This window comes from Tenacibaculum sp. TC6 (assembly GCF_050606265.1).
Classification (GTDB): domain Bacteria; phylum Bacteroidota; class Bacteroidia; order Flavobacteriales; family Flavobacteriaceae; genus Polaribacter.
The window spans coordinates 676-58,346 of sequence record NZ_JBOCUK010000019.1 but is presented as its reverse complement, the minus strand read 5'-3'; the positions used below and the strand labels follow the sequence as shown (position 1 = coordinate 58,346).

Here is a 57,671-nt window from a genome sequence, read left to right as displayed (position 1 = left end):
CCACTTCTTATTGCCTTAAAAAAAATATTATCTGTAACTCCGCCTGCTGTTTCTATTTGTTCACTAAAAGTATCCGCCGTTAACAATAGCTGAATAGGTTTATCGGAAGATTGACGTTGAGCAACTTGATTATTAGAATAGCTACCGGCATGGGCTTTAAGTTGTGCCGGATTACAGGAGTTGTTTGGTTTCCCTTGAATATTTTGCTTTAAATGCAAACGATTGTCAATAAATGAAAAAGTATTTAACTGTTTTTCTTTTTGTTGGCTTACATAGTTGCTTGCTGAAACAGTATTATGATTATTTTCTGCTTTTTTTGGTATATATGATTTATTCATAATCTGATTCTATTTTTACATTTAATCCAATCTTTTATTTTTCATAGTTTAAACCGCCTGCTTTTTCATATTTATCTTTTAATTCTTCAAAAGAAATAATCTGTTCGCATGCTTCAATAAATTTATCTCTTTCTTCTTCATCTGTTTCATGATATTTTACTAATTCTTTTTCAGCCATTTCTCTATGATCGGCTACTCTTTTTGCTATTTCTTTTATTTCTTCAACGGAGGCATTCATCTTAACATACCTTAATAATTCTAACATGTAATTTTGATATTCAGCTACAGAGTTAGCATTTTTACCCAATACATCAACACTTTTATCTTTATTTACATGGTCTTTTTGAAATTTACGTGACGGGCCTTCTGTAGCTGAAGAAATTCCGCCTTTAGGTTCCTCCGCAACCATTTCATATCCCCAATTTAAGGCCTGCCATGTAGTTATTAAATTAACCCCGTGCAGTTTTTCATATTCTTCTACTTGTTTTACATGATCCAACTCATGAATCAAATCAATTAGAGGGCAATCCGGATCATAATAAACCGTTTTTTCTAACTCTTTTGTTCCCTCTCCATCATCATAAAAAAAACTTTCTTTTACTTCGTCATCAATTAGTATATAATCAGGCTCATCAGATTCTTCATTTTTAATTTCATCTACACCATAATTTTTTTTCACTACCGTAATGCAATGCCCTTCATTCCCTTTTTTTAGCTCCCATCCTTTTTCTGCTAGCATTGTTTTTATATAATCAAATGTAGCTTTTACATTTTTACCAACCATTAATTCTTCTTCCGATTCAGAATCGGAATCATAATTAATTTGTTTCTTTTTTTTATTCTCTTCTGTAATATCACCAATTTTTGTTCTTGCATCTGCCATAGTAATGGTTTCTAATTCAGAGCTTTCTTTTTCCGATTCCTTTTCAACCGGGAGATTATTTTCTCCGGTAGTTTGTTTGTGCAATTTTGCTTCCTCTATTTTATTATCAAACTCTGGATTTCCTGTAGGGTTTAACATCCATAGGTATTGTACTCTTTGAGTTACATTCTTATTTCTAAGAGTTGTACCTCCAACCCCTTTTTCACCATTACTTTTTTTTTGTGTAATTTTTTGGTTAACCCCTCTTTCTTGCTTCCTCTGTAACGCCTTATTTCCCATTACATCTGCTTCGGTTTCCAATCCTACATTGTCATTAATTTGTGCTCCGTTTAAAGACATGGTTGGCTGCACTCTTCCTTGTTTTTGCTGTACCACATGCCATGCTTCATGTGGTAAATGTTGTTCCTGTCCGCTTGCTACATGAATATCCGTTCCTTGTGCATAGGCATGGGCATTAAGTTGCGCCGGTTTGCCGGAATTATAGTGTACTTGTACATCATCCATCGAATAGCCGGATATATTTTCGATACCCGACTTTAAGGTATCGGGTAGCCCTGTGTTGTTTTCTTTCCTTTGCAGAGGGTATTCGTCTTCTTCCTCGTCCAACCCCATTTTTTGGGCGATATCTGCTTTTAATTGCAATTCCTCTTCCTCCTCTTCCAATCCTCGTAATTGAGTGGTTTTTTCAGGAGTTATGTGCTTTGCAGAGCGATTGTCTTTTAATTGTAAGGCATTTTTTCCTATGCCGTTGTAATTTGTACTTTTTTGTTGCACTATTTTTGATTTCTTGTATTCCATAATTCTAAAGTTTTAATGTGTTTTTACTACTACAGGACCAATAGCTCCCCTATAATCTATAGCTGAACAATAATTATCATCATGAATCTTATGTTGTAATTGTACCACATACGGGTTATAATAAGGTAGTAGTATTTTTTCTCCTGTAATTAGTTGAATGATATATTGGTTATACAACGGTAGCTTGATAAATAAATCCGTAAAGAGTATGGATTTACTGGAGGTTGTTTGGCTATTCTTTAAACGGTATTGATATTCATACATGCCTTTTGCTACTTGTTTAGCAAATACATTTAAAATATGTTCTGCGCTATGCTTTTCTGTAAGTATTACTAAATAGAGTCTTTTTTGAGTTAACCAATAGCCTTTTATTACTAAATCTTCGTTATACACACAATAATTAAGAGCTTCTGCAATGAGTACATTTCTCCAATGAGTTGGAATTTCTTTTTCCCATGATTTGATATACAAAAAAAAGGAAACTTCTTTTTTTCTATGTTTTTTAGCTTTTTCCATATCAAAAAGTATTCATGGTTTTATTTTCCTTTTTAAATTCTTTTCTAATTCCTTCCAAGAGTTCTTCTTTAGTAACCACGGAGTCATTACGGGTAATAGCAGCAAGAGCACAAAAACGCAACACATTAATAATAGCACCACCTGCCAGTTCATAATCTTCCGCTATTTTCCAAACATCTACAGACGGGTCAAGAGTACATACTCCTGAAAAAGCATGAGTCCATAACTGATAGCGCTCATTTACTTCCGGCATGTTAAAATGAATCATGGACTGGAACCTTCTGGTAAAAGCAGCGTCCATATTTCCTTTTAAATTGGAAGCCAGAATAACAACTCCCGGAAAATCTTCAATTCTTTGTAATAAATATGATGTTTGTTGATTAGCATGTCGATCATTAGAGCTATTGGCTTCTGTTCTTTTTCCAAATAATGCATCTGCTTCATCAAAAAATAAAATCCAATCTTTATACTGTGCGATGTCAAAAATTTTAGATAAGTTTTTTTCTGTTTCTCCTATATATTTAGAAACAATCATTGATAAATCTACCCGATATACTTCCCTTTCAGATACTTTCCCTAACAAAGAAACCGTTAAGGTTTTTCCTGTTCCCGGTGGTCCGTAAAACAAAGCTCTGTATCCCGGTTTTATTTTTTTATACAACTGCCACTCATTCATTAACGTATTTCCATGCGTTAACCATGATTTCAACTCTAATACCTGATCCATCACTACATCATTTAACACCACATCTTCCCACTCTAAATGCGTCGTTATTTTTTGGGCAGGAAACGTGCTACTTTGCTCTAGTTTTGGTTTTTCACCGGTTACAAAAAAGTGATACCAATCATTACTTAACCCTAATACTCCGTTAAATTTGGGAATAAATGCTTCGGTATCTTCAATAAAAAGTACTTGTTCTTTGGTAAGAATATTTTCTTTAGTAAAAATAGCAATTGCTTCATTTCTTAAATGAGGTTCAGTAGCTGTAATTAAGAATAATAAGGTTTGTCCGGTTGGTAAAAAGCCACTGTGGTTTTTATCAATTACCCCTCCAAACTCTGTAAATCCACGATCGTAAATTTTATTTCTTCCAAAAAACACATCCAGTATTTCCGGCTTTAATTGAGGGGTCAATGCTAATACTAATGCCAAACGTTCATAAATGGTTAGCTTCCATTTTTGTATACAGGTAGCATATACTGACTCTTTGTTTACTAAATCGGGTTGTGGTATTTCTGTCCAATGAGGTCGTTCTCCCTCGTGTTCTAAATACGTGCTAATTACATTATGAATTACTTCTTGTAACCATAATACTTCCCGGTGTAATGCTTCTATGTTACCATTAGTTTCCATACGTTATAAACAACTTTTCTATATCATCTAAATTAGCATCTACCCATTTAAAATACTGCAAAGCAGTATTAGGATTTAATTGATTTGCCTGCAACATATCTAATACACAAGTGGGGTGGTTTTGCGGAATAGAAACCGAAAAACTCGTATGTTCATAATCGTAATCAAAAAAATTAACCGCCCAATCAACTCTCCCTGTTCGTTCTCTTATTAAATCGCTAATAAAAACGTCCAGTTTTTCGGGTTGTACAATCAATTTTTTAGCTTTGAAAAAAGAAGGAATCTTTTTTTCTTCTTTATGGTAGTATTCTATATCTCTGGCTTGAATGGTTTTTGAATTGGCTTTACCAAATAATTCTATTAAACCGGAACTTTCCGTTTCTGAAGCAATTTCTAATTCACCTTTATCAGATCCTGAAATTGCTAAGGTCCAATCAGAAGCAACTGCACTTTCGGTAACTACGTATAACTCTCTAAAAGAATAGAGCACTTGTGTTAGCTTAATAATTAATTCAGCAGCTATGGCATTCCAGTTTAAAATTTTTACAGATTCCGGATGGTTACTGGTAAAAAAGAAACTTCCAAACTCTTTAAAAGCCAGTATTTGTTTACTGTACCCAAAGGTTCCTTCAATAGGATTTTGACCGCTATCTCTTCCTACATAGGGTTTAGTAACCCCGTTACTAAAATTCCAATTGTATTGGTTTTGTTGTATTCCGTATTCAAAACTTACCTCATCAACATCTACTACGCCATTTCTGAAAATATTTCCCAAAAGAACCATTTCTCCCTTTTGAATTTGAAAAAAATCTCCGAGATACATATTTTGATTCAGGGGTTTTGACGGAATGAAACCGTTTGTTCTATTATAAAAATCGAAATAAAATTTTTTTGTGATATTTTCCATTTTTTAGGGATTAGGTTCTGAAATTATTGTTACTAAAACATTACAGCTTAAGGGTTTTTATTTACCAGTTTCTTTTTTGATCGTTTGTGTCTGCTTTTTAATCTTTTTTGCGACTTGGCATCAGTTTTAAATTTTTGTCTTTGCGTTTTAACAAAGTCCCTAGCTTGTTTTTTTATCTTCTTAGTAAGCGTATCTCGTGTATATTTTTTTTTCCTTTTGTGTTGGCTTTTAGATAGAATTTCTAAATTATCTTCTACGTTGTATAGATAATTTTTGAATTCTTCTGTTTCATCTTCTGAAAGGTCACTATCATCATACCTATCCACTTCATCATCAATAGCAAGAAAATCTATGATATGATCAATATCCGGTTGTTTATTTTTTGTTGATTTTTTACTGTGATCCCTTATTTCTCTTCCTTGTTTATCTAATTTAATTTCCGGGCCATCACCCTTAAAACCGGAATATAACTTTCCGTCTGTCCCTGTTTGGCGTTTTACCAAATTTTTTCGGGTATCTTGGTCTTTACCTGTAAAAAATGAACGAGAACCTCTATAGGACTTTGAAGGATTTCTATAAATTTCATCTGCATCAAACATTTCGGCATCAGATTCCGGTTCGTACTCTTCATCACTATCCATTCGTTGAATTATTTTTTGTGATGCTAAACCTTTTCTGTTATCAACAAGCTGAAATACATTTGTTTTAGGCTCTTTAAAAGTATTTGCCGCAGCTTTACTTGAACTTGCTTCTTCCTTTTTTTGAATATACATACGTTCTTTGTTAGAATAAGAGATTGCCTAAAAGAGGGTTCTAAATTAGTTCCACGGCAATCTCTTATAGTACATTACAAACTATTAAGAAGCTAAAGCTGCTGCATTGGCTGCTGATAAACCGGCTTGTAATGAGTTTAATTTAACAGTTTCTTTATTAAGTGCTATCTCAGCTTCACTCAGTTGTTTAATAGCATCATTACTTGCTATTAAAATCTGATTATATCTGTACACCGCAATGGTATATGCTTCATTAATTAATTCTTTAATAGAAGCTTTTTGTTTGTCTTGAATAACCGTTTCTACTTCAAGAAGTAAGTTGGCTTTTTTATTCAATCTTATTTTATCTATAATGCTTAGCATTTTATCCGGTGTTTCTTCCTCTGCCAATGTAGATAAATCTTCTCCCGTAATAAATTCATATAATTTGATTGCATACAGAAATTCTAACGACATGGTTCCTTCTGATTGAATAGTAGTTGATTGCGACACAAATACCGAATTTAAAGCGGTTAAGGTTAAAGCAACCGCATTATTAGCATCCGTTCCTGCATTGGTAACCATGGCTACCAATTCATCAGATATTAACGGGTTTTGTGCTTTTTTTCTAATAATTAAATTAGATAGTTTATTAACTACTTCTGCTGAATAAATAAGTTTATTCATGACATCGTTAATACTTTCAGATACTACTTTAATTCTTGTATCAGAATACACCACTCTATCAAAAGTAATTTGTGAATTGATTAGTAAATCTGTAACGTTATCTATTACCGTTTCTAACAATTCTTTATTACTTAAAGCAGTATCTTTATTAGCTTGTACAACAGTTAACTGCGTTTGTAACGCTTGTGATTTTGCTGTTAATGAGTTTACAATGGCTTGTAGTTGTTCTACATCTTCTTGTGCATATAAAACCTGATTAGTCAGTGCATCTAATTCTGATTTCTTTTTTTCTGTTATTCCGTATTTATTAGGAATTGTATTTAATATTTCCATGATTCTTTTTTTAGTTGGTAATTACGTTTGTTAACACCTTGTTTTTATAGATAAAATCCTTTGTATGTTGGAAGTCTGATAAGGCTCCTAAAATTTGGTTATTTACGGCTTCTCCTTCATTAGGCATTGCTAAAACAACCGGTATGTATTTGTCACCTTCATGCAATCTGTTTCCAAAATTATCTGTAGTACTCGCTGTAATTTGAACCTCCCAAATTTCTTTATCGTCTACTTTATCTTTTAATTTTTTAGCTATTGAATAACTTTCTAAATTCAAGCCGGAAGCAATGGTATAGTTAAAGAAAAATCCGGGCTGAATATGCTTAGGTCTGTCAATACTATTAATGGCTTGCTGCTTTCTATGTTCAACTCTTTTAAGCTCTTTTTCCAGTTTTGCCAACTCAGCTGATTTCTTATCATATTCAACACCTAGCTTTTTATGCTCGTCTTTTAATTTTTTAAGTTCTTTAGCATCCAAATCTTCATCTTCCCATTTTTCTCTGTTAGCTGTTTTTAATTCATCAACACCGCTTTTTTCTGAGGTAAGATTATTTATTTCCGTTTCTAATTTGGCTATTAAAGGATCAAACGTATCAGCAATTCTTTCTAGTTTTCTGGTTTCACTTTCTATGGTCTTTAAACCTTCAACCGTTAATAAACCTTTTACTAAATTTTGATTATTAGGTAAAAACATACATCTGTACTCAATTTCTTCTGTAATGTTTTCATCTACAACAAACACCATACGATTATTTTCTACTTTAATGGTTTTCGCTTCCGGTGCAGCCAGTTGTTTGGTTAAGGTAAAAAATGCCGAAGGAGCAGATAGATAATCGTCAAACGTGTTAATTAGCTTTTTGTATTCATTATCTAATAATGCAAAAACAAATACCACGTATTTAACACCTAATTCCATAGATTTACCTTGCACATCTTTTAATTGTGATTGGTAAATATCTTTTTCATGTGAGTTTTTCTCATTACTTTTTACTTCAATGTACCTTTTTTCTTCCGGATCTAATAAGATAAGCCCTTCTGCATCAGAAATTGAAAACACATCTTTTTTATCATTTCTAACTAAAAAAATGTAGTACTTACTTACCGGATACCCTTTGTTTTTCCTAAAAAGCCCACTGGTAAACTTTGATACATCAAAAGGACTTTTATAGCTGTCAAAACTTACTTTATAATTGGTTCTCTCTCCTACAACATCCGGTACTTTCACCAACAGATTAAGGTTCATCTCTTTATTGTACAAATCATACGATTCAACACTTGAATTGTATACGGTATTCGTGTTTTCAAGAACTCCTTCTGCTGCCTTTTCTTCAGTATTTTCAGTGGCTAATGTTTCTGTATACGTAACCACCGCTGTAGAGGCATTGTTAAAATTTGTGGTAACTGCATCTAACAAACTTTTAATTGAAGCATTTGTATTTTTTGCCTTTTCAGATAGTGTATTGGCCGGTACTTCTGCAATTGACGTTGAAGCTTCCATACTGTACTGAGATGCTTGCTCTGCCAAATACGCTGTTTTGTTCATTAGCTCATAAGCCTCTTTACTTTGATCGTAAATTTCAGTTCCGTAATCAGCTGCATTTACAATACTAAAAATACTACCGGTATCGCTTGCTAATTTTAAAATAGCGTTAGAAGCTATTTGTACATTGGCGGCTGCCACAGATGTATTTGATACAGACTTAGCTACCAATTCTTTTGCTAAATCGGCAGAGGCTAATACATTAGTTGATAAATCACTATCAATAACCGCTTGCTCCTGAGCTAATTGCTGAAATTCTAAATTAGTGTTAGCTATGTGTAAGTTTTCAGCCGCAGTAATTCTGGCTCCTTCTGCGTAGTACAATGAAAACATAGAAGCGTCTAATGAAGCTTTTGTTTTCTGTACTTGTAATTCTTGGTCACTCAGTGCTGTTACAACACTAGAATGTAAATTTTCATTGTACGAATTCATAAAAATTAGTTTAAGTTATTACTCATTTTAATCACTCATTCGAGTGTGTTTGGTTAGTTATTAGCTACCCTTTTAGTTCTATTGTTTTTATTATTTATATAGTTATTTTTAATACGACCATGTTACATGCACTGGTTTATCCATCCATGGTAATTTTATAATTGAAAAAGAAAACGGGCATTTTGTTAAGAGTATGTCATACGCTCTTTTTTCAACCAATAAACTCCAACGATCGGCTTCTTCTCTTAATAGACCGTTACGTACCAACCAATTTCCTCTAAACCCCTGTATAGAGGTATCTCCTATAGCACTCCAATAATTTATAACCGACTGTAATAGTCCCTCTATAAGTGCTTTATTATCTTTTGATACTTGAATACTGTCTTTAATAGGTTGTGATAACGGAACCCCGCACAATACTTTATTTAATGCTAAGTGTGACTCGTCTGTTTGTGTTAATCCTGTTACTACGTATTGTAAATAATGAATGGCTTCTGAGCGAGCTTCTTCTGAAATGAATTGATTGTTTTTTACGAGTTCTAAACGCTCTAACAGCATTAAAAAATAATTATTCAACAATACCAAACCGGCATTAGTTACTGCTACTCCAATAGCCGAAGATTCTTGGCTTTCTTTGCTCATATTTTCTTGAGGTTTATTCGTTAATTTTAGGGTGTTATTGGTTGTTTTTATTATTCCTTTTTTTGCTTCGTTATAACTTACTTGTAATGAAATTGGCAACGCTGTTTTGTAAGTTTCAAAAGCTTCTAAAAAGCTTTTTTCATTCACATTTTTCCTAACTTTTAACTCCCACAATAATTCTTTCCATATAAATGAAGTTTCTACAGATTTCCAGTTGGATGCAATCCAAGCTTTGATGACTTTCTCCAGAAGTATTTGCTGAATTTCTTGACCTGATATTTTTCTTATAGATGTATGTTTTAGAGACGTGTACAATTTTTCAAGTGCCGAAAACTGTACTTGTTGGTTTGGATACAATATTTGTAACATCTCAAAAAACGAGCGTCCTTTGACTAATACAACCAGACGTTTTAACTGATATATAGAAATGGTATTTTTTCTAAGTACCGAAACAATTTCTAGCGGATAAGCTTGTAAAATTTCATTGATTAAAATTTGAGGAGTTATACTATTGGAATGTGCGTACCATGATGGTATTTTATGTTCTAAACATAAAGATTCACACAGTTCTTTAATTTTATTTTTTTCAACACACACTTGTAAATCACCCGAAATTTCTTTTACTATTTGTTTAGTTTCTAACAATTCAAAAGTGGTATTTTTCTCTATCAATATATCTCTTAATACCTGAGGTATTTTTATGTTATTTTCCCTTAACTGCTCAACAATAGTAAGCGCTGTTACCTCTTCAATTTTTGCTAATTCATTTAATACAACAATACTCAATTGTTTCAGCTCTGTAATTGCGCTGTTTTGATGATTAAGCAGATGTACACTGTGTTTCCAAAAAGTACGCTCCATAGTTTTAGTCCATAACTTGCTTTCTATTTGCTTTATTAACTGAACTAAAACCAATACACTATCGCAAAATTGATGTAACGAATTGTTTAGTTTATCTTTAGCAATAAGCACGATAAACTCTTGAAAAGAAATGACTGATTGTAAGAAATCAATTTGTACCTGAACTTCGGCTATTTCTTGTAATAATTCACGTACTTTTTGAGGGGTTTGTTCTAATAGAGAGCAAACAATTTCTTTAAGTGTTACTGTTGTATGATCAATTATTATATGAGATTCTCCTGTTTTAACAGCTTGTTTAATAGCGTTTATCAGAGCTTCTGTGGTAATTGAATAGTTAGCATTTAAATGAGTAAAATCATTAGCTGTTAAAAGCTTCTCATAGGTTTTTTCTTCATTTAATTTTTCATTTCCATGAGGAAGTATTTCTCCTAAACAATACGATATTGCCTTGTTAAGTAATGCTTTAAACTTTACTTTATCTCCTTTATAACGGGTATAGTCGGCAATACACTGCCAATAACTTTCTTTAACTATTTTTTCTATCTCTAAAGCAGTTAACTTTCGGGTAAAAGCAGTTCTCTTTTTAACAAACGCTTCTATACATTCTTTTTGTACAGCATATCCTTCCTTTAGTAAATAATTACTGATACTTTTTTCGTTTTGCTGAAACGTTTTACTATCCGTCTTTTTTTCGTGTACCAATTGCATAAGAAGTTGCCCTACCTCTTGTTGTTTATTTTGAGATTGTTGCATGTATTGTATAAGTACCGCTATTCTTGAGGTTGATTGCGTTAACAGATTAAATGTTGTTTTTTGAAGTTCGGAAAACTCTTGATGCGTTTCAAAAAAATACGCTATCACTGTTTCAAGTTCTTTTTGATACTTTGAAGAATTACGATACGATTCTTCTCTGATACTAAGTTGTTCTATCAGTTTTTTTACAAAAGAAGTTGCTTGAATATTTTCATTGAACAGCACTACTGTAATTCCTTCTGTTAACAGCTTTCTTTTTAGGGTTTGTAAACTACTGCCTGTTGCTGCTTTTTCACTAATAACCCTATCAATACTTTTTTGTAATTGCTTTACATAGCTGTAATATTCAGGGAAAACACTTTTAAATAATCGTTTACTGATTTTATCTTCCTCTAACAGTATAAATAATAATTCTTGAATGAAGTTTTTGTTTTCATAACTACGCAGTACATTCCAAACAGCTTTTGGCGTATTGGTTAGCCATAACTGTAATACCTTATAATAGTTTGCGGGCAATTTAGTAGTTACTGTAAATGAGCCCTTTTCTAATCCTTCTAAAAGAGTTAATAGTCGTTCTTCTGTAAAAGAGGGAAGCTCCTTTAAAACTTCTGAAGTATACAGTTGTTCTGCATTTTTTACTAAAATAGCTGTTTCTGTGTTTTTATGCGTTGGAACTACTTCTTTAGCCACTATAGTTTCCAATATAGTTGTTCTGGACACTTTTTGAAAAGAACTCAGCTGTTGTACTACATAATTTAAAAATCGTTTTTCTGAATAGGCAGCTGTTTTTTGATCCGTTAAAAACTCCAGAGCTGTATGTAGCATCCATTTTTTATCCAGATGAAACTGCTTACGTAAATTTAATTGCTGTAAAAGAGCTACCTGTTGTAGTATTTTTTGTGCTTTTACCGGTGCTAACGTGTGCAAAAGAATTTTAAGTGTTGCTACCGATATATCTTTGCTTAGTAACTTCCATACAGTAGCGGTATTTTGTACTGAATCCAGTAGTTTTTTAAATCGGGACGGATTGGTTTCCGATAAACTATGAATCAGTTCCTCAAAACGTTTTTTCTGATAGGTTGTACTACGGTTGTTAGCCGATTTAAAATAGTGTATTAATAATTGCCATTGTTTTTCTTGTTGCCTTTCATTAGCAAAACTTCCTTGCAATGGCTTGTTTTGTTTTTGAGATAAGATAGACAGAATTAAAATAAAGTTTGTTTTTACATACGAATGTTCGTGTACTTTATACACGGCATCTTCTATTAACGCAAACAGCTCATTGTATTCAATGTTAAAATGATTCGCCATTTGTTGAATATTGCTTCTTACAAAATCAACTTTGTTAAACATGGTTCCTCTTTCAACAAACAAGTAATTTAAAATCCAAAACATCAGGTTTTTCTTAAAATCATAAATCCCTGTTTTTACAATAGTTTCTTGTTGTTGAATTTTTATAAACTCTTCTGAAAAATCAATAATGTAATTATGATTACTTCTTTCTATGTTTTTAATTATTTGCTGAACATTAGTTTCTTTTAACTGCCAAGCTATTCTTCGTCTTACATACTCTTCAATGCCTACCGTTTTAATCATTCTCATAACTTCATGTCTGTTATGAGTTAACTGATGTTCTATAATTTGGTTTACGGTTCCTTTTATTCCTTGATAATCCCAAGGCATTACTCCTTGTAATAAAAAGTACTTTAGTGTATGCAGGTACGTATTTTCTTCTCTTAAAATTTCAATACTTTGTGCATGTTTATCCGGATACATCAACAAATCTCTCAACGTTAACAAAAGTTGAGTTCTTAGTTTCAAATGCAAATCTTCTTTTAGGTTTTCATACGAAATCACTCCTAAATCCAGCTTCAATGTTTTTATTTTAAGTGTTTGTTTTTCCGGACAAACAGCATCAAAAATGGTATTGATTTCTCTGGGCATATGATGTTCACTCCAATGACTAATGGCGTTTTGAAGTTCAACTCCTTTTTCTTTATTATCAAAAGAAGTGTTCCAAAGGCAACGTGCTACTATATGGCTATTATGATTCATCATTTTTGTAACTGATTTAGTTGAACTAATAATGCTATTAAGTGCCTTGCACTGCTTGCCAATTCCGGTCCGTGTAACGTTCCGTTTTTTTGATGAAATCGTAAACTATTATACCATTCGCTATAGGCTATAATTAATTCTTTAAGTACTTCTTCTACTACAAAAAAACTTTTTGAGGCTACTTGTACCGGCAATTCATTTTCTAAAAAATAATGAAGTCTGTTTTTAAAATTTATAATTTTAAACTCATTACTATTTTGAAAGAAATCAGGAAAAATAAAAATCAACGTATTGTTTACAAACAATGAGTTTGCATGACTTATTTCTGTTTCTGAAACATTCACACACCATGTGTATGAGGAATTTTCCAGCGTTTTAAAACAGTCATTATTTTCTTTTTCTTGTGCTACTTTGGTTATTGAATAATACGTTTGTAACAGATGAAGAGTAGTTTGATTTTTTAGTAAATTTTCTATCTGTACTACTTCATTATAACTTACTTTTTTATCAATCTTCCAATACGATTCACCTTCTGTAATACTAATTTCATAGTCTGCTGATTCCTTTAGTAAGTTTGTTTCAATACATAAAAAACCTTTACGTTGGGTAATCAACCAATAGGCATACGAGTTGTTATATTGTATTAAATAATCTCGATAGTATACATTTAAAGCAAACAGAAGGTTTAATTTTAGTTCTACTGCTGAATAGTTAGTAAAATCTATGTTTTCAATTTGTTGCTCTTTATTTACTTTTAAGGTGTCAAAAATGAAATTCTTTTGATTTCCCTGAACTAATTTTTCTCGTAACTTTTGGTAGAATTTCTCCGGCAATTCGGCAGAAGCAGTAACGTATTTAACTCTTAATCGGTTTGCTCCAATAAAATTATAGGCTTTGGTTCTGTAATAAGACAGCATTCCTAAATTTTGCAAATACAAACTTTTTATAATTACCCTGTCTTTTTGGGAGTTGCCCGAATACACTGTGCCTTCAACTATCGTATCTATAATCATCGGTGACTCTCCATGTCTTGCTAATAAATGATCTAGCATGGTATTCCTCCTATCTAAGTTAACCTCTTCATTTTCCATAAAAGACATGAGTCCCCACATATAAGAATTATACGGATCGTTTTGATATTGAGTCCAGCCTTGCATAATTTCTTGTTCAGGAGTTTGCATTTCATAGCTAAACTGATGTTTTTTAAAGTTTCTTAGTAAAGGACGAATGTGCGGAACTTCTTTGTATAACGATTGATAGTAATACGTGGGTGAAAAACAGATATACGGAGACGGATATTTAGGATGCAACTTTTCATAAGCTGTTTGCACGCTATAAAAATGTTCAGTATCGGTTGGATCACCAGTTACCGAATTTTCAAAAGAAAACAGTCTTTCTAAGTTAGCCAATTGCATAAATTGATTGGTTAACATTTGGTCAAATAATGTTAAATAGCCTTTTAACTGTCTGGATTGCGCTATTTGAAAAGCAGTAGCATTGGCACTCACGCCTTCACTTCCAACTGCATATACGTCAGGAAACGTATTTTGTATTGAAAAATAAGAACTGATGTCTCTATAAGTTCCTTCGGGTACTTCCGGTGCCATTTTAACGGCTGATACTTTACTTATTTGGCTTATAGGTTGGTCTAAATTTGATAATTCTTTAATTACAGACGTGTTAATTCCTTCATTTAAAATACGCCCTTTACTATACACATATAAGCTGTTACTTGTACCGGAAATGCTTTGTAGGTTAGAAGATTTTATAAAATTAAAAGTGAGTATTTCATCTGCTAATGAAAAAACTTCATACAGGTCTTTGCCAGAAAAAGTTACATCTGATATAGACAATACGCCTTTAACCGATTGAATAACTTCTGTTAACTCATACGCTTGTACTCTATTTCTTTTTGGTTGCATATTCCTTTCTGAAATCCAACCATTTTTAAGTTTTGGACCATTAAAAATGGTGTTCACACTTTCTCCCTGCTTTCTTAATTCATCATATCCTTTTTGTATCAGTTTTGGAAAAACATAGTTATTAATAGCATATTCTATGTTTATTAAAATTGAATTTACATCATAGCCGTTTTCAATTTCTAAATTGCCATACACTGTATGTTCTTTACTTTTTAGAGATTCCGGATACAAAAACAGTTCTCCTAAATTTCTACAAGTATTGAGTACAAAAAAGGTGTTTTCTAAAATAATGGCTTCCTTGCTTTTAAAAATAAATTCTTCTTTTCCATCTTTTCGAATGCTTACTTCTACTTGCTTTTCTTTATCTGCCTTAGCGTCAATTAATACAGCTACTTTATAAATTCCGTTTGTATGTAAACTGCCGGTTACCGATGTTATTTGCAGGTTGATTACTTCTTTTATTTTATCAACTACATATTTTCTAAAATCTTCTATGGTAACCGGAGAGGTTGTTAAAATATCTTCCGGTAAATAGAATTGATTTTTTACGGCTAACTTTCCATTTTTATTGGTTAGAATATCTTTAATAGGAAAATCGTTACAATACCCTAATTCAGTAAGTGCAAAACACACCTGATCTAAAATGGTAACTCCCGGGTCGCTATCATTCAAATTTGTCCACGTACCTTCATTATTTTCCTGAATATATGCGAGTCCTCTTTCTTTAAGGGCTAAAAAGTTAACCTCAATAGGCAACGTTCCGTTCTCTATGTAACTTTGTTCTTTCATTACCTATACATTAGTTCTTGATTATTTAACGAGGGTACCAATAGCATATACGGTTCTAAATCTTGAGTTGTTATAGTTTTCAGCGGAATATCACTATATACAATGCGTCCGGTTTCCGGATTTTTTTCTCCTAAATAAAGTGTTAAGGCATTCACTGCCTTTATACTTTTATAGCTCTTTATAAATTCAGCAATTTGTGCGGTACTTACTCCTTTATCTATTGCTATTTGAGATTGTTTACTGGTTATCCACGGAGATAAAAAAACGCTGATTCCGTTATTTACTTCTTTAGCTACCCCGGCAACTGAATTACCCGGTAAAATTTGAATTTCTCCGGTAATTTTTAGATATACAAACTCAAAATTACGTACGGATACTTGTGCATATTCAGAAGCTCTATGCTGTACATATTGTTGAATTACCTCTCTAAAACAGTAGCTTAGCAAGGGTCTGAAAGCATTGGTATCGGTACTTTTCTGAACGTTCTCTACTAAATACACTTCCGTTCTTTGTAAGGGCTGATTATATATCGTTTTTACATAGTATATTTCCGGAAATGCTTCTGTAATAACTCTGTAATAATCTTGTGCTGTTACTACTCTATCTTTTGTTTTTAATCGTATGCTTACTCTTTTATTGAGATGTCTTTCTGTTTCGGCCGCTTTCCCTCCAAAAGAAGGAAAAGGTTGTACTATAGTTGCCAATTCCGGTATGGCTATGTAAGGACTTTCTATAGCATTGGCTTCAATATGAGGTTTCTTAGGTGAGTGTCTAAATTCTTTTCCGGTTCTTTCAAGTTTAATTCCGTTGGTCGTTAAAAAAGTAGTTTCATTATAGTTATCAGGAGTATCGGCTACTTCAATCGCTATCCAATAAACACCCTCCGGCATGGTATGATGTGTTTTTGTAATATTAGAAGCTACGTTAAACGTAATAATACCCGAGCAGTTGAAATTGTTAGTTGTATTTGCTATTACAGGCAGTAACTGCCAGCCTTTTTCGCTTAAATACGTATAGGTGATTTCTTGTTTATTTTCTTCAGAATTAATTCGTTTTTGAGCCAATTCAAAATATAAACTTACCTCAGCCGGAGCTATCATCTCTTCTAAAGCTATGTATAATTTTCCCAGACCGTTAAATGAAGGTAAAAGCGCCGGAAATCCGTTCTCGAATACTCCGTTGGTTTCTTTAGAAATACCGGAATCATATACCGAATAGGTTTTAAACACATCCTCATAAAAACATTGTACAGGGTAGTTATTAGTTTCTTCTGAAAAATTATAAGTTATACTACTTGTATAGCTTCCTTTAAAAAGATTCACCACAGGAGTATAAGGTTCATTTGCCGGAGTTTCTAAGGCATACGTGTCATTTTCTGCTTTAAAATTTAACGCAATACTATCTGCATTGTATAATGCTATCGTACTTACCACTTTAGCATAAATGGCGGCTCCAAAACCGTATTTAGGGTCTGCTAACCGCATTCTAACAAATCCGCTATTGGTAGCTTCTGTTAATTCTAAAGGTACAAGTTGAATAGTAGGATCAATATAATATTGTGCTTCTGAAATTTTTGTACTCTTAAAAGTGCTGTATTGATACATTTCTTTACACAAATCTGCTTCTAATACTTTGATCTTTTTTGTATCTGTTACCTCAATAATATTTGAAAAACTTATGTCTGTATTAACCGACAAATTATTGGTAATACTCATTTCTGATTGCATGTAAATACTACCTGAAATTTGCACACTTGTTGGCTGTTGCATTCTATTTTCTAAAGATAGTTGCCCTTGAATTTTAAACTTAATTGCCTCTTTATCTTTTTCAAAATCTCCTTCTAAAAAATCGCCAATCGTTACTGGTTTTTTTAAGGTAAGAACTTCTTTAGGAGATGCCTTTAACAAATCTTTCAACAATAAATCTTCATTTAAGCCTATGATTTCTGAAAGTAGTAACGAGGTATTTATTGCCACCTGATTAGTCAGTTGTAAATCTAACGAGTTAATTTTTTCTACTTTTTCCTGAAAATCAAAGTCACGTATCGTATCTGCTACTTTTACTGTGTTTTTTATGGTTAAATTTTTATTTACCCCAAAAACATCTTGTACTCTTATTGTTCTATTAATTTCAAAGACTTCGGTTACTTTCAGCGTTTCTTCATTGGCTATTACATAAGTAAGGTTAACTTCTTCTTTAATTTTTATAATATCACTTATTCCCAGTCTATTATCTATTTGTAACCAACCATCAATTTCTAACTCGTCCTCTAAAAACGGTTTGCCATTGGCTGTTAAAGAGGCTATCACTTTAAAACAGGCATTGATGGTAAAAAGATCTTGAATGTTTACGTCTCTATTAATCGTTAAAATATCAGTTACTTTTAACGATTCAGTTGTAACAGTATTTATGTTGAATTGTACACTAAACAACGAGGTTATGTACTTACTTTTAACCAAAAGAACTGCCAAAAATGAGCTATCAGCATTCATCATTGTAAACGGAACCCAATTTTTATTTTGTAACAGTTGAAATTCAACTTTAAAACAACAATCATTAAAGGGTTCTTTATAAATAATCGGTTCTATTGCTTCTGATTCTTCTTTCTTTTTTTTAAAAGGCCATATTTTGTTAAGAAAAGACTCTTTTGCTTCACCACTTTGAGGTATGGGCGGTTCGTTATAATACCCATTCAAAAACCTGTTGTATTGCTGATAGTAGGTTATAAAATCGTCCGGTAAGTTTGCCCAGTCTAGTCGTATACAAAATGTTTGTACAGGTTTGCTAAAAATTTCAGCACTTCCTATCATAAAGCTTTGGTCTTTTTCCGGAGTTGGTCCTAAAGGCTGAAATGGTTTTTCACTTTCTAACAATCCAAAATCGTTATACAGCTGAAATGTATTTAACGCTGTTACCTCAACATCAATCTTTATTGTATCTATGACTGGCGGACTTGCTAAATTTGTAAATTCTGTAAAACTCATTTTAAATACAGGCCACGAAGTTGTATAGCCTTCAGGGCTTTCTGTAAAAGAAACAATTGCCGGATCTGTGGCTTCCAAGGTTATGGTAAAAACAACGGTTTTTTCTTTCTCTGTAATGGTTCTTTTAGCTTCAGAAATTGTGTACCATGCTTCTTCTGTACTTAAACAGTAAGTTCCTTTATCAAAAAAGGATAAAGAAGTGTCGGTTTCTAAAAATGTAAACGTTAGGGTAATAACTCTATGTCCTTCTTTTAACAACAACATGGGCGATGCAATGGCAAATCCCAAGGCTACTTCTTCACCATAAGTACTGGTTCCTGACCCAAAAGTTTTCCAACTTTTAATTGTTCCTTCTTCTGTAGTTTGAATGGTATTTACCTCTTTTTCCTGATGCTTGTACAACTTAACATATCCATCTTTCGTAACTTTTTGAGCTACGGTATAGACTTCTGAAACTGCCGCAGGATTTAACGAAACATTTTGGGTAGTTTTATATAAAATAGGTTGCTCATCTTCATACTGTCCTCCAACAAACAAACTATTCTTTTGAAGTTCAAATGCCGACTCTTTACCGGCTAATGTTGTACTTATAAAAACAGCATCTGCAATAGCTTCTTGTTTTTTTTGATGTAAAATATCTTTATAATAAAAATTCAGGTGCTTTTCTGCCAATCCGTTTACCTGCTTTTTATAAATTTTCATCAGGCTGGTAAAGGTTTGTAATAGTAAGGTATCCGGAAAAACATGCTTTTCCTTTTTTATATTTTCAAATTCAACAGGCGTGTATTCAATAATACTGTTAAAAAAAGAGAATATAAGTTCACCTGTTTTTTTTAAGGAGTTACAAATATCACAATTCGTGTTTGTATTTAATGGGTAATTAAGTCCTAACAACTCAGCATACGGAATTTTAAGATTGCTTTGTTTCCATATAGTAGGGTTAAAAGAAGTGTAGAAATATTTATTTACCGGCTCTATACCAACTATCAGTTTGCTAATATGTAGCTGCTCTTTTAACCATAACAAAGCCCATAAAAACTGACTGTATTTTTCTTTTACTTGTTGAATAACATAATTTTTTAAATTATAGGTAAGCGGACATTCCAACATATAATGAATCCATCTTTCCAGTAAATGAAATATTTTTAGTAGTTGATTAAACAACTGATTTACGCCATTGGTTATGCTTGCATTTTGTTTTTTTTCTGTTGTTTCTTCTTCTGCATTTTTTTTACACGCCAAAACTTCTTCCAAGGCTACATGAGTTTGTACAAAATGAGCGTACATTTTTTTAAAAGGAGTTTTAGCTATGGAAGCCAATAAGAAAACCGGATCTTTTAATAAAAAAGGCGTCCAATTCCCATTTACGGTATTGGTTTCGTCATAAAAATTAAGTAAGGATGCGTAGTTCACCAAAAAGCTCAAATCATCTTTCTCTGTTCGACCGTCAATCAAACGAGAATGCCCCTCCAGAGCTGTTTCCAGAGAAATAAGAGCTTTATATGGATCTGTTACGTTCATTACCTATTACTTTAAATTGGTTCCTTCTTTTATATAAAAAGGATATACATAATTATGTCTGGTATTCGTTTGATTGTACATGTAATCAATGGTAACCTGTACTAAACCTTCTAAAACATCTACATATTCAACCTCAACATTTAGCACACTAATTCTGGGTTCATTTGCTAATAAACTGTTGGTTACTGTATCTTTTATTTCTGATTTTAAGGTTTGATTCATTTCCTGAAAAAAGAATTGTTGCAATCCGGAACCAAACTGAGCATCCATAGGACGTTCTCCTAAATTTGTTTGCATAATAACATCTATTGCATCTTTGATGTTATTTTCATATCTGGTAATTTCCAGTTGGTGGTCTCCAACGGAAAAGGTTACCGGAAATGCCCAACCTGAACCTAAAAATTCTTTCTGCTTATATGTAATTCTGCTACCCACCTATCATTACATTAAAAGCTCCTAAAAGTATTTTTCCTCCGTGGGCTGTGGGATCGCCCATTCTGGCTGCGGGCATGCCACCTATTTTTACAGTGGCAGAACCTTTTATAATGGTATCCGGTGGTCCTACACATACCAACATATCTCCTACTTTTGCGGCCGGTAATTTTCCTATTAAAACATTGGGTTGTCCCGGTCCTATAACCGGCCCTCCAACATGAGGTATGGGTGAGGGTACTGCCGGGGTTTGCATTGGACATTGGTGAAAATCTGTAATTCTTGCTGCTGGTGGCATAGTAATTCGTTTTTTTAGATTTAATTTATCATAACCATGGCTCCTTTAATGGTTGTTTGAGCCCCTCCTGTTAACTCAGCTTGTGCATTTCCTTTAGCTGAAAGTTTCACATTAGCCGTTTGCTTAATGTTGGTTCCTTTTACAGTAACATCTCCCGGAGAGCTTTCTATAGCCACTCCTTGTTTACCTTTTAAGGTTAGTTTTTGGTTAGCCTCTATTGAAATATTTTTGGCACTTTTTATTACAATACCACTGGAAGACATTACGATGCTGTTGCTATTTTGATCTTTGATGGTTATTTCTTTACTTTTATCATCAAAAACAGCGGTGTTTTTATTAGGTGTTTCTATGGTAAACACTTTATTTTCATCATCAAACTCAATAAAAATTCCTTGTTTAGAAACAATTGCTTTTTTAGTGTTTTTTTGGTTAGGACTGAGCGTTTTGTAAGGCTTGTTTTTAGTACTGCTATACAAACTGCCTAAAATTATCGGGTAACGCGGATCTTCATTTAAAAACCCCACCACTACCTCATCTCCTACTTCGGGTAAAAAAAAGGCTCCGGCTCCTGAGGTTGCATAAAAATTAGCCAATCGTGCCCAAATACCTTGCCCGTTAGGATCAAACAACGGAATATCTATTAATATTCTATACTGACTATCCGGGTCTTCGTACATTTTTTTTACCGTAGCATTAAAAAGTCCCTGTACTCCCGGCAACAATCCGGAAGCCGGTGGCGCCATTACATCCGGTTCTTCTGTAAACCATACCGGAGACAATCCTACAGATACTTCAGTGATCCAATTTCCGTTACCAACGGTATGAACTACACTTGACATCAAATGATCTCCGTTAAATCGGTCGCCCAACCCATCAAGAGTGATATACTTTCCCGGATTTACTTTATTACTTCCTTGAAATTTAACTTCTCCTCTAATTTTTGAAAATTCACTTTTCAGCATGGCCGCTTTAGACCAGTTGGTTAAATCAGTTGCTTCTAAAGGAGCGGTAGTTTGTACTTTAAAGTCTTTTAACCCTACAACTTCTGATAATTTTTTGCTGGATAAATTTCCGGGGCCGGCATACGTATTTGCTGCTGAACCATTCACTACTTTTTGTGTTGGATATCCCCAAGCATCTCCTTTTACCGAACTTAATTGTGTAATAGCATCTAAATCTGCTTTAAACTCAAGCAAGTTATTTCCGTATTCTATTTCTAATACCGACTTTTTATCTTTATCCGGAGGAAACACAGCTACTTTTCCGTTTAAGGTCGTTACAATCATGCCGTTAACCTCAGCTCTGGCTAAAATAAAATCCCAATCAGTAGTATAATATTGTACCTGCTCCGGCCATTTTGTTTTTGTAGCGGTTACCTCAGCAGAAACTCCTGAATAGGTATTGATAATAGACGTTATAATTTCACTATCTTTTTTCTTTGCATACGTAAGACTTTTACGCCCTACAATCATACGTATGGCTTCATCTCTACATTCAATTTCCAAAGTAGGTCCTATACTACCATGAATATTAATGCTTTGTTTGGTTACAATTCCTTCAAAAATAATCTCGTTTTCTGAGTCATAACCTGCTTCTATACGTACTTTATTCCCTGGAACAAAGGTTTTAGATGAACTTACAGCAAACCCTTCCTTAGAAGCATTCCCGTCTAAAACAACTATCGTTGCTTTTGAAATTCTATTGACTGATTTTTCAACTACAATTCGCTCAATTTCAATCTCATCCGGAATTGTACTACCCTCAACTTTAATATCAAAAGTTACTAAGCCTCCGCTTTTTATTTCTGTACCAGCACTCATGATTCTACAGGTTTAATTAGTGGCGGAAACAACAATTCCTGACCGCCTTTTAAATTTCTAAACTTATTAAGGTTGTTATATTTAGCTACTTGTATGTAGTAGTAAGGGGAATTCCAAACCTTGGTACATAACTGAGGTAAATTTTCACCTTCAACTACCTCTACTAAATGGGTAACATCGGGTGATTCTTTTTTTTCTTCTTTGCTTTTCTTTTTTGGGGATACGTACTCTCCAAAACTCAATGCTACTTTTGCTCTCAGCGGACTTCCGTCCGGTCTGAAAAGTGTGTAGGTAGTATTAAATGTTTTAAGAACACTGCTAAAAGATAAATTGGCGCCCCATTGTATTTTTACATAATTAGGTCGGTGAATTTTACCGTTATACGTATATACAATATCTTCAATGGCTTTTATTTCTTTAGCCATGTCTATACGTTTAGAAAACACAACCCCTGTACAATCAATAACAATTTCAAAGCTTAACTCATCACTGGGGGTATTTTTATATTTCTGAGAGGGTTTACTGGAATCTATAGGTTGTTGCTCGTTATATTGGATTTTCCTATTCCATTTAATCGAATTCGGGTTTATCATTACCTTATAGGGTTCACCCGGAACCGGATTGGTAAAGTTTTCATCTAAATACCCTGTTATTTTCATAAATTCTAGTCCCATATCTCGCTATCGTCTATAATTTGTTTTTTTAGCTCCTTCAGAAAGCATACGCTTACACATTTCTATTAATTCTTCTTTTAATACAATCAAATCATTATTGCTTAAAGAAGAAGTTTCATTAACCGCTGTTTTAATTTCGGTTTTAATAATAAGTTCTCTGATTTCTATAGGCATTCTCTTCTTTTTTACCCAGCTTTTAAGGTTTGTTTTTTACGATACAGTAAAGTGTATATAGGCAAATTCAATGGTATCTATTAAGACCTCACTTTCTTGCGATTTTAAATCTGAAATTGAATATTTAATGGGATAGGCTTTGTAAAAATTCCATTTCATAGAGGCCTGCCCTTGTTTGTTTAATAGATTTACGGATATCGTTTTGGTTTGTATAGGCTTAGCCAGTCCACCATCGATACTTTCTTTACACCATTTCGTTAACAAATCACCTTTAGGAACTAAAGCTCTTTTTAACACTAAATTTTTACTTACAGAAACAGCCGGGAGGCGGTATTTAAACCTGTTTTCTCCTCCCCCTGCTACTTCTTCTACCGTTTGCTCTTTCGTCAAACCTGATACTTGTTGAAAAGGCAATCCTTCACTTCCGTCAAATGAAACAGAGAAATAAAAGCCTACAGGAAATTTTCCTACTTCACTTTCTTCTTTTGCCTTTTTACTATTAGCCATTTGTTATAATCAATTCTTCGTGTGCTATTTCTATAGTATCAACTGCCACTTCATTACCGTCAGACTTTAAATCGGTACTGGTAATTTTAGTAGGCCAAGCATTGTTTAACTGCCATTGCATAGTTACATTACCACTTTCGTCTAACAGTTTTATAAGTACTGTTCTACGTTTAATGGTGTTCATTTTAATTTCTGCATGCCAATCCCAAAATGTATTATCGTTTACAAAAACACCACGTTTCATGGTTACGTTTCCGTACTTAACTATTCCGGGCATTTTTTCTGTAGAAAACAACGGGCTATTACTTTTACGGTATTCTATAATTTGATTTTCTACATCCATTCCGGAAACTTCCTGAAATGCGACTCCTGTAAGTTCAGTTCCTAAATCTACTTCGAATCGGAACTTTGGCATGGGCCATGTTGCGCCTTCAACGCTACCATCATCTGTTGCCATAATATTATATTTTTAATGTTAGTATTTTAGTTTGGTTTTACTCACTAAGTGAGCTTACAATACTCCGACACTCACGCCGAAATTTTTAAAACTGGTTTCTTTAATTACCTAAGTATATAGCTCTTGTTAACTAGAAGTAGCCATTTGTTGTTGGAAGGTTAACACGATAAATTCAGCAGGTCTTACAATAGCCACTTTTACGGTTACATTCATAAAACCATTTAAAATATCTTCTGAAGTCATAGTTGAACCTAAACCACATTCTACAGAGAAAGCATCGGATGCACTGACTCCTTGCAAACCTCCTTGTTTCCAAACATCATTTAAGAAGCTAGAAATCATTGCTTTTACAGCTTCCCAAGTATTTTTATCGTTTGGAGCAAATACATAAGCATTGGCTGCCAGTTTACAAGATTGTTCTAAGAAAATCATGGTTCTTCTTACAGAAAGATACCTCCAATCTTTACTGTTTCCGTCTAAAGTCCTGGCACCCCAAACTAAGATTCCTAATCCGTTAAAAAATCGGATGGCATTAATTGATTTTCCTGATACAGCGTCTACGTTTAAATCTGCCTGTTGTGTTTCTGATAATTTAATAGGTAAGTTTACCACATCTACCATTGAAGTGTTTGCCGGAGATTGCCATGGTCCTACCTGATTATCCGTGGTTGTAATTACTCCTGCCATTCCCCCACTTGGCGGTAACATATTAGCGTCTTCTAATACATGAGCTATAATGGTGCTGTATGTAGGACTGGCTGTAATTAAGGAGTTGTTGTATTGGCTTACGGTTAACGCTTGTCCGTTAGGCGGATTTTGAATATTTGCTATAATTACATCAACCGTTGGATTCGGGTTATCAGGCGGACTTAAAATAGCTTTTAAATCATCTAAGTTACCTCCGAATAAATTGGTGTAATCTATATCTGCCGCTTGCATTACCGTAGTTCCTACAAAAGGATAATAGGCTGTCCCATAATCTAACCCGTTAGAACCGGTACTATTACGGAATGCTTCAATATCATCCATGTAAGTTAACGAGTTAGGATCGTTACCTCCTATAATATCAAAAATACATACGGCTGTTTGCATTTCTGTAGATTGTAACAACATTGCTTGCATTAACGACGCATTATTAGCTACAGATAATAATGTTGCTTCCGGACAGATATACATGGTAGGTTCTTGTTCTTGTTTTAACAAAGCCAATCCGTCTGTTAACTGATTCAATTGTACATTTGGGTTTACAATTTGTGCCCCAACTGCTGCCGGGCTTCCTGACGGAGCACCGTAAGGGCCTACCGAAACAATATAAGCATCACCCCCTCCGTTATCGTAAAACAATTTAATACTGTTGTATAAATAATAAATAGTATTAGGATCGGGTAAAATGGCGTAGTAGCTACTTCCAATCATCATATAATCACCTGTAGTAGGTTGACTGTCTTGTTTTACCAAATAATATTCCGGATCGTATTGTTTTGCAGGATCTGCCGGTGCCGGTGGATTGGGTAAACAAAAAATAGCTTGAAAGTCTGCGAATGACGTAATTTTTGTGGGTACATTCGTGTACGATTTCCCTTCGTACATGGCTTGAGGCGTATATCCAATAAATGCCGGAATAGCTGTAGCAATCGGAACTACAGAATTACCAAAAGCACTTACTTCATTGATATAAACCCCTGGAGATTTAATGGTTGATAAATTCATAAAACATCTTTGTTATATTCATTAATTAGCTTTTTTGATATTGAAATTTTTAATTACAACTTTTTTCACCTCCTCTTACGGAGTATAATTTCGAAGCTGCCTTTATATCTTGGCTTTCTTCATTACCTATATTTTTATGGTTATACATATACATACATTAAAGAAGCCACTAGCGGTGGGCTTACCTTCGTATTTACCTGTAATACATTCGGGTTCGGATTGGGCAACCCTTTAAACACTGTTTTAGCGCGGGTTGTACCGTTTTTTTCTGTACTACTTATTAAATTAAAATGATATTGAGGTATTTCGGATAGTGCCAACAATTGGTTCTCTAAAGAAAATAATTGGGCTGTTTCTCCATTTTGAAGTCTTACCGTATCAGGACCTCCAAATGTTATATCGGTATTACTTTTTATAGAGAGTTCTCCTAAATTTTGATGACTTTTATTAATAATATAGTACTCCCATTTGGTAGCTCTGGCTTCAAAATTAATTTGATAGCAGGCTATTTCTCCATTAGCTTCTGAAGAAATTAAATCTTCAAAATTTACCGTTAAGCCAAACAACTTATCAGCTTCTTCTGTTGGAACAAAACGGGATTGCAAAATTATAGTTCCGAATGTTGTAACTGAACTCACTAAAGAACTTGTGTACTCAAGTATTCCTATTTGATTTATTGGCAAATTGGTAAATTGATAAAAGTAGGGTTCTTGGATAATTACGTTAAACTTAAATGCTTTTTCTCCGGTTGTTGTCGTAATATAATTCAGCAAATGCTCAAGAGATGTTTTAGCATCTGTATACAACTCAAATCCGTTACGAGTAAGTTTTAGCTTTAATGAAAATCGCTTCATTATATACGTTGTTTCCTCAGAAGCTGTATACAGTAATCCTTTACAAATAGTATCTAAAAAATAGGTATGCGTTACCGCTACATCAAACACTTTATAAAAGTTGCTTTTAATCATTTCTTGTAGTATTTGAGGTTCCTGTAATTTCTGCTTCAAAGCTTCTTACTTCATTAGAAGCTATACTGATCAGTTTCATTTTATAAATAACACTGGGCTGATATTTAGCTCCCAATGCACTCCATAAATTATGCATTTGCAAGTAACCGTCTCCTTTTTCAAACTCAAATTCCAAACGGGTAATTCCTTTAGGAATGGTTGACGAAGTATTGGCATCTAATGCTCCGTTTATTTGAAAAAACTGAATAGAAGCGTTTAAAAATTTTAACGTTTCATTATATTCTTCAAAATTCGGGGCTATTAATATGTATATGTTGTAACGCTCTCCTACAGGTTTGTTTTCATAATTACCGTTAGCCATGCGGTTATTTCTGTTGTAAAACGATTTTACGGTTTCTTGCCCTACATGTACTATAGAAATAATTACCTTGTTTTGGTTTTCTACCGGTACCGTTCCGTTTTGATCTATAATTCTATTGGTAACCACTACATCATCACTCAACCCAAACTTGTTTTTCAAGAATTGGTTTAGTGAAGTATTGGTGAATTGTAGTGCTTTAGAAATCATATATCTTGCGTGATTATCATGAACATTCCAAAGTTAAACCTTCCTTCATTTGGTTCTTTTAAAACACGGTATACAAATCATATACAGTTATTATAAATTATAAATAGCCGTATACAAAACATAGACAATTTATTTTTTGACGTGATTTTTTGGAGTAAACATCTATACAGATCATTAGAATTCAGGCTCGTTTTGTACACCCAAAAAATAATATTGAAAAAATGGTGTACAAACATCTTTATGTAATGAGTGTACAATAAAAAATATTTTCTTTTACCGTATTGTACAAAAAATATTTCCTCATACTGTACAATAAAAATTTAAAAAATAAAAATATTGTACAGAACTGTACACCCTAAAAAAGGTTTTCAAAAAACGGTGTACAACTTTATGTTACTGTTATATAATTTATTCATACACTTCTTAAATGATTTACCTAAATTAAAAAAATATTAAGAGTACTTTTGCGGTTGTATGAAAATTGCAATAATAACAGATATTCATGAAGATTGTTTTTCTTTATTAAAAGTTTTTAAAGAAATTGAAAATAGAAAAATAGATAAGGTATTTTGTTTAGGTGATATTGTAGGTTTTAACTTGGAGTATCATTATCATTATTTAGATACAAAATCAGCGGATAAAAGTCTAGAGATTTTGCGGAAAAATAAAGCCATTTCTGTACTAGGTAATCATGACATTAACTTTTTAGGAACTAATAATGTCGATGTAAAAGGCCGAGATCAATATAAATATGATGATGAGCATATTGATATATCTTTTCTATCCAAAATGTATTTAAAAGAATGTAATGTATTACACACTGAAAAAAGAATCCTTTTTAGCCATTTTCTTTACCCTAACTTAAACGGTTTATATAAACCTGAAGAGAATCAATTAAAGTTAATTAAGGATCATTTTTTATTTATGAGTCAGAAAAGAGTTTTTTTGTCTTTCATTGGTCATTTACACACTCCAAAAGTACAAGTTATAACAAATAAAAAAATAATAGAGTTAAAAGAGAATCAAGAAATTTATTTAGATAAAAGCTGTTTGAATGTTATAAATTGTCCTCCAGTTGTATGTAATAGAAATAAACAAACAAATATGTTACAGTATAATACATTAACAAATGAGTTATTATGGGTTGTTGTCTAAAAGAGCTAAAGTTTTAACTATAGCTCATTATTATTCTATTAATTCTATTCCAAACAACAGATTCGCTCTCAGGTAAATCGATTTTAGAATCAAAATCAAAACAAATATCATTTTTAAGAGAGCCTATGTCTGATAAGTTATTTTGTTTAGTAAAAGATAAAAAGGAATCATATTCATTTTTAATCCATTCTTCTATACCTAAAGAATATAACGGATCAGGAATGTTTTTTTCAATATCAGAGATAGTTCCATTATTTTCAAAATGTTCCCATAATTCTTTTCTTGTTAATTTTCTTTTAGGTATATTTAAAATTGTTTTAAGCTGTTCTTCTAATTGATAGGATGCGTTTTTATAAGCTATAATCTGATTAAAAACTTTATGAGCTCTTTCATACCAAGGAAATTTCACTTTAATTCTTAATCCGTCTTTATATTTTAATACAAATCCCTCCATATTAGGAAGATTTAATTGTTTAATGTCTTCAATATTTTTTATGTAGGAAAAATCTTGCGTATATTCTTTGGCTATTGGGAAGCCAATGTTAACCAATTCTTCTTCATTTCCAGTTTCAGTATCTAATATTCCTAATAGATATAATTTTTCTTCCTCTCCATAATCTACTAATACTCTTGTTTCAGGGTAAATAGCTTCAAAAATGTAAGTTTTTTTTCTGTTTAATTTATCGAAGGTATGTTTGTATTTTTTGTGAAGTATTTCTGTTGCTTTTTTGGCTTTAGGACTTTTGAAAGATCTTTGAGTAGCTAAATAGGGAGTATCTTTAATCCAATAAAGGATAGTAAAAGTCCCATCTACTTTTTCAAATATTCTAAAATTATTAGTTTTAATTTTCTGTATTTGATTTTCACTTAGGAGAATAGTATCTTCTGATACATAATTTTTATAAGTAAAGAACTTTTGAAAGGCTCTAGATAATACATTTCCATCTGAGTCTACAATAAGCCCACGCATATTGATATTAAAATCATCCCATTTGATTCTGTTATGACTGTTACTATCAATCTGAGAATATCCATAAATATATATATCATCATCTTGATGCTTTTCAACTGTAAATTTTCCTAATTTCACATATTGATTTAGTTTTTCAATTTCAAACTTATTTTTCATTAGTCTCTTTATCATTTTTTTTGTTTATTATGTTATTGTTTCTTTTTTTCTCTAATAAATATTTAAATTTTTCAAAAAGCCTAGCTAGTAATCTTCTTTTTTGTGTTATTATTTCTGCTTGTCCAGACATTTCTTTACTAAAATTTAATTCAAGTCCATTATCACTAATTAAGCCATTAGAAAGCTTAATTCTGACTAAATAAATTTTTTCCAGAGGTATTAAAGATATTTTATCAATTTCTCCTTCAATAATACCATATTCTTGAAAAGGATAGGAATCTAATTTGATTTTTACTTTTTGTCCAACTCTAACTTTTCCTGCCCCTTCAGACGGAAGAAAAGCTTGACCAATAATCTCATTATCACTAGGTAAAACACTAAAAAGAGCCTCACCTTTTTCTATAAATTGATTGTTTCCTAGAAACTTCAAATTTTCTAATTTTCCATCTATAGGAGAAATGAATACATAACTTTGTTCCCAAAGGTGTATAGCATTTATGAGTTCTTGGTAATCTGTAAGAAGTTTAACATTTAATTTGTCAATAACTTCTACTTTTTCGTATTGTATTTTAGATAGCTTATTGTTTAAATCAAGAATACTTAATTGATCTTTTATTATTTGATTTTCTTCTACTATAGAATATTCTTTTTCCTTAATAAGTCTACTTTTATTTTTTTCAAATTCAATTCTTGGAATAGCACCGACCTTAACAAGAATTGAATCTTCACTAACATTTTTTGAAAAAAGAATAATATTTTCATGTTTGAAATTTAAAATTTCCTTTCGTTTTTCAATAGACTTTTTTATAGAGCTTATTTGGTTGTTTAAAGAGTACTTTTCTAACTCATATTTATTTAAAGTATTCAGTTGATTGACTTCATAAAGAGTTTTTATAAATTCAAAGTATTTACTTTGGATTTCACCTAATTGATATTTTAGAGCAAATGAGAATTCATTAAAATTAGGAATTGTATCAAAAGAAAAACTCTGTAATGCTTCTTTTAGTTTAAAAATATGCTCTTCATTTGCACTGTTTTCAAGTAATGCTATGTAATCATTCTTATGGACTAATTCACCAAAAGAATTAATTTTTAACTTTATTTTTCCAGAGATTCTACTAACAATATTTATTGGAGGTTTTTTTGCGGTAACTTTTACTTCAGCCAAAATAACGTCCGGAGATTTAATTATCCATCCAAGAAATAACCCAAAGGTTATTAGGGATATTAGAAAAAAAAGTAATCGATTATTAGTTCTTTTAGGGAATGTATTAATTACTTCTTTAAATTCATCAGAATATTTTCTGTAAACTTGTTCCTTATGCATATTTTAATCAATATTTGAGTTAGTTAATTGACTTTCAAATAAATTAAAATATTCACCTTTTCTTTTTATAAGGTTGTAGTGATTTCCTATTTCTACAACTCTACTATCTTTCATCACAACTATTTGATCTGCATTTTTTATTGTACCAAGTCTATGAGCTACAGTTACAACTGTTTTTCCTTTAAACTCTTCTTTTAAATTATTAACTACAATTTTTTCATTGTAGGCATCTAGAGAATTGGTAGCCTCATCAAAGAAAAAATATTCAGGTTTTTTGTACACAGCTCTAGCAATTAAAACTCTTTGCTTTTGTCCTTCACTCAATCCTCTTCCGTTTTCTCCCATTAAAGTATTATATCCTAATGGTAGCTTTTCAATTTCATCTTTTATATTAGCAATTTGGACAGCTTTTAAAAAATGTTCTTTATTAAAGTCTCCTTTACCTAAAACAATATTGTTAAGAATAGTATCTTTAAATACTTCACTTTCTTGGGTAACTACACCTATTCTTTCCCTCCATTTTTTTAGACTAACATTTAAGCTATTACTAGCTCCAATTAAAAGCTCTCCCGAGCTAGGATTATATAATCTTAAAATAATTTTTAATAGAGTAGATTTTCCACTGCCACTAGCTCCAACTATAGCGGTAATTTTACCTTCAGGTATTTTAATATTAACATTACTAATTACGTATCTGCCATTTTGATGATATTTATATGAAACATTATTAAGGGTAAGAGTATTTAAAGATGGAAAAAAGGTGTTAGAAGCAATTTCTTCAGTTTCTTCTTCTTCAATTCTATCAACTTCAGCCATTCTTAAATAGCTAATCATGGCTAATTGATAAGAACTTATAAAATTTACTACTTCAGAAACAGGTCCTTTTAATTGACCTATTATGTATTGAACAGCTATTAACATACCAAATGTAATATTTCCATCTATAACAAGCATTGCCGAGTAAAATGTTAAAGCAACATCTCTAAGGGTATTAATTAGGTTCGACCCTACTTGTTCAGCTTGGTTAACATTAAGTAGTTTAACAGCTACTTTATAAAGCTTTACTTGGACTTTTTCCCATCTCCATCTTTTACCTTGTTCAAAATTATTATTTTTAATATCTTGAATATTTCCTAACATTTCTATCCAATGACTATGATTTTGAGCCATCAAACTAAAATATTGAATATCCATTTTTTTTCGAATTTCCCAAAAAAAGAGAACCCAAAAAATATAAAGTAAACTTCCAATAAGAAAAATCCAAAATAGTAAAGAGTCATAAAAAATTAAGATAACTCCAAAAACAAAAAGATTTAAAATAGCAAGTATAATAGAAAAAGCAGAGTTCATTAAAAAGTTTTCCAACCTTTCATAGTCCATCGCTCTTTGGAGAATATCTCCAATCAGTTTGTTTTCAAAAAATTTTAGAGGGAGCTTTAGTAACTTAATTATATAATTAGCTAATAGAGAAACTTTAACTCTTTGAGAAATGTGCATATTAATAGATTGTCTAATCCAATTTCCGGCACTAGTACTAATTACAAGAATTACATTTGCTATTAACAAAAGCTGAATAAAGCCTAAATCTTTTGTCGAAATTCCGGTATCAACTACAGATTGGGTTATAATTGGAAATATAGCTTGTAATAAAGTTATAACAACCATTGTGGCTAACAGTTGGAATACTTGTTTTTTATATGGTTTTAAATGACCGATTAAATATTTTACAACATCAGCAGAAGAGGATTTTCTTCTATCAGATTTTAATTCCCTAAAGATATCAGTAGGTTCTAAAGCTATTAAGACACCTTTTCTCCATGATTCTTTTTCTCTTATATGGGCGATCCAACCGTTTACAAATTCTTGTTTTGAATAAGTTATTAAACCAATTGCAGGGTCAGACACATATACCTTATCTTTCGTTACTTTATAAACAACAATAAAATGAGATTTTCTCCAATGAATAATACAAGGTAAAGGAATTTCATTTAAAAGTTTTTTATAAGAAGTTTTAACAGGAAGTGTTTTAAAACCTAATGATTCAGCAGTTTTGCAGAGGTCATAAATAGAAACTCCTTCTTTAGTTGTTTCACATCTTTTCCTTATTTCATCTAATTCAAAATATTTTCCATAATATCTACATATAATTTGTAAAGAGGCAGGCCCACAATCTTTTGTGTCCAATTGCATAAAAAAAGGAAAACGTTTAATTCTCATAGCTTTTTTCTAACATTTCACCAAGAGTATGGAATATGAAAACTAAATACTCATTGGATATTGAAAAGAAATTTGAGGCAAAAATAATAATATTTATCCTACTTTCCAATTCCATGAACTCACCTATTTCAACATTATTAAGTTTACTTTTGGGTAAATAGTTGTAATCCCACTTTTTAATTGATTCATAAAAAAAACTATAAATAACATCTTTAAAGTTTTGAAAATTAGAATAGTCATAATGATATAGTTTGTTGAATAGGTCTTTTTTTATGGTGTCATTTTTAAAACTTTGGCCTAAGAAATTACCGTAGAGTGATAAATCATTTTTTAAGTCATCTTTTTTTAGTTTGAATAGATAACACTTAAGTATGAGAAAAATATAGTTGAAAATTAATTTTGTTTCTTTTAATTCTGGTTCAAAGAAAATTTTGTTTGATGTTTGTGAAAAAAAGTATTCTATTGAAGAGGATTCTTTTTGAGATACACCTAAAAAACTATAGATGTCTAATAAGTATGGATATTTTATAAATAAATCGCTATCTGTTTTATATGTAAAAGAAAAAAAGTTATCCAATTGTAAAATGAATCTATTTTTTTTAATAGTTGAATTTTCTAAGCGGATTATGATATAAGTTCCTTTCTCTAAATCAAAAAAGGAGTTGTAAATATTAAAGTTGAAGAACTTTAAGTTCATATTTTGTAACCAAAACATAAATTTTTTCAAGGTATTGGGTTTAAAATTTTTGAAAAAAATAACTAAATCATTAGGTGCTTTATTTAAAATTAATTGGTTACTATAAGTTGTTTTTTCTATGATAGATTTAATAGGAATGAAATTATTTATAGAAAAGATAAAGTTTTCAAAACTGTTATTCTCTAAATATTTGTTTTTAATAATTACTAACTTTTCAATAAATAAAGGAGAATATTTGTTAATTTCAATAATCTTATGTTTCGTTTGTTCAAAAAAGCTAAGATTATCAAACTCTAATAATTTTAGGTCAATAATAAGTTTAATAATATCGTTGACTAAAATGTCTTTTTCAAATTTATTTTGATTATTTTTTAAGGTGATTAGTAAATTTTTTATGTTTTGCTCATAACCATATTTTCTTAGTAGAAAATAAGAAGAGGTTTCTTGATTTATTTTTTGTTTCAAGGAACACAAAAAACCATCATTATCCACCAATATTTTACCCTCTTTTATAATTTGGTTGTAAATGCCAGATTTCTTGTTAACCTCAAGTATTTGGCTTGCTTTTATTTTTGGTAAAATTATAAGTTCAAAAATTTGATTTTTATAATTAATTACCTCTTTAGTGAAGAAAGAGTTTTTATTTGATATAATAAGTAAATCAATATCATTAAATGTTTCATTTGTTAAACTACTTCCAAAATGTAATATATTTGGCGAGTCAGGGAAATAATCCGATATAAAATTTGTTATGATACTTTTCAAAATAAGAGGTAATTTTTTACTCACAAATCTAGTATTTATATTACTATTATCTAGCAACCTTCTTTTTTCACAGAAAAAACTTACTCTGGAAGAATTACTTACATTAACTAAATCTAGTTCTTTGGAGTATCAAATTATTCAAAGAAATTACTTAAAAGAAAAATTAGAATACGATATATATACGAAAAGCTATTTACCTAGAGTTGAATTAAAATCATCGCTTCCTACTTATAATCGCTCTATTAATCAAATAACTCAACCCAATGGAGATAATATATTTATTGAGCAAACACAAGCAAATTCAACATTAAGTTTATCAGTTTTTCAAAAATTACCTTTCTCAGGAGGTACGTTGCTTGTTAATTCGTCTTTAAATCGGTTAGATTTATTATCAAGTAAAAAAGTATCATATTCGAGTAATTGGATAAATTTTTTTTTGAGTCAGCCTCTAAATGGATACAATTCTTTTAAATGGAGTAGAAAAATTAATAAAGAAAAGTTTATTAGAAATAATATAAAAAATTATAAAAGATTTGAAGATTTGAATATAAGTGCAGTGAAATTATTTTTTTCTGTACTGATTAATCAAAAAAAAATGGAGTTAACTCAAAAGAATATTGATTTAACAAAGGAGTATATGGAAATAGTGAAGAAAAAAGATAGTTTAGGAAGGATTGTTACATCTGATTTTTATAAAGTTAAACTATCGTTGAATGAATTGATTAGAAAGTATGAAGTTGATATAAATAATTATAAGAACTCTATGTTAGGGCTAAGAAACTTAATAGATTTTAAATCTAAAGATTCCATTATTTTACAAGAACCAAACTTTTTAGAGTTACCTGATATTGATAGAGGTAAGTTGGAACAAAAATTAATGGAGAATACAGTAAATTATAGTATGGATTTAGAGATTTTAGAGTCGGAAAAAGAGTTAGATAAGGCTAAGAAAGAAAGAGGTGTTCAAATAGATTTGGAGTTAGCTTATGGTTTAAATAGTAATTCGAATAATTTTAATGATTTATATAATATACCTTCAAGAAGAGAATATGCTAATATAGGATTGACTATTCCAATTGTTAATTGGAATGAAAATAATAAAAAATATCAAGTTCAAAAATTGAATAATCAGAATTTACTAGATAGTTATCAAAGAAAAAAGAAAAGTTTATCTGTAGAAGTAAATAATATTATTAGTGAAATAGCAAGTTTATTCAAACAAGTAGAATATCTTCAGGAAAATATATCATTAATAAAATTAAACATTAACTCAACTTATGAAAGGTTAAAATATGGACGTCAAACATGGTATGAGTTTAGAAGAGAGTTATTTGAAGAAGAAAAAATATTAGTAAATTATCTTTCTACGATTCAGCAAATATGGTTAATAAGATATCAACTAAGAAAGAATAGTCTTCACGATTTCTTTGTGAAAAAAGATTTGTTTTTTAAATAATTTTTTTAGCTTTGTCTGAGCTATTAAGAAGAAAAGTTAAATAAAAACCATGTAAGATTTTTTCTTTTTAATAGGTATAGTTTAGTAAATATTAAAAAGAGTAAACATGAAGAAAAAAATGAGCTTGGAAGAGTTAGAATTGGAACTTCCAAAAATTGAATTGCAAGAAACAATGTTTTTATTAGGTGGTACGGGGTATACCACAATTGATGGGAATCAGAATGATGATATTTCAAGACCACCGGGTCATGGTTTAGAAGATTACCCACAGCCTAATGGACCTGATTTGCCAGAAGGAGAGGGACCATCAGGAGAAATAGATCCAAGTGATCCTGTTGGTTATCCAGATGGAAATGGAGAACATGATGAGGAAGGATATGGGGAAAATGAATATCCTGATCAAAATGAATATGGAGATAATGATCCTGAAGAAGGAAATGGTGAAAATAATCCACCACCACCAAATGGAGGTTCTAATGGAGGTTCTGGAAGTATTCCTGAAGCACCAGATAGCTGGACAGATGGCATATCGGCGGATAGTATAGATTGGAATATTCCTCTTGATATTGCAGGAAAAGTAGGAGTGGTTAATTTCATGGACCAAATTTCAACTCTTTTTCAATCAAATAGTGTTGTTGCAGATTTAATCAACCAAATAAAGATGAATGGTGTTGAAATTAGTTTTGGTATTTCTACAACAGGTACGGAGAATGCCCATACAAATACTGATTGGAAAGATAAATCAATTGTAATAAATTTTAATGAAGCAATGATTAATGATGGAGGGTGGAATAATTTAAAAAACCCACAGTCGACTGACCCGTCTAGTTCGGATTATTTGAAAGAATATGAAAATGCGGGAGAAAGTTTATTACATAGTGTGATTCACGAATTAAATCATGCCTTGTATAATTCGATGTATATGGATGCAAAAAATAAGGCAACTGAGGCAGCCATAGCAAATACTGGAAACCCTAACGCTATACCTAGTGGCTATAATATTTATTCATCATTAGTAATTCATCATGGTTCAGGTATTGCTAATATATTCTTTTCATCGGTAGATCCTGTGAATAGATTTGCTACACCTGCTAGAGATTTAGATTTAACACATCATTCATATATGTACGGAAACTCAAGTCTTTTGAATGATTATTTAAGATCAGGTTTCGAAGAGTATTTTTCGGATCTTAATGATTATGAACATTATTTACAAGATATGAGAGATTGGGAAGAAAATGATAGAGATCCAGCGGGTGGTTATGTTGAGGAAGGACATTAATTTTATTATATATGAACACTAAGTTATTAATTTTTCTTTTTTTTCTTGTTTCTTGTTCAACGGTTAAAAAGAGTAATAAATCAGATTTATTTTCCCAAGAAGAAAAAACTAAAGATTCATTGATTCTTTCAAGTAGAAATTTAAAAAATATACCTGATTTATCAGAGTATAAAGCGAGGTATTTAGATTTATCGAATAACGCAATAGATCATTTAGATGAAGCAAAGATGCCCAAAAACTTATTAGAATTAAATTTGTCAAATAATAAGTTATCTGGGGATATTAAAATTTTTGAATTAAATAAATTAGAAAAACTAAATATTTCTTCAAATAAAATAAGAAGAGTTTTTTTAAAGTACTGTATAAAAAACATTAATTTATCAAGTAATAATCTTATTGATATATTGACTAATTGTGTGGAAGATCGACCAAATATGATGGATACATTAAATATCTCAAATAATAATGAATTGAGTAATATTCTTCGGTTTTCTCCTTCAGTTTATAAGAAAATATATAGAAAAGAAATAAAAAATGACTTACCTTTAGTTTGGTCTTTTGAAGTGCCAATAAAAAATTAATAAAAAAAGCTGTTGTCAATAAACAGCTTTTTTATTTCAAATCTCTTAATTTTATATGCAAAGAAAATATTTAATCATTTTTCTTTTTTTCTCTTCCTTCATATGTAAAAGTCAAATTAAAAGAATTGATTTTGTGAAGGATAGTTTAAGTTCTTATATAAGGAAAAGTATTCGATTTTGGGATGTTAAAAATTGTGGTGTTGTAATAGTGCAGGGAGATTCTACTTTATTTAGAAAGGGGTTTTCATATAAAACTTTTTCAAAAATAGAAGATGAAACTCAATTCCCTCTAGCTTCTGTTAGTAAGCATTTTACATCTCTAATGCTATTAAAAGTCTTAAGAGATAATAATATTTCTATTAATTCTAATATTTTTGATTACATTGAGAATGATTCCTTGAAAAAAAACTTTTTAAGGAAAAATATTACGTTTAAAGATTTATTAAATCATAACTTGGGATTTAAGAATTATGAAAAAGACTTTTACTTATTTGAAAATCGTTATTCTAAAAAAGAAATATTAGAAAAAGTATATTCAGATACTTTACCTTCTAAAAAAAGCTATGGATATCATAATGCAGGGTATATACTGATAGGGGAGCTTATAGAAACAATAAGTGGAGTTGAATATGAAGATTATTTAAAGGAAGAGTTTTTGTATGTTTTAAAGATGTTTAATACTCATGCTGATTATAATAATTACATAAGTGATATTAAAAATGTTGATTTTTTTAAAGGAAAAAAGAACATTAAGGTAAAAAGTATTCAATCAAATAAATTTAAACCAGCTGGAGGTATATATTCTACTTTAAAAGATATGGATTCATGGATTAAATATTTATTAAAAGAACCTAATCCATTGTTAAGTAGGGTTTTTGATACCATTTATATAAAAAATGAAACACACCCGTATAACAAAGATTCAAAATTAAATTATCAGTTAGGTTTAAAAACGCAATATTATTCAGGTAAGAAAATATATTTTCATTACGGAGGCTTACCAGGAATTGTTACAGCTCTATACCTGATACCTGAAATAGAAGTTGGGTTCTTTATATTTTGTAATAAAAATAACACCCCCCTAACAACAATGATTTCTTATGAAATTTTAGATTCATTTTTAAGTTTGCCATATAGAAATTATAGCATGTGGTCAAAGAGTTACCATGATAAAATGGAAAGTAAAAATGAATTAGAACATCAAATACAAAATAATAAAATAATAAATAATAATATTTTAGGGAAATATAAGAATGTAGATTACGGTGAGATTAAAATAATTCAAAAAGAGAGTGAAGTTGTTTTATTATTTGAAAACCATGGAGAACTCAAAGCGACACTGGATTATAATGATGATGTAAAACTTATTTTTAAAACTAATTCATTGATTTATCCTAAAATATTGATTGAAAAGAAACAAAATGAAAGGGAAATTGAATTATCATTTTTTGAATCAGACCCCCATAAATATAAATTTGTAAGACTATGATTTTTTTCGTGGTAAAGATTTTTATGGTAGTATGGTTTATTATAGTAGTTTTTATCAACCTATTTAAAACAAGTGATATAGTTGTTAAACTTAAAAATAAAATTCCATTCTTATTTTATTTTATCAATCAATGGTCTGTGTTTTGTCCTATACCAATTAATTCGGATACTCATTTTTATTATAGGGATTTATTAATAAATGGAGAGACAACTGAAGCGAAGTTAATAGATATTTCAGAGGGAAATTTTTTTTTCCATAGAGAAAGAATCTTTTTGGAAAGATTATATGCTCAAGGAGAAGTTAAAAATAATAATTATGAAGCCTTAAAAAAATATCTTTCTTTCTATGAAAAGAAACCAAATGTTTTAAAAAGGCAAATATTAGCAATTGAATCAAAAGGCTGTGAAATGAAAAGTCATAAAATTGTATTGGTAGATTATGTATAATGAACAATTGTATTTAAAAATAACTCTATTATTTTTTTATATTTGGCATATACAAGAGTCTGTTATTTTTTTGCTAAAATTGAATTATAGAGTTGTACAAGGGCTTTATAGGGTAAGAAAGACATTCCTTCATTTATTTATATTTTCTAATTTTTTTCTATGCCTTAGCGGTTTGTTTTTTTTATATGGGAGTATTGATTTAAAGACACTTATAGTATTGATAATGATATTATTCTCTCATTTAATTTATTTTTATTTTTTTAGATCAATAATAGATACTTCAGATCGACATATTGGTATGTTAAACATAGGGTTAGTTTTAGCTGTTTTTCAGAATGATTTAGGAATGATTTTTATTGGGGTAAACACACTAATTTTATATTTTTTTACTGGTTATAATAAATTGTTGTCATTTAAATGGAGAACAGGAAAAGCTCTAAGGGAGGTGATGAATACTAAAAACTATGGTCACGAAAAAATAGCTGATTTTTTAGAGAGTAATAAAAAAATATCTTTAATTATATCATGGAGTATTATTGTTATCCAACTAAGTTTTTGTTTGGCTATTTTTAATAAAACTTTACTTATATTTTATATTACCATAGGCTTTTTATTTCACCTTTGTAATTTAGTAGTTATGAGGCTTCACAGTTTTTTTTTAGCTTTTTTGGCTAGTTATCCATCTATTATATTTTTATCTAGTTTATTTCAGAAATAGAAATGATTTCTACAAAACCTGTTCTGACAGAAAAATGTATCGAGTAATAATGCATATATAAAAATTAAAACGCACTACAAAAAAGCGTATAAAATTGCTCTACTTGCTTTCCTACAAAAAATCATACACAAATACCTCATCCTCCATATACCAAAAGAAATAAAAAGAATGAAGATGTAACATTTTTCGATTTCTGCATCTAAAGCTAAATTTAAATATAGAAATCATGAAAAACATCTTTTTAACACTAGTCATCCTTTTTTCACTGTCAACTCAGGCACAAGAAAGCAAGCAACCCATTCATGTAAAAATTATAGGTAAAGGTAAACCCGTTTTATTAATTCCTGGTTTTACAGTGCCGGGTGAAAGTTGGAATACAACAGTTAACCAATTAAAAGATAATTACGAGTTTCATGTGGTAACACTTGCCGGTTTTGGAGGAAAAGACCCCATAGAATTTCCTTGGTTACCAAAAGTAACTAAAGCTCTTAAAAACTACATAGAACAACAACAATTAAAAAACGTAACCATAGTTGGACATAGTTTAGGTGGTACCCTTGCTATATGGTTGGCAAGCAGGGAAAACAATAACATAGCAAAAATAGTCTTGGTAGACGCACTACCTGCCTCAGGTGCACTTATGATTCCTAATTTTAAGCCTGAAAATTTAGTATATGACAGCCCTTTTAACAAACAACAATTGGCTATGAACGAAAATAGTTTTGAACAGCTAGCTCAGAGCATGGCGCAAGGAATGAGTTTAAATCCGGAAGCTCAAAAACAAATAAAAAACTGGGTAATTTCGGCGGATAGAAAAACCTATGTGTATGGATATACCGATTATCTTAAACTAGACTTGAGAGAGGATTTAAAAAATATTTCTATTCCCGTAACCATTATTGCAGCAGATAAACCATTTGGTAAAGAAATGGTTACAAAAACGTACCAAAGTCAGTACGCAAATTTAACAAAATACGATTTGATTATTACTGATAATTCTGCTCACTTTGTAATGTTTGACAAGCCGGAATGGTTTGGAGAACAAATCCAACAAATTTTAGCAACTAACTAAATGAACATAGAAAAACAGTTTACAGAAATATATAACACCTATGCCCCTAAAGTTTTTAGATTGTGTTTGGGATATGCTTCCGGTGATGAAGATTTGGCAAATGAATGGCAACAAGAAACCTTTATAAAAGTCTGGCAACACAGAAAAAGTTTCGAAGGAAAATCCTCTATAAGCACTTGGGTTTACAGAATAGCTACAAATATTTGTTTGGGTGATTTAAGAAAATCAAAAAAACAGATTCAGATTAACAAAGATATCGAACAAACAGATTCGGAAGGTACTGAAAGTGAGAAACAGGAAGTATTAATTGAAAAAATGTACCAGTGTATTAATCAACTAACCCAAGACAATAAATCTATTATTCTTTTAGAATTAGAAAACATCCCTCAAGCTACCATTGCAGAAACACTGGGAATTGCTCATGGCGCATTAAGAACACGATTGAATAGAATTAGAAAATCACTTTTAAAATGTATTACCAATGGAAAATGATAAACTAACCCAAACATGGAATTGGCAAAAGAATACGCCTCCAATGACAAACCCCGACCAGATCATCAAAAAAGCTAAAAGGCAACGTTATGAGCAATTTATAGCCATAACCGTGATGTCATTAGCCGTCCTTATCTTGTTAAGCTACACTATGTATCACCTCAACAACTCATGGAATAATTTTACTCTGGGTCTTGTATTAATGATTTCTAGCCTTACTTTTCGTATTGTTTTAGAATTCGTTTCACTTTATCAAAGAGAAAATCAATTAATTTCTTTAGATAATGCATCATTTAAAAAATATTTAAAAAAGCATCATAAACTTAGACTGATAGTAAACTATATAATTACCCCCGTATGCTTTATAGTATATATATATGGTTTTACAAAGCTGTTACCCTATTTTAAACAATGGTTCTCTGAGGGCTTTTACACGTACATCCTCATCTCCGGAGCTGTCTCATTTTTGGTATTAGCCGTAATTATTGTGAACAACATATTAAAAGAACATAATTTTTTAAAACAACTTAACAGAAAGTAGCCTATAGGCTGCTGAATTTAAACAACCTAAACAGAAAACTCGTCCTTTCCTTCCTCCTACTTGCAAATTCATTTCTTATTTCTAAATTTAACAAATGAAATTTGCAAGTAACTTTCGTTAGTTTAAACCAAAACTTTTAGCTTCCCTATTCCGTTAATTATGAAATGGCTTTTGCAAATATAGGAATTGATCCATTATAGCCCAGCAAACCTGAAAGTTTAATGATTTCTAATACATTACTTGCCTAGTACTGAACGTCAGCAAAATTTAAAAAATGATACTAAAAATCGGAACAGCTTCTTTAAAGATTAAAACATATAACAATAAAGAATTAGGACTTGATAATAGCTATGAGGACATAAGCTTTAATTTATATCAAACGTTTTTTTTCATACTTTTCATCCCTGTCCTTCCAATGGATAAATTTTGGAAAGTTAAGAATAGAAAAACCAATGAAATTATTACAACCAATGCTGAACTAAGAACAAAACTTAATATTATAGCTCTGAAAAAGAAAAATCCTTTATGGACATATTTAGGAACTATAATAGTATTAGCACCTTTTATCTACTTTTTAGGTCTTCTCATATTCAACTTAGGAAATGATCAGTTAAAAAAATTAGAGAGCAAAAAGGAAAAAGAAATAATTCATTTACAAATACTGAATAAAATTAACGCTCCTATGCTAAATGATCTTTATTTCATTAAAATGATAGAAATGGATCCTAAGAAAAATATAAACGGTAAAATAATGGGCTATGAAAAAGGTAGTAGAGAAAACTTTGAATATCAACTAACTCAGTTTTCAAATGATACCATAAAATTAAAACTAACAAAATATCCGAAATATTATAAATACGGTCTTAAAATCAAAAATGAAGTAACAACAACTAAAGAACAATTAATAAACATTACTTCAAAATATAATAGTATTGATTTTTACGAAACCGGAACAAAATCTAATCCGGATTTAGGTGCTGTTTTTACAATTAAAGATATAACTCGACAAACAAAATAACTTGTATTAATAAGATTACTGAGTCTCTAATGAGGTGATGAATTAACCCTGGATAATTTCTTTTATTTAAACGAACCTTACAAACCAACCCTTTACAGTCTTAAAAAGAATTAATATAATTTTTTAAATTCTGTTCTTTCTCCAGCGTCATTTTTTTCTTTAACCGATATTTATGTGTGCGTACGCTTTCTTTATTAATTCCTAAAATATACCGTATATCTTCATTAGACATATTCATTTTTAAATAGCAACAATACTTAATATCTTTAGGAGTTAAACACGGATATTTTTTAGACAACTGAGAAATAAAACCGGGGTTTATATTTTCAAAATACACTTTAAAATCATCCCAATGATTGGTGGAAGCATCTAACTTAATATTATTGATAATTGAATAAATTCTTTTTTTTGTTGCTTGATCAGCAGAAATACACAACTCTTTCATTTTCTCTGTCATATTCCGTAGCAACTCTTTTTTCTGATCTAATTCTAAAACATACCGTGCTAAATTTTTATTTTCGGTAATAAAACTGGCTTGTTTTTGTATAGCATTCTTTACTAATTCATACTTAGTTTCTTTTGCTTTTTTTAATAAAAATAAGCTTTTAATATTAGTAAGCAAATGGTTGTTTTCTAAACAAGTTTCTACAGATTGAACAATAATAGGCGTTGTAAATGACGAAAGGTTAAGTTTTTCGTAGCGATTTATTAAACACAATATAGGAGGTATACTATGCGCTTTCATTCTACAAAATCGTGATAACTCTAAAAAATTATTTTTAAAACTAAAAATAAGTAGCTCCGGAGTTACGGTAGTAAGCAGTTGGTTAAGCAGCGAAATAGAATTCACAGTAAGATTACTATAACCTTCTATGCTTTCTAATTGACTCATTATTTTTGAAAGTATAGGATTATAATCAGACACAATGATTATATATTTTTCTTTCATTTATGAGGGGTTATTGTTAATTGGTTCAAGAATAAAACTCTAAAAAACAGTTCTTAAAATTGTAATACAACAAGCTTAACCGTACTTTTTTAAAGTTCTTTACATTCTATAGCCTGCCGTATTATTCACTTAATTTACACTTATTATGAGCTTCAACTTACATTTTTACCTCTCAGCGTTAAAAAAAATGGTAAGAGCGATATTTTTTTAGTTAGAAAAACTTCCTCATTTCCTAAGAAAAAACAATTGGTAGCTAACTGGTTTAAATATATTTTAAAAATAAAAGCCGTAAAACCTTACTTTTGCAACATGCGAATTGATATTATTACTGTAGAACCAGATTTACTTAGAAGCCCGTTTGAAAATTCAATGATGAAAAGGGCTATTGAAAAAAACTTAGCTGAAATACACTTACACAACTTACGTGAGTATGGTATGGGAAATTACCGTCAGGTAGACGATTACCAATTTGGTGGCGGTGCCGGTATGGTGTTAATGATAGAACCTATTGCCAATTGTATTGAAAAATTACTGGCTGAACGTTCGTATGATGAAATTATTTATATGACACCGGATGCTAAAACCTTGAACCAAGCTACCGCAAATGCCTTATCGTTAAAAGAAAACATTCTTATTTTAACCGGTCATTATAAAGGAGTAGATCAACGTATTCGTGATAAATATATTACCAAAGAAATTTCTATTGGCGATTATGTACTTACCGGAGGAGAATTGGCTGCTGCTGTTGTTTGTGATGCTGTTATTCGTTTAATTCCGGGAGTTTTAGGAGATGAAACTTCTGCTTTAACAGACTCTTTTCAAGACAATCTTTTATCACCTCCTGTATATACCCGCCCTGCCGAGTATGAAGGAATGAAAGTACCTGAAATTTTATTATCTGGAAATTTTCCTAAAATAGAAGAATGGAGAGCTGAACAAGCCTATGAACGTACCAAACAAATCCGTCCGGATTTACTAGACGAATAGATTACAAAACCAATCCCTAACTAACCAAAGGCATCGTATTTTGAATACCATAAAATCTTTTACCAAAAAATATCCGGCAATAAGCATTGTACTGGCTTTTCAAATCTTCAGATTTTTATTACTTCCGTTTATGGGATTAATGCCACAAGATGCCTATTATCATTTTTACGGAGAAAACTTATCACTCTCTTATTTTGATCACCCGGGAATGATTGGGTATGTATTACGATTGTTTACGCTTCTTTTTGGAAAAACGGTTTTTGTGGTTAAGCTGGCTGATTTTGTGATAACCTCATTAACCATCCTTAGCTTTTATAAACTGGCATCTCTTTTTCTTTCTAAGCAAAAGCTACAAAGAGCCATTGTATTAATTGCCTCTACGTTATTTATTTCAATTTTATCGTTCAACTCTACTCCGGATGTACCCTTACTATTGTTTTGGACCTTGAGTATTTTAGGGTTATACAAAGCTATTTTTGAAGAAAAAAAACAATATTGGCTCTATGCCGGAATTGCTATGGGACTGGCTTTTGACAGCAAATACACCGCACTATTATTGCAATTTGGACTTATTGCTTTTCTTATATTTTCTAATACTTACAGAAAATTATTTTTTTCACCATGGTTTTGGAGCAGTTTACTAATTTCTATACTGGTTACCTTTCCGGTTTGGTGGTGGAATTATCAGCATAATTTTGCTTCATTTCTATTTCAATCATCTGACAGAACCAGCTCTATTTCGGGGTTTCATATAGAACCTAATTTTTTCTTCGGAGCTTTAGGTCATCAACTATTTTTATTGCTTCCAGTATTGTTTAGTGTTTTTATAGTATTTACATTTAAATATGTAAAACGTGCTCTTATACAATTCAAAATTCCCAACTCGCAAACACTTTTTCTGTTAGCTTTTTTTATTCCCACTTTTGTAGGTTTTATGAGTTTAACTCCTTTTTATTGGGTAAAACTTAACTGGTTAATGCCCTCTTATATTACAGGAATTATTTTAGCAGGAATGGTTATCAGTAAAAAACTGCTGAAAGCTCAAGTTATCACCTCAGTAGTTTTACATGTACTGGTTGCTTTGCAAGTATTATTTTATGTAGTTCCTATTAAAAGTGATGATACTTGGATTGGTTGGAAAGAATTAGCGGAGGCTACTAAAGAAATTCAAAAAGAACACCCGAATTCTTTTATTTTTTCTGATGATAAATACAAAACCTCTGCTGCCCTCACCTTTTTTATGGATGAAAAAATCTATGCTCAAAATATTATAGGAAAACCTGCTTTACATTTTGATTATTTGGGGGATGATTTAACTTCTTTAACCGGTAAAAATGCCATTTTTATTGATTCTGACACTCGTTTTAAAAACAGCGATAAAAAAAATGAACTTCCGGTAGACGTACAAAAATACTTTTCAAAAGTAACAGAACTTGATCCTATTATTATTTCAAAAAACGGAAAAGACCTCCGTAAGTTTTGGGTATATTATTGTGAAAACTATACCGCTACTCCTTAATTTGATAATGTAACCATTTGAAAATATAACAATGTAATAATTACTTTCAGCTTTTCAATGCCCTTCAATTGTTGTACACCGAAAAAATATATTTTTAAAAACGGTGTACACACAAGCTTATCAAAAGTTTGTACACGTTTAAAAATCATTTTAAAAAATCGTGTACAGTCCTTACGTTTTAAATGTTGTACACACTAAAAAAACATTTAAAAAAAACGTGTACAACTTTCATGTATTAGAATATTTCGGCGTTGCTCAGTAGAACTATAGAGAGCATCTCGATACCGTTTTACTTCCTTTACCTCAGAAAAACTACTCCATGTGATATTAACAAAAGCATTTACAAAATGAAAGTGTCATTTTTAAAAACTGGAATTATCGTATCCTAACCTAATTATTAAGGGGTGTACGGCAAATTTCCGTTTTTGTTAAAATAAGACCATCACTGCGAAGCAAACACTTTTGCTGTGGCAGTCTCATTGAATAGAAGAGATTACTTTAGTCGTTACCAACTCCTTCGTAATAACTCGAAAGGAAATTTGTCGTATACCCTTATTAAGAATCTTTACATAATTTGTATAAAAAAACGTACTTAACCACTTGATCATTTCTCTCCACCAGAAACGTCTGTAATAACTCGTATTTTTTATAGGTATGGGTATAAACCATCTGCGGATCACGAAAGTTTCTACTATCGGTTAGGTATAAAAACTCTTTTTCATTCGTAATATCCGGGTACATTTTATTAATCCAATAATACTTATGTATGTTAGGCAACTCCCCTATTCCATACACTTTCATTTGATTAGGACGCGCTATGTAATAATCTATATGAGCCGCCGGAAACCATTTATCGGAAATAATAGGAAGATGATTTAATTCTTTTTGTTCTATAAATTCTGAAACCCGTTCTGAAGCTTGTTTCCAACCATACATATCCATTAACGCATCGTTTCTTCCTGTTAACTCCTTGCTTTCCGCAGTTTTAACCGATAAAAACCATCCCTGATTAATTACAAAAGAAGCTAATGTATATATTGAAACCAACACTGCAACTGTTATGATTAAATTATGTACAATGTTTTTTTGCTGATAAATAAACAATCCTACTAAAGGTAAGAGTGTTATATACGATACGCCCGACCAGTGCGGTAAGGTATCTCTAGATAATGATATATAGATAGTGGTTACTATTAAAGGCAACGATATGAACAGGAATAGCCACGCTACTTTAGTAGTTAAAACAAACTTTTTTCTAAAAAAAGAAACCAACATTACTATAACCAGTATAAAAATATAGGGGTTGTTATAAAGGCACTGTCCTAGCAATTCCCTAATAAAAGAGTTTTTATTAAATGACAAGCTAAACAGTGACACTCTGTTATTATGAAATTTATAACTTATAAAATCGTTTTGGTAATTCCAGTAAAAAATTAAGCTTACGGCCAGTATCGGAACTAAAAGCCCTACATATAAACTCCAATCTTTTAACCATTTTCTATTAAAGCATACTATATACAAACTAACACCCAACAGTAAAAATACAGCTTGGTATTTTGAGTAGATAGCGCAACCGATACCAACAAACGCCCAAAGTATTTTTTTTCGGGTAGTTGTTGATGGTTCATAAGGTAATGATTGTAGTAAAAAGTAAAAACTCAGCACCCAAAAAAATAAAAGCGGAGCGTCCGGTAAAATAAAAAGTCCGGATATAATAAAACCGTAAATACTTATATTATAAAGTAAAACGGCTATGAATCCTAAGCGTTCATCTTTTAACTGTTTTCCTATTAAAAAAATAAGATACATGGTAATACTTGCCGGAATAATGGCAGCTAACCGAATAGCTAATTCACTATCAAACCATAAGTTTACCGTAAACAATTGAATAAAAAAACCTACAAATGGCGGGTGATCAAAATGACTAATATCCGGGTACTTTGCATACAACCAATAATACACTTCATCATTACCAAACTCTAACTGGCTACCTAAAAAAATTCTGAAAAATGTACTTAAACTAATAAGTACAACAGTTGCTTGTTTATATGATATTTTCACTTAGCGTAAGGCGATTAATGAACTCTTTTAGGTTTACAAAAAAATGCCATACTAACAAAACCGATAGCAATTCCTAAAAAAGATCCTACAAAAATATCAATTAAAAAATGTTGTGATAAATACACTCTGGAAAAACCGGCAATAATAGCTAAAGACATCCACAAATACTGTGATTTACACTTTGAAAAATACAAACATAAAATGGTAAAAACAGCAAATGCTGTAGTAGTGTGCCCTGACGGAAATGAATTCCATAAAGCCATTTTAACTCCATCTACCAAATGTAAAGCTTCTTCTCCTAAAGCACCTACCGGTCTGGGAATCCCTTTAAATATAACCTTTTTAAAAAGATGCGTTACCAAAAGCGTAAGTACCCCTCCAACTATAAAAACCAATGCCATTTTTCGTTTTATAAATAAAAACAATAACGCCAATACCCCAAACATAACTCCGTCACCTAAATGCGTAACGTATTTAAAAAACACATCAAAAAAAGAAGTATGAAATTGATTGACACTTGTATGAAGATAAAATTTATTAAATACAGAAATCAGTAGTAAAGAAATCGCGAAAAAAACGCCGTATATAAGATAGGTTTGTTTTTTTATAGAAGTAATTAACTCAACAAAAACCAATCTTATTTTTTGTTGTTGTATAAAAAACTTTCCATCATTATTTATCTTTAAGATTCCCTTATGCTCCAATGATTTCATCTCTTTGCTTTTTACTTTTTGCTTTATAACAAAGAAATTAGACACCTCCCTACTGAATTAAATTTAATTAACGTTTCATTAATATAGTGTAGTTCTGTATCTGTTATTTATTTGTCGATTGTAAAACTAGAGAGCATTTGTTGCTGAAGCATTAAGTCAACTTTAAGCAAGTATCAATATTTTTTACTTAATTAACTTTAAAACAACATTTTATTAAAACAGGTATAAAACTATTTTAACCTAAAAATAATTATCAAATTAAGTTTTTTATATCGAAAAAAAACATAAATTTGCACGCACAAAATCAACCTCTGACGAGAATCGTGTATGTTGTTTTTCGTAAACCATCAAAATATATTTAAAAATGGAATCTTTAGTTAAATTTGTACAAGACGAATTTGTAACAAGAAATGATTTACCAGAATTTTCTGCTGGTGATACTATAACAGTTTACTACGAAATTAAAGAAGGAAACAAAACACGTACTCAGTTCTTTAGAGGTGTTGTTATCCAAAGAAGAGGAACTGGTAGTTCTGAGACTTTTACTATTAGAAAAATGTCTGGTACTGTTGGTGTTGAACGTATTTTCCCTGTTAATTTACCTTCTATTCAGAAAATTGAAATTAACAAAAGAGGTAAAGTACGTAGAGCTCGTATTTTCTACTTTAGAGGTCTTACTGGTAAAAAAGCAAGAATCAAAGAAAGAAGAAACTAATCAGTTTTACAAAATACTTAAAAAGCACCGTACAAAATACGGTGCTTTTTTTATTAACTTTTGTTAATAACTTCGGTTTATAAATTGTTAATTTTTAATTAGTTAAATAATTTTATTTTCTTAACTAAATAACTATCTTTGATAGACAAAGATCTTTATAAATACATTTTAGGTTGCTTTTAGTTTTTTCATGTAACGTGAAAATGACTACAACGGATTCATTAAATATAATTTTTAATTTTTATGATTAATGCATTAGTTGTAAGTCTGGAAGAAATAATAGTAGTTATTGAATTAATTAAAGAAGTATACCTAAACAACGGAAGCCACAGTACTTCCTTCAGAAATAGTTATTGTTTAGTAACATTAAAAAAGTAAACTAACTATTTCAAAAAGCCATATCAAAGAACCATTGTTTGATATGGCTTTTGTACTTTATATCAAATCCTTAAAAAGGCTTCGTAAAATTGTTATTATCGTAATAAAACCAATTAATTAATAATAATTTAGCATCAATAAATTCGTTGGTTATTCATAAATTTGCCTGACTTCAAAATAATTAATTTAATTTTTACTTATGAACAAAACGGCTAAAATTATGTATACGAAAACGGACGAGGCTCCTGCTTTAGCTACACGTTCGTTTTTACCTATAGTAAAGGCTTTTACTCAATCATCAAACATAGCAATAGAAATTAAAGATATTTCACTTGCAGGGCGTATTCTTGCTAACTTTTCTGATTATTTACCTGAAGAGCAACGTGTAGAAGACGCTTTAGCTTTTTTAGGTGAGCTTGCTACGAAACCTGAGGCTAACATAATTAAATTACCAAACATTTCTGCATCGGTACCTCAATTAAAAGCTGCCATAAAAGAATTACAAGCTTTAGGATATGCTTTACCAGAATACCCGGAAGAAGTTACAACAGATGAAGAAAAAGCTGTTTTAGACCGTTACAATAAAATTAAAGGATCTGCTGTAAACCCGGTTTTACGTGAAGGAAATTCAGACAGACGTGCGCCAAAAGCCGTTAAAAATTATGCTAAAAAGAATCCACACTCTATGGGGGCTTGGAGTAGCACTTCTGAAACTCACGTAGCAACAATGAATGACGGTGATTTTGCACATACTGAAAAATCTGTAACACTTAATCATGCTACCGATATTAAAATACTTCATACAGATACTAATGGTAACACTACTGTTTTAAAAGAAAAATTTTCTTTATTAGACGGTGAAGTTATTGATGCATCAGTAATGAACAAAAAGAAATTAATTACCTTTTTAGAAGAGCAAGTGCAAGATGCTAAAGATAAAGGGGTTCTTTTTTCTTTACACATGAAAGCCACTATGATGAAGGTTTCTGACCCTATCATTTTTGGCCATGCTGTACGTGTTTTCTTTAAAGATGTTTTTGCTAAACATGCAGAAACTTTTGAAAAAATAGGCGTTGATGTTAACAATGGTTTTGGTAATTTACTAAGTAATTTAGAAGAGCTCTCTGCGGATAAAAAAGCTGAAATTTTAGCAGATATTGATACTGCTTATGCTAACAACCCAGATTTAGCAATGGTAAATTCAGATAAAGGAATTACGAACTTGCACGTACCTTCTGATGTGATTATAGATGCTTCAATGCCGGCTATGATTCGTACTTCAGGACAAATGTGGAATAAAGAAGGAAAACAACAAGATACCAAAGCTGTTATTCCTGATAGTTCTTATGCAGGTTTATACCAAGAAACTATCGATTTTTGTAAGAAAAACGGTGCTTTTGATCCTACCACAATGGGAACTGTTCCAAACGTTGGTTTAATGGCTCAAAAAGCAGAAGAATATGGTTCACATGATAAAACCTTTGAAATTAACAACAATGGTAAAGTTCAGGTTGTTGATGCTAACGGAACTGTTTTAATAGAACATACTGTTGAAGAAGGAGATATTTGGAGAATGTGTCAAACTAAAGACGCTCCTATTCAAGATTGGATAAAATTAGCTGTTTCCAGAGCTAAAGCTACAGGAGTTCCTGCAGTATTTTGGTTAGAAAAAGAAAGAGCTCACGATGCTGAAATTATTAAAAAAGTAGAAAAATATTTACCAAACTACGATACTACCGGTTTGGAAATAAAAATTCTATCACCTGTTGAAGCTACAAAGTACACTTTAGAAAGAGTAAAAGCCGGTGAAGATACTATTTCTGTTACAGGAAATGTTTTACGTGATTATTTAACAGATTTATTCCCAATTTTAGAATTAGGAACTTCAGCAAAAATGTTATCTATTGTTCCTTTAATGAATGGTGGAGGTTTATTTGAAACCGGTGCCGGTGGATCTGCTCCAAAACACGTACAACAATTAACTGAAGAAAATCATTTACGTTGGGATTCATTAGGTGAATTTTTAGCACTGGCCGTTTCTTTAGAACACTTAGCTGAAACTAACAACAATACTAAAGCTAAGGTTTTAGCTGAAACATTAGACCAAGCTACAGGAAAGTTATTAGAAAACAAAAAGAGTCCTTCAAGAAAAACAGGCGAATTAGACAACCGTGGCTCTCACTTTTATTTAGCAATGTATTGGGCAGAAGCTTTAGCTTCTCAAAATACTGATAGTGAATTAAAAGCTCAGTTTGCTCCTGTTGTACAACAATTAGCAAATAATGAAACTGTTATTGTTGATGAATTAAACAAAGTTCAAGGTAGTGCAGCAAATATTGGTGGTTATTATGAACCGATTGATAATTTAGCTGATGCTGTTATGAGACCGAGTGAAACTTTCAACGCAATCATAGCAAACATATAACAATATTATTACATACATAAAAAGCAGGGAAATTCCCTGCTTTTTTTATTGACATCCTTCTTCTCTTTAACCAACCATGGTTACTACTCTCTGAGGTAACGGAGCTTCATACCCTGCTTTACCTAATTCTTCAACTATTTTTTGTCTGGTATCCCAGTAAACATCCCAATAATTATCACTTTTCACATAAGGAAGTGCTAATAATTCAACACTATTTTCTCCTAAATTATTTACCGCAACTCTTGGTGTCATTCCTTCTTGCTTTAACACATTAACATCATTAACCAAAACCTGCATCACAATATCTTTGGCCTTCGCAATATCTGCTCCGTAACGAATAGCAAAAGGCATATCAATACGTAAGCTTCCTACCTTAGACAGGTTTGTTATTTTTCCTGAAGTAATAGCAGAATTCGGAATGATTTCTGTTTCTTTTTGAAACGTTTCTATAACAGTTACAAACACAGAAATTTCTCTTACAAAACCAAAAGCTCCGTTTGTTTTTACTAAATCTCCTACCCTGAATGGTCTAAAGATTAACAACATTATTCCTGAAGCTAAATGTCCTAACGAACCATTAAAAGCAGCTCCAATAGCAACACCTACACCCGCTATTAAAGCTGCAAAAGTTGCTGTTGGCACACCTACAATACCCGCTATTGAAATAATTAATAACCCTTTTAATACAAAACCAATAAGAGTTACTAAGAAAGGGCGCAAAGTTGTATCAATATGCTTCGTTTCAAATGCCTTTGAAATTCCTTTCATTAAAAAGCTAATAATCCATAAACCAATGATTAAAACAGCAAATGCGCCTAAAAGTTTCAGCCCCCAATCACCCATTCCGGTAGCTATTGAATCATAAAAGTTGGTTAGTGAATTTTGAATTGTTTCCATTTTTTTAATTTTTTGTTGATTTATATAAAATGAGACACCGCTTTTTTTTATTAGTCACTTAACATAAAATACTATTTGTTCTATTGCTTTATTTGTACCTTTGACTCATGAATTTCACAAAGACTACTGAACAGGATTCTGAATACAATGACTTAGAAAAGATGACTATTTCTGAGTTACTTTTTAACATAAATAAGGAAGACAAAACAGTTCCTTTAGCTATTGAAAAAGCCCTACCTCAAATAGAAAAATTAACAGAACAAATAGTTGATAAATTAAAAAACGGAGGTCGGTTATTTTACATGGGAGCAGGTACTAGCGGTAGATTAGGCATCGTTGATGCCAGTGAGTGCCCTCCTACCTTTGGCGTTTCACATGATTTAGTTATCGGAATTATTGCCGGAGGAGATTCAGCAATTAGAAAAGCTGTTGAATTTGCAGAAGATTCAACAGAACAAGGATGGAATGATCTTTTAGAACATGCTATTAGTCAGAAAGATATAGTTATAGGTATTGCTGCTTCCGGAACAACTCCTTATGTAATTGCAGCTTTAGCAAAATGTAATGAAAACGGAATTATAACAGGTTGTATTACTTGTAATGAAAATAGTCCTTTAGCAACAACAGCCAGCTTTCCTGTAGTTGTAGTTGTAGGTCCAGAATTTGTTACAGGGAGCTCTCGTATGAAAGCAGGAACAGCTCAAAAACTGGTTCTGAATATGATTTCTACAACTACCATGATACAATTAGGAAAAGTAAAAGGAAACAAAATGGTAGACATGCAGCTTTCTAATAACAAACTTGTTAATAGAGGCATAAATATGCTAGCTTCTGAATTACAAATTGACGTACTAACTGCTGAAGCATTATTAAAAAAATACGGTAATGTTAGAAATGCTATAAATAATTACAAAAATGAGTAAAAATACCTCCTTAGAAAAAAGTTTAAAAAGGGTTGTTATACTATTAGGTTTATTAATAATTTCACCTTTAACGTTAAGTATTTCATTTAAAGCGTTACGAATTTTTACTACTTCACCCAAAATAATATTAGCTTACTCTTTATTAATTGCCGGTATTTTATTAACTTTATATACAGTCTACTTTGGTTTTAAAACTTTTAAAAGCATTTTAGACTCACTCTTTAAAGATTAGAAATTTGAGCTTGAGAAATAGATTTCAAAAAATTTTCAATTGGGAATATTGGCCTTCGTCTATGTTTTATGTTCCCAACATTCCTTACGCCTTCTATTTAGCTTTCAAAGCTAGAAATTTAACTTTCTTTACCGCCGCAAATCCAAGCATAAAAAGCTCCGGTAACGGAACAGAGAGTAAATTTGAAACTATTCAGTTAATTCCAGAACCATTCAGGCCAAAATCAATTTTAGTAAAACCAAAAACTGATTTTAATAAAGTTGTTGAGGATTTAAAACAGGCACAAATAAACTATCCTATTATTGCCAAACCTGATATTGGCTTTCGTGGTTTATTAGTAAAAAAAATTAACTCTGACACTGAGTTAAAAAATTACCTGAATAAATACCCTATAGATATTATTATTCAAGAGTTTATTGAATTAACTAATGAATGTGGAATATTTTATTTTAGAAACCCTACTCATGAAAAAGGTAAAATAAGCTCTATTACCTTAAAAAAATTCTTATCAGTCACCGGAGATGGAAACTCTAAGATAAAAGATTTGGTTTTAGCCGATAACAGAGCTCGGTTATATTTAGATATTATTTCTGAAAGTGAACAAACTAATTTAGACAGTGTTCCTAAAAAACATGAAATAATCAATTTATCAACCATTGGTAACCACTGTAAAGGAACTCAATTTATTAATGGAAATCACTTGATTACTGAAAAGTTACATCAAACTTTTGATGAAATTAACAAATCAATAAACGGATGGTATTACGGGAGGCTTGATATAAAATATAATTCTTTTGAAGAATTAGAAAATGGTAAAAATTTAAAAATCCTTGAAATTAACGGTATAATAGCTGAACCTACACATATTTACGACAGTGAAAATTATACCTATTTTCAAGCTCTTAAAGAAATTAGAACCCATTGGAAAAATTTATATCAAATATCAATAACAAATCATAAAATTTTAAAAACCCCTTATAAAAAAACAAAAGAGTTTTCTAAAGAAATCATACATCTAAAAAACTATGTATCAACCATTAGAAACATAAATTAAGTTTTATATTTGTGACTAAATAAGGAAAACAACATCTAATATATATAACCCCTTGTATTTATTGAGGCTCTTAGCCTCAATGCTTTTAATATCTTGATATTATGAAGAGAATAATTACTTTACTCGCTTTATTTTTTTTATCTTCTATAAATTTACTAGCACAAGTAAAAATTGGAGATAATCCGAATGTAATTCATGACAGCTCTATTCTTGAATTAGAAAGTAATAATAAGGTTCTTGTTATTACGAGAGTTACAGACAGTCAAATGAATAGTATTTACCCATTAGAAGGTGCTATTGTTTATAATACTGACCAAAAATGTATTTTCCAATATAGTAATATGACATGGGTTAGTTTATGCGACTCTATAAGTAGCAGACAGTTAATTTTTAATGAACTAACAAATGAGCTAACACTTGGTGATTGGGGAACTGTTAATTTAAGTTCATTAATTAATGATGCTGATAGTGATCCAACCAATGAAATTCAAGTACTAACTTTTGATAATACAACAAACACATTAAACCTTCTTAATGGAGGAAGTGTTAATTTAGGTGATGTTATTAAAAATATTGAGACGCTGACCACAATTGTTGCCAATGCCGATGGAACCTTTACCTATACCAATGAAAACGGAAATCCGACTATCATTGATATCAAGAACTTAGAAACCTTAACCTCCATCGCGCTGAATGCCGATAATACCAACATCGATTATAAAGATGAAGATGGAAATACCACACAGCTGAACTTAACC

General features: G+C 31.1%; 48 protein-coding genes and 1 pseudogene (1 of these 49 running past the window's edge). 20 read left to right on the top strand and 29 right to left on the bottom strand.

Going from position 1 to position 57,671, the window contains the following annotated elements; genetic code table 11:
- The 21 genes from ACQY1Q_RS11325 to ACQY1Q_RS11225 form a co-directional block, all read right to left on the bottom strand.
- A protein-coding gene (locus tag ACQY1Q_RS11325) for a hypothetical protein (RefSeq protein ID WP_431005432.1) crosses the window boundary here: on the bottom strand, nt 1–338 show its 5' end (the start). It extends 943 nt beyond the left edge of the window; the window shows 338 of its 1,281 coding nt (coding positions 1–338); its start codon is at nt 336–338; the stop codon falls past the left edge of the window.
- 34 nt (nt 339–372) lie between these two features.
- Nucleotides 373–2,019 (bottom strand): DUF4157 domain-containing protein, encoded by a 1,647-nt coding sequence (locus ACQY1Q_RS11320; protein ID WP_431005431.1) that lies wholly within the window; start codon nt 2,017–2,019, stop codon nt 373–375.
- Between the two features lie 12 nt (nt 2,020–2,031).
- Complete coding sequence (locus ACQY1Q_RS11315; protein WP_431005430.1) at nt 2,032–2,535, bottom strand: hypothetical protein; 504 nt, start codon at nt 2,533–2,535, stop codon at nt 2,032–2,034.
- 1 nt (nt 2,536) lies between these two features.
- Complete coding sequence (locus ACQY1Q_RS11310; RefSeq protein ID WP_431005429.1) at nt 2,537–3,889, bottom strand: ATP-binding protein; 1,353 nt, start codon at nt 3,887–3,889, stop codon at nt 2,537–2,539.
- Nucleotides 3,879–4,712 (bottom strand): hypothetical protein, encoded by an 834-nt coding sequence (locus tag ACQY1Q_RS11305; RefSeq protein WP_431005428.1) that lies wholly within the window; start codon nt 4,710–4,712, stop codon nt 3,879–3,881. Before ACQY1Q_RS11305 ends, ACQY1Q_RS11310 begins: the two co-directional genes overlap by 11 nt.
- Before the next feature lie 131 nt (nt 4,713–4,843).
- Nucleotides 4,844–5,569 carry a hypothetical protein gene (locus ACQY1Q_RS11300; protein ID WP_431005427.1) on the bottom strand — a complete coding sequence of 242 codons (726 nt, stop codon included), beginning with the start codon at nt 5,567–5,569 and terminating at the stop codon, nt 4,844–4,846.
- 84 nt (nt 5,570–5,653) lie between these two features.
- On the bottom strand, nt 5,654–6,568 hold the full coding sequence (locus ACQY1Q_RS11295; RefSeq protein WP_431005426.1) for a hypothetical protein: 915 nt from the start codon (nt 6,566–6,568) through the stop codon (nt 5,654–5,656).
- A gap of 10 nt (nt 6,569–6,578) precedes the next feature.
- Nucleotides 6,579–8,540 (bottom strand): hypothetical protein, encoded by a 1,962-nt coding sequence (locus tag ACQY1Q_RS11290; protein ID WP_431005425.1) that lies wholly within the window; start codon nt 8,538–8,540, stop codon nt 6,579–6,581.
- Nucleotides 8,541–8,648: 108 nt separating this feature from the next.
- Nucleotides 8,649–12,854: a contractile injection system tape measure protein gene (locus ACQY1Q_RS11285; protein WP_431005424.1), complete on the bottom strand. Its 4,206-nt coding sequence runs from the start codon at nt 12,852–12,854 to the stop codon at nt 8,649–8,651.
- Nucleotides 12,851–15,562, bottom strand: a complete 2,712-nt coding sequence (locus tag ACQY1Q_RS11280) for a hypothetical protein (protein ID WP_431005423.1) — start codon at nt 15,560–15,562, stop codon at nt 12,851–12,853. The genes ACQY1Q_RS11285 and ACQY1Q_RS11280 overlap by 4 nt, the downstream gene beginning before the upstream one ends.
- Entirely contained in the window at nt 15,562–20,067 is a 4,506-nt protein-coding gene (locus tag ACQY1Q_RS11275; protein WP_431005422.1) for a hypothetical protein, read from the bottom strand. Before ACQY1Q_RS11275 ends, ACQY1Q_RS11280 begins: the two co-directional genes overlap by 1 nt.
- Nucleotides 20,068–20,073: 6 nt before the next feature.
- Nucleotides 20,074–20,502, bottom strand: a complete 429-nt coding sequence (locus ACQY1Q_RS11270) for a GPW/gp25 family protein (RefSeq protein WP_431005421.1) — start codon at nt 20,500–20,502, stop codon at nt 20,074–20,076.
- Nucleotides 20,495–20,797, bottom strand: coding sequence for a PAAR domain-containing protein (locus ACQY1Q_RS11265; RefSeq protein WP_431005420.1), 303 nt, complete (start codon nt 20,795–20,797; stop codon nt 20,495–20,497). The genes ACQY1Q_RS11270 and ACQY1Q_RS11265 overlap by 8 nt, the downstream gene beginning before the upstream one ends.
- A gap of 20 nt (nt 20,798–20,817) precedes the next feature.
- Nucleotides 20,818–22,617, bottom strand: a complete 1,800-nt coding sequence (gene vgrG / locus ACQY1Q_RS11260; RefSeq protein ID WP_431005419.1) for a type VI secretion system tip protein VgrG — start codon at nt 22,615–22,617, stop codon at nt 20,818–20,820.
- Nucleotides 22,614–23,291: a hypothetical protein gene (locus tag ACQY1Q_RS11255; RefSeq protein WP_431005418.1), complete on the bottom strand. Its 678-nt coding sequence runs from the start codon at nt 23,289–23,291 to the stop codon at nt 22,614–22,616. The genes vgrG and ACQY1Q_RS11255 overlap by 4 nt, the downstream gene beginning before the upstream one ends.
- 6 nt (nt 23,292–23,297) lie before the next feature.
- A complete protein-coding gene (locus tag ACQY1Q_RS11250) occupies nt 23,298–23,465 on the bottom strand; it encodes a DUF5908 family protein (RefSeq protein WP_431005417.1) in 168 nt (55 codons plus the stop codon).
- Between the two features lie 36 nt (nt 23,466–23,501).
- Nucleotides 23,502–23,972 carry a phage tail protein gene (locus ACQY1Q_RS11245; protein WP_431005416.1) on the bottom strand — a complete coding sequence of 157 codons (471 nt, stop codon included), beginning with the start codon at nt 23,970–23,972 and terminating at the stop codon, nt 23,502–23,504.
- Nucleotides 23,965–24,429, bottom strand: coding sequence for a phage tail protein (locus ACQY1Q_RS11240; RefSeq protein WP_431005415.1), 465 nt, complete (start codon nt 24,427–24,429; stop codon nt 23,965–23,967). The genes ACQY1Q_RS11245 and ACQY1Q_RS11240 overlap by 8 nt, the downstream gene beginning before the upstream one ends.
- 126 nt (nt 24,430–24,555) lie before the next feature.
- Nucleotides 24,556–26,139 carry a phage tail sheath family protein gene (locus ACQY1Q_RS11235; protein WP_431005414.1) on the bottom strand — a complete coding sequence of 528 codons (1,584 nt, stop codon included), beginning with the start codon at nt 26,137–26,139 and terminating at the stop codon, nt 24,556–24,558.
- 140 nt (nt 26,140–26,279) lie between these two features.
- Entirely contained in the window at nt 26,280–27,107 is an 828-nt protein-coding gene (locus tag ACQY1Q_RS11230; protein ID WP_431005413.1) for a hypothetical protein, read from the bottom strand.
- Nucleotides 27,100–27,675, bottom strand: coding sequence for a DUF4255 domain-containing protein (locus tag ACQY1Q_RS11225; protein WP_431005412.1), 576 nt, complete (start codon nt 27,673–27,675; stop codon nt 27,100–27,102). The genes ACQY1Q_RS11230 and ACQY1Q_RS11225 overlap by 8 nt, the downstream gene beginning before the upstream one ends.
- Before the next feature lie 474 nt (nt 27,676–28,149).
- On the opposite strand from ACQY1Q_RS11225, the gene ACQY1Q_RS11220 reads away from it, so the two are divergent.
- The gene (locus ACQY1Q_RS11220; protein ID WP_431005411.1) at nt 28,150–28,830 is read left to right on the top strand and encodes a metallophosphoesterase; all 681 of its coding nucleotides are present in this window, start codon (nt 28,150–28,152) and stop codon (nt 28,828–28,830) included.
- 13 nt (nt 28,831–28,843) lie between these two features.
- Here the strand turns inward: ACQY1Q_RS11220 and ACQY1Q_RS11215 are convergent, their stop codons facing one another.
- The 4 genes from ACQY1Q_RS11215 to ACQY1Q_RS11200 are packed head-to-tail and all read right to left on the bottom strand — an operon-like array spanning nt 28,844 to nt 34,989.
- On the bottom strand, nt 28,844–29,974 hold the full coding sequence (locus ACQY1Q_RS11215; protein ID WP_431005410.1) for an RNA ligase: 1,131 nt from the start codon (nt 29,972–29,974) through the stop codon (nt 28,844–28,846).
- Nucleotides 29,949–31,286, bottom strand: a complete 1,338-nt coding sequence (locus ACQY1Q_RS11210; RefSeq protein ID WP_431005409.1) for an HlyD family efflux transporter periplasmic adaptor subunit — start codon at nt 31,284–31,286, stop codon at nt 29,949–29,951. The genes ACQY1Q_RS11215 and ACQY1Q_RS11210 overlap by 26 nt, the downstream gene beginning before the upstream one ends.
- Before the next feature lie 3 nt (nt 31,287–31,289).
- Nucleotides 31,290–33,476 carry a peptidase domain-containing ABC transporter gene (locus tag ACQY1Q_RS11205; RefSeq protein WP_431005408.1) on the bottom strand — a complete coding sequence of 729 codons (2,187 nt, stop codon included), beginning with the start codon at nt 33,474–33,476 and terminating at the stop codon, nt 31,290–31,292.
- Nucleotides 33,477–33,492: 16 nt separating this feature from the next.
- A complete protein-coding gene (locus ACQY1Q_RS11200) occupies nt 33,493–34,989 on the bottom strand; it encodes a hypothetical protein (RefSeq protein WP_431005439.1) in 1,497 nt (498 codons plus the stop codon).
- Here ACQY1Q_RS11200 and ACQY1Q_RS11195 point away from each other — a divergent pair.
- The 10 genes from ACQY1Q_RS11195 (at nt 34,952) to ACQY1Q_RS11150 (ending at nt 44,060) form a co-directional block, all read left to right on the top strand.
- Nucleotides 34,952–36,421, top strand: a complete 1,470-nt coding sequence (locus tag ACQY1Q_RS11195) for a TolC family protein (protein ID WP_431005407.1) — start codon at nt 34,952–34,954, stop codon at nt 36,419–36,421. The genes ACQY1Q_RS11200 and ACQY1Q_RS11195 overlap by 38 nt on opposite strands.
- Before the next feature lie 106 nt (nt 36,422–36,527).
- Nucleotides 36,528–37,703 carry a hypothetical protein gene (locus ACQY1Q_RS11190; protein ID WP_431005406.1) on the top strand — a complete coding sequence of 392 codons (1,176 nt, stop codon included), beginning with the start codon at nt 36,528–36,530 and terminating at the stop codon, nt 37,701–37,703.
- A gap of 11 nt (nt 37,704–37,714) precedes the next feature.
- Nucleotides 37,715–38,284, top strand: coding sequence for a leucine-rich repeat domain-containing protein (locus ACQY1Q_RS11185; RefSeq protein ID WP_431005405.1), 570 nt, complete (start codon nt 37,715–37,717; stop codon nt 38,282–38,284).
- Nucleotides 38,285–38,417: 133 nt separating this feature from the next.
- Nucleotides 38,418–39,773: a serine hydrolase domain-containing protein gene (locus ACQY1Q_RS11180; protein ID WP_431005404.1), complete on the top strand. Its 1,356-nt coding sequence runs from the start codon at nt 38,418–38,420 to the stop codon at nt 39,771–39,773.
- Complete coding sequence (locus ACQY1Q_RS11175) at nt 39,770–40,219, top strand: hypothetical protein (protein ID WP_431005403.1); 450 nt, start codon at nt 39,770–39,772, stop codon at nt 40,217–40,219. Before ACQY1Q_RS11180 ends, ACQY1Q_RS11175 begins: the two co-directional genes overlap by 4 nt.
- The gene (locus ACQY1Q_RS11170; RefSeq protein ID WP_431005402.1) at nt 40,212–40,937 is read left to right on the top strand and encodes a hypothetical protein; all 726 of its coding nucleotides are present in this window, start codon (nt 40,212–40,214) and stop codon (nt 40,935–40,937) included. Before ACQY1Q_RS11175 ends, ACQY1Q_RS11170 begins: the two co-directional genes overlap by 8 nt.
- Before the next feature lie 226 nt (nt 40,938–41,163).
- Entirely contained in the window at nt 41,164–42,009 is an 846-nt protein-coding gene (locus tag ACQY1Q_RS11165) for an alpha/beta fold hydrolase (protein ID WP_431005401.1), read from the top strand.
- Nucleotides 42,010–42,501, top strand: coding sequence for an RNA polymerase sigma factor (locus ACQY1Q_RS11160; RefSeq protein WP_431005400.1), 492 nt, complete (start codon nt 42,010–42,012; stop codon nt 42,499–42,501).
- Nucleotides 42,491–43,042 (top strand): hypothetical protein, encoded by a 552-nt coding sequence (locus ACQY1Q_RS11155; protein WP_431005399.1) that lies wholly within the window; start codon nt 42,491–42,493, stop codon nt 43,040–43,042. Before ACQY1Q_RS11160 ends, ACQY1Q_RS11155 begins: the two co-directional genes overlap by 11 nt.
- 274 nt (nt 43,043–43,316) lie before the next feature.
- Nucleotides 43,317–44,060, top strand: a complete 744-nt coding sequence (locus ACQY1Q_RS11150; protein WP_431005398.1) for a hypothetical protein — start codon at nt 43,317–43,319, stop codon at nt 44,058–44,060.
- Nucleotides 44,061–44,160: 100 nt separating this feature from the next.
- Here the strand turns inward: ACQY1Q_RS11150 and ACQY1Q_RS11145 are convergent, their stop codons facing one another.
- Nucleotides 44,161–45,009: a helix-turn-helix transcriptional regulator gene (locus ACQY1Q_RS11145; RefSeq protein ID WP_431005397.1), complete on the bottom strand. Its 849-nt coding sequence runs from the start codon at nt 45,007–45,009 to the stop codon at nt 44,161–44,163.
- A gap of 309 nt (nt 45,010–45,318) precedes the next feature.
- Here ACQY1Q_RS11145 and trmD point away from each other — a divergent pair, with 309 nt between their 5' ends.
- Nucleotides 45,319–45,996, top strand: coding sequence for a tRNA (guanosine(37)-N1)-methyltransferase TrmD (trmD, locus tag ACQY1Q_RS11140; protein WP_431005396.1), 678 nt, complete (start codon nt 45,319–45,321; stop codon nt 45,994–45,996).
- 40 nt (nt 45,997–46,036) lie between these two features.
- Nucleotides 46,037–47,515, top strand: a complete 1,479-nt coding sequence (locus ACQY1Q_RS11135) for a glycosyltransferase family 39 protein (RefSeq protein ID WP_431005395.1) — start codon at nt 46,037–46,039, stop codon at nt 47,513–47,515.
- Between the two features lie 555 nt (nt 47,516–48,070).
- Here ACQY1Q_RS11135 and ACQY1Q_RS11130 read toward each other — a convergent pair.
- Nucleotides 48,071–49,576: an ArnT family glycosyltransferase gene (locus ACQY1Q_RS11130; RefSeq protein WP_431005394.1), complete on the bottom strand. Its 1,506-nt coding sequence runs from the start codon at nt 49,574–49,576 to the stop codon at nt 48,071–48,073.
- Nucleotides 49,577–49,590: 14 nt separating this feature from the next.
- Nucleotides 49,591–50,289 (bottom strand): phosphatase PAP2 family protein, encoded by a 699-nt coding sequence (locus ACQY1Q_RS11125; protein ID WP_431005393.1) that lies wholly within the window; start codon nt 50,287–50,289, stop codon nt 49,591–49,593.
- A gap of 364 nt (nt 50,290–50,653) precedes the next feature.
- On the opposite strand from ACQY1Q_RS11125, the gene rplS reads away from it, so the two are divergent.
- The 3 genes from rplS to ACQY1Q_RS11110 all read left to right on the top strand — a co-directional run bounded on the left by rplS (nt 50,654) and on the right by ACQY1Q_RS11110 (nt 53,807).
- On the top strand, nt 50,654–51,004 hold the full coding sequence (rplS, locus tag ACQY1Q_RS11120; RefSeq protein ID WP_431005392.1) for a 50S ribosomal protein L19: 351 nt from the start codon (nt 50,654–50,656) through the stop codon (nt 51,002–51,004).
- Between the two features lie 243 nt (nt 51,005–51,247).
- A complete protein-coding gene (locus ACQY1Q_RS11115; protein WP_431005391.1) occupies nt 51,248–51,382 on the top strand; it encodes a hypothetical protein in 135 nt (44 codons plus the stop codon).
- A 199-nt stretch (nt 51,383–51,581) separates the two neighbouring features.
- Nucleotides 51,582–53,807 carry an NADP-dependent isocitrate dehydrogenase gene (locus ACQY1Q_RS11110; RefSeq protein WP_431005390.1) on the top strand — a complete coding sequence of 742 codons (2,226 nt, stop codon included), beginning with the start codon at nt 51,582–51,584 and terminating at the stop codon, nt 53,805–53,807.
- A gap of 66 nt (nt 53,808–53,873) precedes the next feature.
- Here the strand turns inward: ACQY1Q_RS11110 and ACQY1Q_RS11105 are convergent, their stop codons facing one another.
- Nucleotides 53,874–54,704, bottom strand: a complete 831-nt coding sequence (locus ACQY1Q_RS11105; protein WP_431005389.1) for a mechanosensitive ion channel family protein — start codon at nt 54,702–54,704, stop codon at nt 53,874–53,876.
- 107 nt (nt 54,705–54,811) lie between these two features.
- Here ACQY1Q_RS11105 and murQ point away from each other — a divergent pair, with 107 nt between their 5' ends.
- The 4 genes and pseudogenes from murQ to ACQY1Q_RS11085 all read left to right on the top strand — a co-directional run.
- Nucleotides 54,812–55,627, top strand: coding sequence for an N-acetylmuramic acid 6-phosphate etherase (gene murQ / locus ACQY1Q_RS11100; protein WP_431005388.1), 816 nt, complete (start codon nt 54,812–54,814; stop codon nt 55,625–55,627).
- Nucleotides 55,620–55,859 carry a DUF6095 family protein gene (locus ACQY1Q_RS11095; protein ID WP_431005387.1) on the top strand — a complete coding sequence of 80 codons (240 nt, stop codon included), beginning with the start codon at nt 55,620–55,622 and terminating at the stop codon, nt 55,857–55,859. Before murQ ends, ACQY1Q_RS11095 begins: the two co-directional genes overlap by 8 nt.
- A gap of 10 nt (nt 55,860–55,869) precedes the next feature.
- The gene (locus ACQY1Q_RS11090) at nt 55,870–56,913 is read left to right on the top strand and encodes a D-alanine--D-alanine ligase (protein WP_431005386.1); all 1,044 of its coding nucleotides are present in this window, start codon (nt 55,870–55,872) and stop codon (nt 56,911–56,913) included.
- 101 nt (nt 56,914–57,014) lie between these two features.
- Nucleotides 57,015–57,671 (top strand): annotated as a pseudogene (locus ACQY1Q_RS11085) (hypothetical protein); the annotation flags it as partial.

Excerpts from the sequence above, each read along its gene's own strand:
- ACQY1Q_RS11320 (WP_431005431.1), bottom strand. The coding sequence starts at position 2,019 with ATGGAATACAAGAAATCAAAAATAGTGCAACAAAAAAGTACAAATTAC.
- ACQY1Q_RS11315 (WP_431005430.1), bottom strand. The coding sequence starts at position 2,535 with ATGGAAAAAGCTAAAAAACATAGAAAAAAAGAAGTTTCCTTTTTTTTG.
- ACQY1Q_RS11310 (WP_431005429.1), bottom strand. The coding sequence starts at position 3,889 with ATGGAAACTAATGGTAACATAGAAGCATTACACCGGGAAGTATTATGG.
- ACQY1Q_RS11305 (WP_431005428.1), bottom strand. The coding sequence starts at position 4,712 with ATGTATCTCGGAGATTTTTTTCAAATTCAAAAGGGAGAAATGGTTCTT.
- ACQY1Q_RS11300 (WP_431005427.1), bottom strand. The coding sequence starts at position 5,569 with ATGTATATTCAAAAAAAGGAAGAAGCAAGTTCAAGTAAAGCTGCGGCA.
- ACQY1Q_RS11295 (WP_431005426.1), bottom strand. The coding sequence starts at position 6,568 with ATGGAAATATTAAATACAATTCCTAATAAATACGGAATAACAGAAAAA.
- ACQY1Q_RS11290 (WP_431005425.1), bottom strand. The coding sequence starts at position 8,540 with ATGAATTCGTACAATGAAAATTTACATTCTAGTGTTGTAACAGCACTG.
- ACQY1Q_RS11285 (WP_431005424.1), bottom strand. The coding sequence starts at position 12,854 with ATGATGAATCATAATAGCCATATAGTAGCACGTTGCCTTTGGAACACT.
- ACQY1Q_RS11280 (WP_431005423.1), bottom strand. The coding sequence starts at position 15,562 with ATGAAAGAACAAAGTTACATAGAGAACGGAACGTTGCCTATTGAGGTT.
- ACQY1Q_RS11275 (WP_431005422.1), bottom strand. The coding sequence starts at position 20,067 with ATGAACGTAACAGATCCATATAAAGCTCTTATTTCTCTGGAAACAGCT.
- ACQY1Q_RS11265 (WP_431005420.1), bottom strand. The coding sequence starts at position 20,797 with ATGCCACCAGCAGCAAGAATTACAGATTTTCACCAATGTCCAATGCAA.
- vgrG (WP_431005419.1), bottom strand. The coding sequence starts at position 22,617 with ATGAGTGCTGGTACAGAAATAAAAAGCGGAGGCTTAGTAACTTTTGAT.
- ACQY1Q_RS11255 (WP_431005418.1), bottom strand. The coding sequence starts at position 23,291 with ATGGGACTAGAATTTATGAAAATAACAGGGTATTTAGATGAAAACTTT.
- ACQY1Q_RS11250 (WP_431005417.1), bottom strand. The coding sequence starts at position 23,465 with ATGCCTATAGAAATCAGAGAACTTATTATTAAAACCGAAATTAAAACA.
- ACQY1Q_RS11245 (WP_431005416.1), bottom strand. The coding sequence starts at position 23,972 with ATGGCTAATAGTAAAAAGGCAAAAGAAGAAAGTGAAGTAGGAAAATTT.
- ACQY1Q_RS11240 (WP_431005415.1), bottom strand. The coding sequence starts at position 24,429 with ATGGCAACAGATGATGGTAGCGTTGAAGGCGCAACATGGCCCATGCCA.
- ACQY1Q_RS11235 (WP_431005414.1), bottom strand. The coding sequence starts at position 26,139 with ATGAATTTATCAACCATTAAATCTCCAGGGGTTTATATCAATGAAGTA.
- ACQY1Q_RS11230 (WP_431005413.1), bottom strand. The coding sequence starts at position 27,107 with ATGATTAAAAGCAACTTTTATAAAGTGTTTGATGTAGCGGTAACGCAT.
- ACQY1Q_RS11225 (WP_431005412.1), bottom strand. The coding sequence starts at position 27,675 with ATGATTTCTAAAGCACTACAATTCACCAATACTTCACTAAACCAATTC.
- ACQY1Q_RS11220 (WP_431005411.1), top strand. The coding sequence starts at position 28,150 with ATGAAAATTGCAATAATAACAGATATTCATGAAGATTGTTTTTCTTTA.
- ACQY1Q_RS11215 (WP_431005410.1), bottom strand. The coding sequence starts at position 29,974 with ATGATAAAGAGACTAATGAAAAATAAGTTTGAAATTGAAAAACTAAAT.
- ACQY1Q_RS11210 (WP_431005409.1), bottom strand. The coding sequence starts at position 31,286 with ATGCATAAGGAACAAGTTTACAGAAAATATTCTGATGAATTTAAAGAA.
- ACQY1Q_RS11205 (WP_431005408.1), bottom strand. The coding sequence starts at position 33,476 with ATGCAATTGGACACAAAAGATTGTGGGCCTGCCTCTTTACAAATTATA.
- ACQY1Q_RS11195 (WP_431005407.1), top strand. The coding sequence starts at position 34,952 with ATGATACTTTTCAAAATAAGAGGTAATTTTTTACTCACAAATCTAGTA.
- ACQY1Q_RS11190 (WP_431005406.1), top strand. The coding sequence starts at position 36,528 with ATGAAGAAAAAAATGAGCTTGGAAGAGTTAGAATTGGAACTTCCAAAA.
- ACQY1Q_RS11185 (WP_431005405.1), top strand. The coding sequence starts at position 37,715 with ATGAACACTAAGTTATTAATTTTTCTTTTTTTTCTTGTTTCTTGTTCA.
- ACQY1Q_RS11175 (WP_431005403.1), top strand. The coding sequence starts at position 39,770 with ATGATTTTTTTCGTGGTAAAGATTTTTATGGTAGTATGGTTTATTATA.
- ACQY1Q_RS11170 (WP_431005402.1), top strand. The coding sequence starts at position 40,212 with ATGTATAATGAACAATTGTATTTAAAAATAACTCTATTATTTTTTTAT.
- ACQY1Q_RS11165 (WP_431005401.1), top strand. The coding sequence starts at position 41,164 with ATGAAAAACATCTTTTTAACACTAGTCATCCTTTTTTCACTGTCAACT.
- ACQY1Q_RS11160 (WP_431005400.1), top strand. The coding sequence starts at position 42,010 with ATGAACATAGAAAAACAGTTTACAGAAATATATAACACCTATGCCCCT.
- ACQY1Q_RS11155 (WP_431005399.1), top strand. The coding sequence starts at position 42,491 with ATGGAAAATGATAAACTAACCCAAACATGGAATTGGCAAAAGAATACG.
- ACQY1Q_RS11150 (WP_431005398.1), top strand. The coding sequence starts at position 43,317 with ATGATACTAAAAATCGGAACAGCTTCTTTAAAGATTAAAACATATAAC.
- ACQY1Q_RS11145 (WP_431005397.1), bottom strand. The coding sequence starts at position 45,009 with ATGAAAGAAAAATATATAATCATTGTGTCTGATTATAATCCTATACTT.
- trmD (WP_431005396.1), top strand. The coding sequence starts at position 45,319 with ATGCGAATTGATATTATTACTGTAGAACCAGATTTACTTAGAAGCCCG.
- ACQY1Q_RS11125 (WP_431005393.1), bottom strand. The coding sequence starts at position 50,289 with ATGAAATCATTGGAGCATAAGGGAATCTTAAAGATAAATAATGATGGA.
- rplS (WP_431005392.1), top strand. The coding sequence starts at position 50,654 with ATGGAATCTTTAGTTAAATTTGTACAAGACGAATTTGTAACAAGAAAT.
- ACQY1Q_RS11115 (WP_431005391.1), top strand. The coding sequence starts at position 51,248 with ATGATTAATGCATTAGTTGTAAGTCTGGAAGAAATAATAGTAGTTATT.
- ACQY1Q_RS11110 (WP_431005390.1), top strand. The coding sequence starts at position 51,582 with ATGAACAAAACGGCTAAAATTATGTATACGAAAACGGACGAGGCTCCT.
- ACQY1Q_RS11105 (WP_431005389.1), bottom strand. The coding sequence starts at position 54,704 with ATGGAAACAATTCAAAATTCACTAACCAACTTTTATGATTCAATAGCT.
- murQ (WP_431005388.1), top strand. The coding sequence starts at position 54,812 with ATGAATTTCACAAAGACTACTGAACAGGATTCTGAATACAATGACTTA.
- ACQY1Q_RS11095 (WP_431005387.1), top strand. The coding sequence starts at position 55,620 with ATGAGTAAAAATACCTCCTTAGAAAAAAGTTTAAAAAGGGTTGTTATA.